The following is a 57671-nucleotide window of genomic DNA, read 5'->3' as shown; positions in this document are numbered from 1 at the left end:
TGACTTCCTATAGAAGGGGCGAACTCACCAAGAGGTTCGTAACTATTGTTGCTACCATCAGTTGCGAAGCGATCATATTTACGCTGCCATCTGGCCCAGACGCGGTCGAACCAAGCATGGAAACTCCAAAAGAACGGGTCAGCAGGCGCAACTGTGCAGTCGCGCATTGGTGGTCCCATCCAGTGATGTGATTTGTTGTGTGTTTCCACCTCTAGAGCATCACTAAAGTACCTAAAATTAGATTCTTTCAATAAATCCGATTCTCCTGGAAGTACATCTGATCTCCCTAGCGTCCAAGGACGTTTTCTTCTATCAACTGGCCATCTTGTCAGACGTTCAGGATTAGCAAACCGACCTTGATATTCAACACGCCACCCGTGTAATGGATTGTCGAGTGAGAAACGAACAAAGTCGAGGTATGGCGTTCTATTAAGTACTGGTGGATTGTCCATATCAACTTCGTTGGCGCCATACATGTCCGGGGAGAAGACAATACCTTTTGGATCACCCTCATCCAACTTCCAATAATGAACAGATACATCGGGGTGGGTTTTCTGGAGTTCTCGCTCAAACTGCAAAAGGTCTATTCTGTGCCATGCAAGGAAATTACTATCTCGATGTGCAGTATCCGCGTAACTATATTCTGGATGATTGATTCGTGTATCATGGCGTCTGTCACCACGAGAGCCCCAATCGTGTACCTCAACAAATTTCTCGTATCTACCTTCTTTATGCATCGTTCCTATGGCATCCAGAAGTCTATACTTCTCGTGTTCTGTAAGAGTAGTTATATCCTTCCTAACCCTAACCATCAACTGATGTGTCCCAATAACTGGACCACCCTCACTACCCTCATGCACTTCAATGACAGTATCTTTGTCCCGTGAACTTGAATAGCCTCTACTTGCACCTTCAGGAAAGCAGCCAGCGATAATAAAAGACACCCATTCGCCATCTGCTGGAAGGGTTAATCCAATATTTGAATCCCGAGCTGTTTCACCTTTGTCGACATGAGCTGCGAACGAAACCCTTCCATTTCTTGGTTGACCAGAATTTGTAGGAATATTAGGTTCTCGATTGGTCAAAACTACTTTCAAATCTTCGGAAGAACGGAAAAGAGGAGATAACCTAATCCTGCATTTAGTTGGTGCCCAGGTTATATAATCGTCATCAGGAGTTGCTGTTTCGTTAATTTGTATTTCGACTTTGCTAGAGTTCATGACATTCATCTTAAAATCTTAATTGGTGACTAATTTCCATTTTATCTTCGGTGATTCCTCTTTATATATAATTAATGGCTTACTAGTTCTTCAACCGCTTTAAGACTGGATGCAATTGCTCCTTGTATCCACCCATTGTCTAGGGAACAGTGCTCTCCTGCAAAGAAGAGATTACCTTCTGGAGATATAGCATCTTGATAATATTTCGAGAAATCACCGGGTTTCATTTGACAGAAAGCACCTTTTGAAAATTTATTATTATCCCATGAAATAGAAGCATGATCTTTAACCATACCATCCTCCAGAATTTCCGGATGAATCTTTGAAACCGCTTCTTTAACGGTTGCAACTCTTTCATTCGGATTTATTGCTCCTAAGCGCCTTGCGTCCATGCCCCAAACATAACTTCCCACTAATACACCGGATCTTTCCTTAGGGTTATCCAATAATTCAGTTTTCTTGAATTTTTGAATTATTCCAAGGATACTTTTAAGACCTGATTCGTTTTTCGATTGAATGGTCTCTGTGTTATTTGAAGGATAATAAATTTGTCTGTTGATTAGGTCAGTTTGAGAAGCACCACCTTTGATATTATATGGTTCGGCTTCCCAGAAACGAGTTTTGGTATTAAGCAATACCTTAGCCATACTGCAATAATTTAAATTTCTAATTGCCGACATTTTTCTTTTACCAAATCCAGCACATGAAATTGTCCGAAGTATAGAAAAGGGCAGGGTACAAATTACATGATCAAAATCTTTTAGATTTTTTTTGGATTTATTTTTAATTCCTAGTTGAATTTGTTCACGTTGATTATTTATTGAAAATATCTCGTGCTCAACATTTATCTCTACATTCAATTTGCTTAGAAGATTCAACATACCATTAGGCAGTAAATCTGTGCCACCTATTATTTCATCTATACCCTTTTCGATCTTTTGATCTTTTAAACGCTCAGCAGCAGCTATTTCTTCACGTATAAACCAAGATACTGCTTTATCCCACCAAGCCTCTAATCCAGTAATGCCTCCAATCAACTCTAATGCATCGCTTGAGGTAAGATATACTTTTAGGTAATCGCCCAATGAAATCTTATCTATTTCTCTAATACGCTCAGTTAGAGGGCCGATTCCAAGAATGGCATTACGGTCATATGGGTTAGAAGAAATCTCATGGATTAAAATTTCAAATGGATAAACCAACAAGTTGAGTACTTGTGAATGTTTCGCTGTACTAGGAATTGGTCCATTATGAATCATCCATTCTTCGAATTCAGTCAAATCTAATTCTGGAATCAATTTCGTATTCCAGGATGACTTCTCTGAAAGTGTTCCCTTAATGAAATAAAAAGAGTCTGGTTCATCGTGATGGTTAATAAAAGTCCTAAAGGACAATCCACACTTGGCTGCATAATACCTTAAATGATCATGCTCTTTTGGAAAGCGCATTGCACCTAACTCATGATATTGACCATCATTGAAGCGGTAGGTATATGCCCTGCCACCAATTCTATCGTTGGCCTCATAAATAATAACTTCATGACCTAAGATAGCAAGCTCATAGGCTGCTACCAAGCCTGCCATTCCCGCACCAATAATAGCAACTTTCTTTCGTGGGCGGCCATGGTCAATTTTTTTAATTCTATCTAGTTTGGGTTGAATTTGTTCAATCATAGTTTCTTGTTTATTACTTAATAAGTATTTCGTCCAGTTTATCTACTAGATGTTGATCAGGAAGATTTTTGATGTCATTCAATGCCATGCTGAAATGATCAGCTGTTACTTCCTCTTGATGGATATTATAACCAGTATTTTTTCCAATTTTTTCGTAGAGTCCATTTACCTCAGAGTAATCTAGGATTATTGGTCTTCCACCATCTAGAATTGCTTCTTTAGAATTGTCATCTCCTTTTAATAGCATTAAACCTTTATTCACATATGAGAAAAATTTACCTCCTGAATATGGCCGATTAGAATACAGAAGCATCAATGCTTCTATTGGCTTTTTATTATGTTCGAGTTCTATGTAGAAATTATTAAATGGAGCGTCAGGGTTTGAAATCTTGAAATTAATTATCGTAGAAGGGATTTCAACTTCATTACAGGGCTTAAACCCCAGAACAGAATAAGCCTTATAAATTTTATCCCTGTTGTATCTTGAGATAATGTGAAATAGCTCATGTTCAAACAGATGATGTGAAAGAGAATCTAAATTAAGAACCATATAGTTTTCTCGAGTAAAACCGTTTAGACCACCTTCTTCATGCATTGCAGATTTGATCACTAAGATTTCATCTGGTAGATTGAACTTATATTTTTTCTTCTTAATTTGCTTTTCAACTTGATTGATGATGCTTTTAAAGTACTGTTCTTCATAAGGTTTCCAATCATAAAGAAACAGTTGAGCATTGGCTAAGTAATCCTTATAACTCAATTCACCTAGCCTCTTTACTTTGGATTGAATATCAAATGATGTAAGATTTTTGATATAAGAGTCATGTTGACTTACAGCAGATTTAGCTTCGCTAGAGTCTGCTAGGATTATGAGAGAGTTAAGGAATTTTATTTTCATGTCTGTGGTTAATTAATTAAGTAAAAACGGGTGTTGCTCAAAATGTTTAGCTTTTGAGAAGAACACATTGATCACTGTATTTTAGATTCACTTAAAAACTTGATGTTAATTCAATAAATATTTAATTCTCATCTATTCCTATGTCATTAAGAAACATGAAAACATCTCTGTAGAAATTGTCTAATTCTGTTTCTCCAAATGCCATGTGTTCGCCATTTGGAACAGACGTCAACTGATTCTTGATACCAAGTTGGTCGAGCTTAGCATGTAATCTCTTGGACTGATTATAATCCACTATTTTATCTTTAACACTGTGTATGGAAATTATGGGAGGAGTATTCTTATCAATATATAATATGGGTGAAAACTCATTGCTTATCATGACTATCCTAGAAGTGTCACCAATCCAGTCGCTTACATAGTTCCAATTATCAGGGTTTACATTTCTCAAGTACTGATCCTGTTCTTGAATATTCGAAATACCTGAAATATTAATAACTGCTTTAGGAACAAATTCATGGTCCGACTTCTTAATTCCTGAAATCATAGACAAATGAGCTCCAGCGGATTCTCCCATCAACACAATCTTATTTAAATCAATATGATATTTTGTGGCGTTATTTTCAATCCATTTTAACGCGAGAAATGCATCTTCAGCTGCTTGGGGAGCCGTTCCAGAACCTCGCCTATATTCGACATTAATGACATTATATCCTCTCTCTAAAAAGGGAAGCACAATTAGCTCAGAACTCACACCAAGTAGTGAAGTTTTATTCCCTAAAATCCATCCGCCCCCATGAAAATGAACAATTGTTTTCCTTTTAGAAGTATCCTCCTCAAACCATCTGCCGGGTAATCCAACTAAATTACCCTGCATGTATATGTCAAGTATTTGGCTGGTGGAGTCTAAATGAGTGTAGTGTATGTCTCTTTCTAATTTAATATTATCCCATACGACTTTAGTTTTATCATTTTGACGATTAGATTCGGTGCAACCGCAGAACCAAAGACTAATACAAAACAAAAGACTGATAAGTAAATATTTCATCGTTCAATAATTCAAATATGTGCTTCTAATTGAGCACAACGGTCTGTGCATGGTACGTATCCTGTAGGGTATGCACTATACACCTTGTTAGCATCATGTTATATTGTTATTTCTTTTTCTTTCACAACTTTAACGAAAGAAGATAACCATGAAACGTGTACATGGTCATCATGCCCTGCTTTGACAGTTCCACCTGTATTCTTACCATTAAAATAAACAGTTCCACCTGATTGCTTAAGCACAGAAATTAGTGCTTTTGTTCTTTGAAAATCAAAATTGGATTTAGACGAACCATCGGATTTTGCCCAAGTTATTTCTCCATCAGTAGACATTGGTCTTAAGTCTAATGTTAATCCATGTTTATGCGTAAAATGTGGTGGATATTGACCTCCATAACGAAGACTTGCAGCAGTAACTGTAATCTCATGAGGCCAATTAGCATTTTTTACAGAATTACCAAGATTAATTAAAAATGTCCTTAAATCTGGGTGAACATGTTGACCTGTTGCTCCAATGATTCTTAAACCCTTACTTACTGTCTGGATCTTTTTCAATCCTGTCCATCCAATATCTAAGTTTAGTGACCTTGATGAACCATTTTGAAGAGTAGATGTAACTTTTTCCCTTGCTCTTGATGACTGATTAAAATCAGTACCAATATGAGAAGTTCGGTAAGTAACTTGTGCAATGCCATTTGAATTGGTAACGGCACTTGATGAACTTAAAGTACCAATTACTCTTATTACTCCTCTGTTAACAAGATTTTCTGCTTTAGCACCGTTTCCTCCACGACTATTATATATCCTTTTCAGCCCTGAAGCAGACCTCCAATTACCACTTGGTCTCACATGGGTTAAACTAAATCGAACTCTATGTCCTCTTACGGGTCTCCCATTTTGGTCAGTTACAGTAACTGAAAGAGTTCCTGTAGCTTGTCCATCCGGAGGATAGCCATTACTGGAAATAAAAGCCTTATCGTCTAATTCAATCAATTCATCGTCAGAAGGGTGTATAAATGATTCTATTTTGGAAATCTTAGGCTCAATTTCCTCTATTTCTTCGAATTGTTCTTTTGATTCCATTTTCTACTTTTTTTAATTGATGCTAACATAAGGCTAAACATAATTGTGTTTAGCCCCATTATTATTCGTGTTTATTTTGGGTAAATTTCAATGCGTCAGGGTTTAGTATATTTTTATTTCATAAATATAATAGATGAATTATAGGAGGGAATACCCATTATTGGGTATTTTAATTGGTTGACGTCATTTTATATTAAGAATAAATTATTGACTCACGTTAAAGAGGATGGTAATTGTTGTAAAAATATAGAGTTGATAGACTTTTTAAAGAAAGTTGATTGCTACGTTAGGTCTTTTTATATGAGCGGGTTCCTGAATAAATATTCATCCACCTTCTCTTCAATATCTTTTTTAGTTGAAACTTCGCCTTCACGAAGCCATTCGTTGATCCTTTCTTTGTCAAAATACAAACGTTTACCCTTTTTGAAATGAGGTATTTCACGTTTGTGGACCAATCCGTATACGGTGTGTTTGGATAGGCTTATATAGTCTGCTACTTGCTCAATGTTCATAATGTTGGGGAGGGAAGGGGCGGGTGCACCATTATTATCTTCTATTTTGTCAATGATATTAATTAGGGATTTTTCAATTCGGTCTAAGCGTTCGTTGATTAATTCAAAGGGGTTTTCCATTATACTTAAATTTATATTTGAGTATAAAGTTATTAAACGAAAGGTTTAATGAAAGGATAGGAAGTTTGTAAAATGAACTTTTTTTCGTACTGAAAAAAGGAAGACGTTATAAATTTTACTAAATTGTTTAGAAGAAAAATGAGGTGTAAGAGTTAAAATTACTTTGTGAAGTCAAAATAAGACTAGTTAACTAAAAAATGAAGCTTTGTTACATGTTAATCTTTCAATTTCTTTGAGGAATTCTTCAGAAATTAGTACTTTATTGTTGTTCTAATATTTTTGATTTTGCCAACAATTTGGCTGTGCCCAGTATCCTAAAGGGTATTCGTATAGGTATTGTTAACTACCTTTTTTATTGCTTATTTATAATAAATTATATCTTTTTTAGGGTTTAAGGAATTGGATCAAACTCATTGAAAAGAAAAAAAAACAGAATTGCTAATGGGATTGAAATATATTGCATTACTTGAGGGTATATATCTTTTTTTAATTTCAAAAATCTGCTTATTTCGACTTCATGAAATTTTTTAGCCATGGCAATGGCTATAGCGGGCTCATCTTTGTGTGAGTTTTCAAGATTCATCAACAACCCGTTTTGGTGTTCTATTCTCCTGGAAATTCTAAAATATAGCCTTATTGAAAAAGCTGTGATAGTATCTATTAAAAGGATTAGTCGAAGTGAGTGCAGGATTTTAGACGAGTTATATTTTTTTGATTTCAGAGGTTCGGTTATCCTCTTATACTCACTGTCTAAATATAAATGAGATTTAAAAGATCGAAAAGACATACCAAATAGAACAAGATAAATGGAAAGTAAATCAACAAATATAAATGGTATTTCAAAAGGCCAAGGAGGTAAATTAATAAGTTCATGCAAAGGTTCTAATAAACTTCTATAGAATTCTATAAAAGTCTTCAATACTGGAATCAGTCCAATTTCAAATATCCGGACAATTGCACTTATCGCACTTAAAGATCCAATAATTACTCCAATCCAAGTGATCCAATGCATAATAGAATCTCTTAATGGTTTAACTATTGAATCTAACATATTTCACAATTTTACAGTAAATCCTTTTAAATTTCATTCCTACATAATGTAAGATAACGGTCTAGGGTATGAAACGTAGGGCATTTCGGAACTGCGTACTTGTCCACCGAGACAAAGCTTGCTAAGAACCCGAAACTTGCGGAAACCACTGTCTGCCCTATGTTTTTATACCCAATGTTGGCAAACGTATTTTTAGGATTTTCTAATTTCCTTCAAATCGTTTAGAAATACGTTTATTGCGTCCGAAGCATTTTGAGGAGATACTTTTAATAAAAACTCCTTTGCTTCATCATACTTGTTTTCATTTAATAATGATACCGCTTTAGAATAAGCTTCATCATTCAGAATTATTCTACGATGTAGTTCAATGAACTTTTCACCAGTTGAGTAGCCTGCTCCGTGAGCTGCATTTGAAACATTTGCTCCCATAAAATTTGATTTAGTTATTAATAAATGATTAATCTTGAATTATTTCATCATCAGCATTTCTGCAAAAGATATAAGTATTGTCTTCTTTAAGCTCACAGTCTGAAGCATAGTTGTCTCCTTCACAATAACCAGCCCCACTTGCTGTCAAGGATTGTCCTTCGATGATTACGTTTCCAGACACTACATAAATGAATGACCCTTTTGAGTGTCTGGGAGCTTTTAACGCTTGGCCTTTTTTTAGCTTTTACAACTGACATTGTAACTCCAGCATTTGTGAATCTTGCTGTTTTAAGACCTAGTTCGTTTTAAATCCAATTCAAGTTTTCGGGTTTGATGTGATGATACGGTATAAATTTTGTTTTAATTATTGAATAATCTAGTTATAGTTTACTTTTTTAGTTATTGATTCTAATATTATGATGTACTTTAAGTACAGATTCTTGATTAAATTTATTCTTATAAAGAACGATTATTGAATCGATCTTTTGGCTTTCGAAAACCGAATTGTCATGAATATAAATTAGCATTTTAGATGCTTCATATGTCTTATTTCCAGAATTGTCAGTCCAAAATCCTTGACCATCAATAATAGTATATCCATTCAAGATTTTATCAATGTGAGTTTTCTTAAATTCAGTCCAAGAACTATCGGATATAGCACCTTCGCTATTCGAAAGTCCAAAGTATAACTCCGTTTTAGTCGATGTATGCTTTATTTCATTGTTACAAGATAATAAAGTTAATAGCAGAAATGTAGTAATTATTTTATACGTCATATTTTTATGTTTGCCAACATGTGGTTAAACCCAATGGGGTTTAGCTAGATTATATTTATTTTGGGTAAATTTCAATACATGAGGGTTTTGTATAATTTTATTCTATTAAAATAATAGATGAAGTATTGGGAGGGAATACCCATTGTTAGGTATTTTTATTGAATAATGTGATTTTGTATAAAGAAAAAGTTATGGAATCACGGTAAGGGGGGCAAAATCTAGAGCTGATTTATCTTTTTAAAGGAAACTGATTGCTGCATTGGATATATTCATATGAGCGGATTCTTAAATAAATATTCATCTACTTTATCCTCCATCTCTTTTTTAGTTATAACTCTGCCTTCACGAAGCCATTCATTAATGCTTTCTTTGTCAAAATACAGCCGTTTTCCCTTTTTGAAATGAGGTATTTCACGTTTGTGAACCAGACCGTATACTGTGTGTTTGGATAGGCTTATATAGTCAGCTACTTGTTCAATGTTCATAATGTTTGGTAGGGAAGGAGCGGGGGCTCCATTATTGCCTTCTATTTTGTCATTAATATTTATTAGTAATTTTTCAATTAGGTCTAAGCGTTCGTTGATTAATTCAAAGGATTTTCCATTATACTTAAATTTATATTTGAGTATAAAGTTATAAAATGAAAGGTTGAATGAAAGTGGAGGTAGTTTAGAAAATTAACTTTTTTCCCTTCTGAATGAGGGATGACTTTATAAATTTCATTAAATTGTTTAGAAGAAAAATGAGGTGTAAGAGTTAAAATTACTCTGTAAAGCTAAAATAAAAACTGTCAACTCAATTGTCAACTCAAAAAATAAAGCCTTGTAAATCATCTGTTTACAAGGCTTTCTGCGGAGAAAGAGGGATTCGAACCCCCGGAGGTGTGACCCTCAACAGTTTTCAAGACTGCCGCATTCGACCACTCTGCCATTTCTCCTTGAGTGTCTCATCAGGTATTTCCTGATTGCGGGTGCAAATATAGTAACCTTTTTCATTACTATCCAAGAAAAAATGAGAAAAAAAATAAAACATTTTTGGGTGCTTCAATATAAAATTGATTTTGTGTTAGTTAAAGGGCGTTCCAAATAGTACATTTGTGGATCGATACAAAATATGTCTATGGAAATCCTTAAATTTTTAGAATGGCGATATGCCACAAAAACCTTTGATTCTAATAAAAAGGTGTCAACAGAAAAATTGAATACCTTAAAAAAGGCCTTTAATCTAACAGCTACTTCTTATGGATTGCAGCCTATAAAATTGGTGATCATAAACAATAAGGAACTCCAACAGGAACTGTTGCAATACTCAATGAACCAAAAACAAATAGTTTCTGCTTCCCATGTATTGGTATTTTGTATACAGACCAATATTGATAAGTCTTTTGTGAACGAGTATTTTAAAAGAGTTCATGATTTAAGACAGACGCCTAAAGAGGTCTTGAAGCCATTTGAGGATTTTTTGGTTGATGATTTTGAACAAAAAACACAGAGGGAAATTGAAGACTGGGCCACTAGGCAAGCCTATTTGGCGTTGGGGAATATTATGACGGTTTGTGCGCTTGAACAAGTGGATTCTTGCCCTATGGAAGGTTTTCTTTCGGAAGAATATGATAGGGTTCTAAAATTAAAGGATTATTATCTTAAATCGGTGTTGTTATTGCCAATCGGTTATCGGTCTGAAAATGATGTGTTTGCTCATATGAAAAAGGTCAGAAAGCCTGTGGAAGACGCTGTTTTAGAGCTGTGATTAATTCTTTTTCTTTTTTTTGGACAATACATCGAATAGCTTATATTTGTTTTTTAACATAACTTTTTAACTTTTAATTTATTCCTGATGAAAAAACTATTACTAGTTCTTATTTGCTTATTTAGTGTAGGCATTTATGCGCAAGACGCACAGTGGACAACAGATTTTGAGCAAGCCATGAAAACAGCTCAAGCTCAAAACAAACCTATCTTAATGTATTTTAAGGATTCCCAGAATTGCGATGCGTGTAAAAAATTAGAAGCTACAGTTATCAATGCACCAGAATTTGCTCAAATTGCAGATAGAGTAGTGTTGGTAGCTATCGATAATGCTGATGATTCTGATGCCGCACAACGCAAAATCATTCACTACAACAACACAAAAACATTCCCTGCATTTGTAACTTTGAATGCTCAAGGTGCACCTATGAATGAGGTGAAAGTATTTAGTGATGAAACAATTGAAGAATACATAGGTTTTTTAAAGCAATTATAGTTTATTGATATATGCCCGGATTTGAGCACTTCGGCGATGCCGAAAGAAAAGAAGTGAATGATGTTTTGGAAACTGGAGTGTTAATGCGATATGGCTTCGATGCCATGCGTAACGGCCATTGGAAAGCAAAACAATTGGAGCATGATTTACAGGAATATTTCCAGGTAAATCATGCTCAGTTGGTTTCTAGTGGTACAGCGGCTGTTTCAGTAGCCTTAGCTGTAGCTGGAGTAGGAGCTGGGGATGAAGTGATCATACCTACCTTTACATTTGTGGCTAGTTTTGAGGCAGTCATGATGTTGGAAGCCATTCCAGTTTTGGTGGATATCGACGATACTCTCACCTTAGACCCAAAAGCTGTAGAGTCGGCTATAACTACAAAAACCAAGGCTATTATGCCTGTGCATATGTGTGGAAGTATGGCCAATTTGGATGCTTTGCAACAGATATGTAAGGAACATAGCTTATTACTCATTGAAGATGCCTGCCAAGCCATTGGGGCAACCTACAAAGGACAAGCTTTGGGAAGTATTGGAGATGTTGGATGTTTTTCCTTCGATTTTGTAAAGACCATTACTTGCGGCGAAGGAGGAGCTGTCCTTACCAATAATGAAAGCTATTTTAAAAATGCCGATCATTTTAGTGATCATGGGCATGACCACCTCGGTAACGATCGTGGTGCAGAAGGACATCCATTCTTGGGATATAACTTTAGAATTTCAGAACTGAATGCTGCCGTAGGCGTGGCGCAGTTAAGACGTTTACCTGAATTTTTGGACATTCAAAAACAACACTTCACAATATTGCGAGATGCTTTATCCGCAATTCCCGAAATTACTTTTAGAAGCGTACCTGAAGGAGGCGAGGAAAACTATTCCTTTTTAAGTTTCTTTTTACCAGATACCGAAACTTCGCTTCAAGCTGCGGCAGCCCTTAAAGAAGCTGGCGTTGATGCTTGTTTTCAGTATTACAATAACAACTGGCATTATATCAGAAAGTGGGAGCATCTTAAGGATTTAAAGACGCTGTATCCTTTATCTCAAGAGGTTAAAGAAGGATTGACTTATCTTCAAAGCAAAACTTTTAACCAGTCAGATCATTATATAGGAAGAAATATTTCCTGTTTGATTAAGCTGTCTTGGACGGAGCAAGAAGTTAGGGAGAGGGCTGTAAAAATGGTTCAGGTCATTAAGTCGGTACTGGATTAAAGTTCATCTCATACATTCAACTTCCAACATTTAGAAAAGTAGTTAAAAAGCCCTATACTTCTGGCTTAGATGTGATTAGCTCTTAATTTAGTATCTTTAACGGGTAACCGGTTAAAGTACAGTGAATTATGAAGGCTAATCGTATTGCGTTTTGTGGCGTATTATTTGTATCTCTTTTATGCATGAGTTGTAATGGGGATAAAAAAACAAAGGAAGTTGAAGAGGAAAAAGTTAGCATTGAGGCCGAAAAGCCAAAAGACCAAATAGCAGAGTACTATACGGAAAGTATGGAATTTATTGGTCCAGATTCCTTATCATCTGGCTGGACCACCTTCAGATATATCAATAAATCTTTCGAAACCCATTTGTTTTTATTGGATAAGTACCCCGAAGGAAAAACCATTGCCGATACCAAAAAGGAAGTTTTTCCTCCTTTTGACAAGGGAATGGATCTAATTAATGAAGGAAAAGTCGAGGAAGGCTATGCGGCCTTTGGGGCTTTACCGGAATGGTTTTATCAAGTAATTTTTTCTGGTGGGGCAGGTTTGATTTCACCAGGACAAACTACAGAATTAACTGTTAAATTAGAGCCAGGATATTACATTATGGAGTGCTATGTAAAGATGTCCAACGGCAAGTTTCATACCTCCATGGGAATGGTAAAACCTATTGTTGTAACCACTGAGGTCTCTGATCATTTACCTCCAATTGCTACCGTTAATGTAGCTATTTCAAGTTCCCAAGGCATTGTGTTTGATGAGGCGATCAAAGCAGGGGATCATACTATTAAAGTAACTTTTGTAGACCAAAAAAAGCATGAGCACTTTTTGGAGCACGATGTAAACCTTGTAAAATTGGATGACACCGCCGATTTAGAAGTTTTGGAAGCTTGGATGGATTGGTCCAATCCTAAAGGACTAATCAATCCAGCACCTGCAGGTGTAACTTTTTTAGGGGGGATGCAAGAAATGCCAGCAGGAAAAGAAGGCTATTTTAAGGCCACGCTTGCCAAGGGCAAATATGCATTAATAGCAGAAGTGCCTAAGGCCAATGAAAAAAATATGTTGAAAGTTTTTGAGGTAACTGACTAATAGTTCACATAATCCATAATCTCCAAACCATAGCCAATCATTCCTACGCGTTTGGTCTGTTCGCTGTTGGAAATCAATTTAAGCTTATGGATGTTTAAATCGTGAAGGATTTGCGCGCCAATTCCAAAATCTTTAGAGTCCATATGGATTCCTGGAGCCTTGATGACATCCTTATGGTTTTGCTGCTCTTTTAAAATAGACAATCTATGCAATAAATTGGTAGATTGGTTTTGCTGATTTATAAAAATAATGGCTCCTTTTCCAGCTTCATTAATCAATTTGAACATGTCGTCCAATTTCTTATCGGCATTGTTGGTTAAGGTGCCTAGAATATCGTTGTTCACCAAAGTGGAATTAACTCTAGTCAATACATGCTCATTTGTGTTCCAAGTCCCTTTCGTAATGGCAATATGTACTTGGCTGTTGGTAGTTTGTTGATAGGCGCGTAATCTAAATTCACCAAAGCGGGTCACGATTTCAAAGTCTTCTTTCTTTTCAATCAATGAATCGTGCTGCATACGATAGGCCACTAAATCTTCAATAGAAACTATTTTAAGATCAAATTTCTTGGCTACTTCCATTAACTGGGGCAAGCGTGCCATGGTGCCGTCTTCGTTCATGATTTCAACAATCACACCGGCAGGTTGCAACCCTGCGAGACGGGCAAAGTCAATAGCTGCTTCGGTATGACCTGTTCTTCTTAAAACCCCACCTTCTTTAGCGACAAGAGGGAAGATATGACCTGGACGCGCCAATTCAAATGGCTTGGTATCCCTATCTACTAAGGCCTTCACTGTTTTGGCTCTATCACTGGCGGAAATACCCGTAGTTACGCCGTTGCCACGTAAATCAACCGAGATGGTAAAAGCCGTCTCCATTGGGTCGGTGTTGTTGCTTACCATCATACCAAGTTCGAGAGCTTTACATCGCTTTTCGGTAAGTGGTGTGCAAATTAAACCCCTACCGTGGGTGGCCATAAAGTTGATCATTTCTGGGGTCACCATTTCGCCTGCCGCAAGAAAATCTCCTTCATTTTCCCTGTTTTCGTCATCCACAACGATTATTACTTTTCCTTGACGGATATCGTTGATGGCGTCTTCAATGGTATCTAACTTGAATTCAGTTGAATTGTTAACGGTTTTAAGCGTAGACATAGTAGCATTTTGTATTATGCTGCAAAGATATAGCTTATTTTATATTTTCTATGCTAGTTTTATACAACTCTTCCTTGACCCTGTTTTTTAACAAAAAGTAAGTGATTGGATAGAAGGGAAGCCCAATTAAAAGAAGGAAAAAATTGATTTTCTTGTCACTTTCAGGTAAGGATTTATAGAATTTTGACAAAACAATAGAGGACACTGTGAAGTAGATAGCAACAAATACAAATGAAATGATTCCTAGTTGCAATACTATATGGGCCAACTCAGGCAGCTTGTTGTTTCTAAAAATAAAAAAGAAAAGAATAAGCACCGCTCCAATGGCGTAACTCACTATGGTGGTCAAGGAATAGTCTTTAAAATCCTTGGCAATTTTTTCTGATTTTAAGAATGTATTATGTAAGATTACTCCTTTGTCTTTGATGTCGTCCGTACTTAAGCCTCGATCCAATAGAAGCTGGTATGCAACAGGTTTTATTGTTTTGTCGTACTCATGGTGGGAGTAATTTTTAATAACATCAATAAGTTTATCATTGTCAAAATCATCCAACCGCTTGTAGGCTTTGTCAAAGGCTTCTTTTTTATCCTTAAAGCTGAATAGTTTTTTCAGGGGATCTAAAACGGCATCAAATTCAAATAAGCCTCTATCCTTGGTAGCTCTCTGTGTGAGGAAAATACTTAGGGGAAGCATGATCAAGGTGGAAAGCCAAGTTGCAAAAACAGGGTTTAGCGAGCCGTCTTGGGAACTGTTTTTTGAAAAAATTCCGATGAAGTGATAGGTTAAAAACAGCAGGATAGCAATGACCATTGGCAGGCCGATGCCTCCTTTTCTAATCAAGGCTCCTAGGGGAGCTCCAACAAAAAACAGAATTATACAGGCGAACCCTAAAACATACTTTTCATGAAGGGAAATAACATGCTTGTTGAGCCATTTTTTTTGGGTTCCTAAAGTATGCTTTTTTGTTTTTATAATCTGGTTGGTGCTGTTTACTGTGTTCGCAGCTAGGTTGAGTATTTGTAACTTGGTACGGTTATCAAATAAATCCAAAATCTCATCGGTGTACAAAGAATCCTTTTTTGGCTTGATATTGGCATTTAGAGTAGCTACAGCGGTTCGGTCGTAAAGGGATTTGGAGAAGTTCTTGTATTCTGTTTTTCCTTTGTCCTTAAGGCTGTCTATAGTATAATTAAGATCGGATACATTCAACATGTTATATCTGCCTTCATAACTCTTTTCTTCGTAGTCAACATCGTTTAAACCCTCAAGGTCCACGTTGATAATATATTTTTCAAAAGCACTTCTTACATGGGGCTTTTTGGCATTTTGTTTAGGGTCTTTACTGTATATTTCATCATAATAGTTACCATCATAAAGAACCAATTGCAGAATATTGGAGGCTTCACTACTGATCAATTCCCCAGTGTTAGCGGTAATTACGGTATAATTTCCTGTTCTATTGGGTGTTTTTTTGTGTATGTATACTTTTTCCAGATACTGGCCCTTATCCCCACTTTTTTTATCGACCTTAATATTATAATCAGCTATTTCATTAAACTGTCCAGCAGCAATAGCCATAGCAGGCTGGGTTTTTGCGATATTTTTTCTTAGGTTATAAAAGTTGAAGTTGGCCCAAGGAATGACATTGTTGGCGAAAAAGAAAGTCACAACTGCCAGACCAAAAATAAACACACTTAAGCCTCTCATGGCTCTTTGTAGCGAAATCCCTGTAGATTTCATGGCGGCAAACTCATAGTTTTCGGCAAAACTACCGAATACCATGATGGAGGCCAGTAAAATGGTGAGAGGTAAAATTAACGGAATTAGAGTAGGGGTAACATACAGCAAAAATTTCATGATGACCGAAACGGACAAATCTTTTCCTGCAAGTTCGCTGATGTACAACCAAATGGACTGTAAAACAAAAATGAGCATGAGTATAATAAACACGCTCAAAAATGTCTTTAAGTAGGTTGTAAGTATATACCTATCTAATATTTTCATTTAATTAATAATTAGTCCAACCTATTGATGTAGTAATTTTTGTATTTGGACTGGTCAAAAGTAAAAAGTGTTTTCGAAATAGGTTCGTTTGTTTTAAACATATTAACGGTTAAAGTGGTTTTTGTCCCATTTTCACCTATTTGAATTAAATTATAGATATGCTTGGTTTGGGCATCTATTCCCAATAAAACATATTTAATTTCGGAGTTTGTGTCTATTGGAGTAAGCTTTACATACTGGATTTTACGACCGTTTACGTTTTGAACAATATCCATTGCGTAGCTATACCCATCTTCATAAAACGATAGCATTTCACTTGGGGTGATTGAGCCCTCATCTTCGGTATTGTTGGAGGAAATAGTAACTTCTTCATCGTCTGGACTAATGGTATAAAGCGTTTTGCCATCATAGATTCTGGTAGCTCCCAAAATGTTTAACTTATATTTTTCACCTTGAAGGACTACATTTCCACGGGTTTCTTGACTTATGTTTTCACTCATATTGTTAAGTGAATATTTGAAGTCTATCGTAATATTGTCATAGCTTTTTATCTTAGCACTTACTTCATTAAGTAAGGCTTTTGCTTGCGCAGAGGTATTTTGAGCTAAACTGTGGAAGCCTATAAAAAGTGTAACTGCTATCAATAATTTTTTCATTGTAATATGTGTTTTATATCGCTATATATTTTCGTTTTCCAATAGTTGATCCAATGCTGTAAGGTCTGGAACAAGAACCTGTCTGGCTTTGCTGCCCTCAAAACCTCCTACAATGCCCGCTGCTTCAAGTTGGTCTATCAATCGGCCTGCTCTGTTGTAACCTAATTTAAGTTTTCGTTGCAATAGGGAGGCAGAGCCTTGTTGTGCAGTAACGATTATTTCGGCGGCTTCGCGGAATAAAGCATCTCTTTCAGAGATATCTATATCAATACCTGTGCCATTGCCATCTTCACCAACATATTCTGGCAGTAGGTAAGCATCTGGATAGGCTTTTTGGCCTCCAATAAATTCCGTAATCTTTTCTACTTCAGGTGTGTCTACAAAGGCACATTGAATTCTAATTATGTCGTTTCCTTGGGTGTAGAGCATGTCTCCACGTCCTATCAATTGGTCAGCACCAGGGCCATCCAAAATGGTTCTGGAATCTATTTTAGAGGTTACTCTAAACGCAATACGAGCAGGGAAGTTGGCTTTAATAATACCTGTAATAACGTTCACCGAAGGTCTTTGGGTGGCAATAATCAAGTGGATTCCAATAGCACGAGCCAATTGGGCCAAACGTGCAATGGGCGTTTCTACTTCCTTGCCTGCCGTCATGATCAAGTCGGCAAACTCATCTACTACTAATACGATGTAAGGTAAAAACTGATGCCCGTCATTTGGATTCAATTTTCTAGCCTTGAACTTCTCGTTGTATTCCTTGATGTTACGACACATGGCATTTTTAAGCATCTCGTAACGGTTGTCCATTTCAATGCATAGGGAGTTCAAGGTATTGATTACCTTGGTGTTGTCTGTAATGATGGCCTCCTCGCTATCGGGAAGCTTCGCTAAATAGTGACGTTCTATTTTATTGAATAAGGTCAATTCTACCTTTTTGGGATCGACCAAGACAAATTTTACTTCCGCTGGGTGTTTTTTGTAAAGTAAGGAAGTCAATACCGCATTCAAACCTACAGATTTTCCCTGTCCAGTAGCACCGGCCATCAAAAGGTGGGGCATTTTTGCCAAATCCACTACCATAGTTTCATTGCTAATGTTTTTTCCAAAAGCAATAGGTAGTTCCATATCAGATTTTTGGAATTTTTGGGAAGCAATTACTGAGCGCATGGAAACAATCGTAGAGCTCTTATTTGGCACTTCAATACCAATAGTTCCTTTTCCTGGGATAGGGGCAATGATACGAATACCCAAAGCAGAAAGCGATAGGGCAATATCATCCTCCAGATTTTTGATTTTAGAAATACGTACACCGGCTTCAGGTACAATTTCGTAAAGGGTAACGGTAGGGCCAATGGTGGCCTTAATGCTGCTGATGCCTATTTTATAGTTGCTGAGGGTTTCAACAATACGGTTTTTATTCTCCTCAAGTTCTTCTTGGTTAATGGTAATTCCTTCGGAATCGTATTTTTTAAGAAGGTCTAATGGCGGAAATTGGTATTTGCTCAATTCCAATGTTGGGTCAAATTGACCAAAATCGGCAACTAATTTATTTGCAAGATTATCGTGTTCCGAAACCTCTTCTTCAACCTGTTCTATTTCAATTTCAAAATTTTCTTCAGGCGCATTGTTCACCTCCACTTGAAGCTCGCTGTTATTTTTTGGAGCGGTTTGAGGTTCCTTAAGTATTTTAGGCTCAAGTTCAACCTCTGTATCTTGTGGATTGGCTACGTTCTCTTCAATTTCTATAGCCTCTTCTTTTTCTTTTTTGGTATGGTTTAAAAGCGCCGCAATGGAAGGAGATGTTTCATCCTCTTCCAAATTGAAATTGGATTTCATGTCTTCTGCTTCTTCAGATAAATTATTGTCAACCGGTATGGCAGCTGTATCAGTGGCTAAAATAGGTCCATCTATAGCAAATTCAGTTTTCAGGTCTTTTTTAGCACTCTTGAACAGTTTGATAAAAGTTTGGCCTGTTACATTAAACCTAAGTGCTAGATAGGTGATAAGACCAAAAAGTAGGAGCAAGGCTGTTCCAATTTTCCCGATATAATCCTGGAAAAAACTGTTCATCTCAAAACCTACAGTACCGCCTAGGGCATCATATTTATGAGTGAAAAATCCAAAGAGAATGGAACACCAAAGAACAATAAGTGTTCCCCAAATCCAATGTGAGCGTAGTTTAGCCTTATTAATATCCAAAGCAATATAAATGCCTGAAAGGAAAGAAAGTCCCGCAAAAATAAAAGAGGCAACCCCGAAGCCTTTTAAAATGAATAAGTCACTCACCCAGGCCCCTAGTTTGTTGAGCCAATTTTGGGCTTCAATATCTCTAGTGCCAAGTGCTCCTAAGGTACTTTGATCTGCTTTACCTGTGAAGAAAAAGGACAAAAATGCTATAAATAACAAAACACCAAGAATCATCAACAAGCTCCCATAAATCAATTTCTGCTGACTTGTGAGTGTAAAAGAGGGTTTGTTAAAGGTAGAGGTTTTTCTGTCTTTGGTTTTAGTTTTCTTCTTCGCCATCAACGCTTAGTTAGATTAAAACAAAAATACAAATTACTAACGTTTATCCTAACGGAAAAAGTATTAAAACAGCTTTGGGAAATAAATGATCGTTGCGCCAATAATGGCTGCAATGGCAGCGATAAAGACCGCTCCGGCCGAAATGTCTTTTATGTGTCCAATGGTTTTGTGGTACTCTGGGTGTATGAAATCGGCGATGTATTCAATAGCTGTGTTTATGCCTTCGGCCGTCATTACCAGGCCAATAAAAGCAATTTGGAATAGCCATTCCGTATTGGAAATTTGAAAATAGAAGCCCGCAATTGTCACGGCAAAGGCTACAAACAATTGTACTTTGATACTGGCTTCGGTTTTAATCAAGTATAGGGCCCCTTTAAAGGCAAACCCTATACTTCTTATTCTGTTTTTAGCAAAAGATTCTTTTTTGGTCATGTTTGGGGCAACAATCTATAGTGCTTTTAAAGCTGCTTCGTAATTAGGCTCGTCTACCGTTTCTGCAACTTGTTCAGTATAGGTGACATCTCCTTCTGGATTTACAACCACGATACATCTAGAGAGTAAACCTTCCAAAGGTCCATCTACAAAGTCAAGTCCGTAGCTTTTTCCAAAGTTTCCGTCTTTAAAATCAGAAAGGTTGACTACGTTGTCCAATCCTTCAGCGCCACAGAATCTGGCCTGTGCAAAAGGAAGGTCTTTAGAGATACACAGCACTTTGGTGTTGTCTAAGCTGCTGGCTTTTTCGTTGAAGGTCCTAACAGATTGTGCACAGGTGCCTGTGTCCACACTAGGAAAGATGTTGAGGATTAAATTTTGGCCCTTAAAATCGGCAAGGGTTTTTGAACCTAATTCTGTAGTGGTCAATGTGAATTCAGGAGCTTTTGTACCTACTTTAGGAAGTTCTCCTGAGGTGTGTATGGTATTACCTTTTAAAGTTATTGCTGCCATAATACGTGTTTTAAATTAATGGAATTTAAAATTAGTAATTATTTAGCCTTGCCACCTATGAATTTCATAATTTTTATTTCTAGTGATTGTAATATAAATGATTGATTATTTGTAAGTATCATTGGGTATTTTTTTAAGTGGTTGATTAAAAATTCATTAGCATTTATTATATTTAATGTTATGTTTAAACAATAAGTCTTCAAATCATGAGAAATTCACAACTTAAACTTAGCTTGGCTATGATGGTATTAACGCTCCTTATTTCATGTGGAAGTGATGATGATGGTGGCGGATGGAAATGTGGTGATAATATAACTGATGCCGATGGGAATATTTATTCTACGGTTAAAATAGGAGATCAGTGCTGGACAGTTACCAATTTGAACACCTCAAAATTTAATGACGGAACGGATATTCCTAACGTTACGGATCAAGAAGCTTGGGGTGATCTGGATACACCTGCTTGGTCTTATTATAACAATGATGCATCTTTTGGAAGTATTCATGGAAAACTTTACAATTGGTATACAATTGAAACCGGTAATTTATGTCCTGAAGGGTGGCACGTGCCAAGTATTTCGGAATGGGATGTTTTGGTAGATGAGCTTGGAGGCACTAGTGTTGCAGGAGAAGCCATGAAGTCTATTTCTGGTTGGGATAATTCTCCTGAGAATGCTACAAATAGTAGTGGTTTTTCCTTAATGCCGTCTGGAAATAGAGATACTTGGTCATCTTTTTTGGGTCTAGGCGAGGATGCTTGGGTGTACTCCTCTACTGAAAATGAGGATGATGCAACAAAGGTAGAATTAATCCATGTTGATTTAGGAACAGAAGCTACTACTCTAATGACAATTAAAACAGATGGTTTACCATGCCGTTGTGTTAAAGATTGATATACCTTTAAAAATATGACATAAAAAAGCCTCTTTTTTAAAGAGGCTTTTTTTGATTCTTATCTAAGCGTAGCTCCAAGCTGTTTTTCAAAATTAGCTTGAAGTTTGTTCATTATTTTATCAATTTGCTTGTCGGTAAGTGTTTTGTGTTCGTCCTGGATGGTGAAACTCACAGCGTAACTCTTCTTGCCTTTTGGAAGATTTTTACCCTGATACACATCAAATAGGTCAACATCCTTAAGCAATTGTTTTTCAGTCTTCATTGCAATGCTGTCAATTTGTTCAAAAGTAACAGCTTCATCCAATAACAAAGCAAAATCCCTACGTACTTCTGGGTACTTTGGAATGTCCTTAAAAGAAACAGAGTTTTGTTTTGCAGCGTCAATAAAATTGTTCCAATTGAAATCGGCGAACAGCACGTCCTGGGCAATTCCAAAATGTTTCAATACCGATTTTTTTGCCAATCCAAAGTTGACCAATTGTAGATTGTTGGAGGATAACGAAATACCCTCGGCAATCATGTCATTTTTGGTAGGGGCAACAACAGTGTTGTTAATACCTAAGCGTTGTAAAACGGTAGAGATGATACCTTTTAAATAGAAGAAATCACTTTGCTGGTTACCAACATTCCAACGTTCAGCATTGCGTCTTCCAGTTACCAGTAACGAAAGATGTTTGTGTTCTTTTCTGTTACCATTATAGTTGTGGTAGGTAGAACCAAATTCAAACAATTTAAGCGCATCTCGCTTTCTATTGATGTTGTGGCTAATGGCTTCCAAACCAGAAAACAATAAACTTTGGCGCATCACGCAAAGGTCATTGCTCAATGGGTTCAAAAGTTCAATGTTGTGATCTTCTTTAAGTTGCTCACTAAGAGAGATGTATTTAGGAGACGATAGCGAGTTGGCCATAATCTCATAAAATCCTTGTGCGACCAATTGACCTCCAATGATGTTTTGAAGTTTGTAATCCTCAAATTTTGAAGAATTGGAAATGGAGGCATTAAGTTTCTCTGTAGTTTTAATATTGTTGTAACCGTAAACCCTTAGAATTTCCTCAATGATATCAGCCTCTCTTTGCACGTCATTTCTATACGCAGGTACCGTAAGACCAAGCCCTGTTTCAGTAACATTATTGATTTTGATTTCCAAGGAGGTCAATATACTTTTGATGGTATCCTTTGGAATTTCTTCTCCAATTAATTTCTTGGCATTTTCAAAGCTCAATCGCACCTGGAAATCTTCAATTTTCTTCGGGTACATGTCCACAAGGTCACTTGTAATTTCCCCGCCTGCAATATCCTGAATCAATAAAGCAGCACGTTTTAGCGCGTATTCTGTAATGTTAGGATCGATACCTCTCTCAAATCTAAAGGAGGCATCGGTATTTAAGCCATGGCGTTTCGCTGTTTTTCTAATGGAAACAGGGTTAAAATAAGCACTTTCCAAAAAGATGTTGGTTGTGTTTTCTGTAACTCCAGAATCCAAACCACCTAAAACACCGGCTATGCACATTGGTTTTTCGGCATCACAAATCATCAAGTCTTCTGCATCCAATTCGCGTTCAACACCATCCAAAGTTTTGAACTTCGTGCCCTGTGGCATTGTTTTTACAACAACTTTATGACCTTTAATTTTGGCAGCATCAAAGGCGTGTAGAGGCTGTCCCAATTCATGAAGTACATAATTAGTAGCGTCTACCACATTGTTCTTTGGAGTAAGCCCAATAGCTTTCAATCTATTTTGTAACCAAGAAGGAGATTCTTCAACCGTAATTCCAGAAATGGCAATACCGCAATAACGAGGCGCCAATTCCTTGTTTTGAACTTCTACATCAATCTTATTGGTTCTGTTATCTACGTGGAAAGCACTCACCGAAGGAGTGATGAATTCCAAGTGGATATCCTGTTGAATCAAACCTGCTCTAAGGTCTCTAGCGGTACCAAAGTGGCTCATAGCATCTGCACGGTTAGGAGTAAGGCCTATTTCAAAAACATGGTCGTTTTCTACTTTGAAGATATCCGAAACCGCAGCACCAATCTTTACTTTTTCGTCAAGGACCATTATTCCATCATGCGATTGTCCTAAACCTAATTCGTCTTCGGCGCAGATCATACCATGGCTTTCCTCGCCACGAATTTTACCTTTTTTGATTTTCCAAGCTTCACCTTCAGGCGTGTAAAGCGTGGTTCCAATAGTGGCTACAGGAACTTTTTGCCCTGCCGCCACGTTAGGTGCTCCGCATACAATTTGTAGTGGTTGGTCTGCCCCAATATTTACGGTGGTAACCTTTAGTCGGTCTGCATTTGGATGTTGCTCACAGGTTAATACTTCTCCAACAACAATTCCTTTTAGTCCTCCTTTAACGGATTCAAATTCTGAGATGCCTTCTACTTCAAGTCCTAAATCTGTAAGTAATTCTCCAGTTTTTTCAGGGGACCAATCTGTTTTGATAAATTGTCGTAACCAGTTGTATGAAATCTTCATTTTCTATCTTTAATAAAGGCGCAAACCTACAATTTTTTTCGTTTTTCAGATTGCCAAAATTGCGAAAAAATGCAACTCTAACAGGTCTTATTTAGGCCACAAAGATAAATATTTGCAACTAAAATTATGACTTAAAGTTGCTAGTCTTTTTGGGTGTTGTTGCCGTCCAATAAACTTTCTTGGAAAAGGTTGAAAATTCGGGTGTATTCATCGGTCCAGCTGCTTGGTTCTACAAAGCCGTGTCTTTCCAATGGATAAAGGACCATTTCCCAATTGTGTTTTTCCAATTCTATCAAGCGCTGGTTAAGACGGACCATATCCTGGAAATGAACATTGTCGTCTACCATTCCGTGTAAAATCAGTAAATCTCCTTTAAGGCCATCAGCAAAATAGATAGGGGAGCTTCTTCTGTAAGCCAAACTATCGGTAACTGGGGTGTTAAGAATTCGGGCCGTATACCCGTGGTTGTAGGCTGCCCAATCGCCAACAGATCGAATGGCCGCTCCGGCCTTGAAGGTGTCGGCTTCGTTGAACATGCCCATGAGGGTGATAAATCCACCATAAGAGCCTCCATAAATACCTACTTTGTCTTTGTCAATACCGTAGTTGTTGATTAAATATTGTACACCATCCACTTGGTCTGAAAGATCTTTGCCTCCCATATGTCTGTAAATCCCCGTACGGCAATCTCTGCCGTAACCGGCACTTCCTCTATAATCGATATCCAAAACCGTATAGCCGTTATCCGCTAAAATATTATGGAACATATATTCTCTAAAATAAACACTCCACCAAGAATGGGCATTTTGTAAGTATCCAGCACCGTGAACAAACACGATGGCGGCATTGTTTTTGGTAGCTGCGGAAGGTTGGTAAAGTCTAGCTTGTACTGTGGCACCGTCTTCAGCCTTAAAAGTGATAAGTTCTGGGTCTCTCCAAGGGTAAGCTTCAAATCCTTCCGTTGTGGAATGCGTGATTTGCTTTGGTTCCTCAGACGATTTTCCGAACAGAGGATTTTTCTGTAGGTAAAGCTCTGTTGGTTTGTTGGAATAGGAGTGCAAAATGGCCAAATATTCTTCGTTTGGAGATAATACCACATCGTTATTACCCGTCATGCTTGTTAATTGGGTGAATTTACCTCCATTAAGTGGCATGCTATAAAATTGACGATCTCCCGAATGGGTTTTGTTGGAGGTAAAGTACCAGTGCTTTTTGTCTTTTGAAAGGTAGACGTCATACACTTCAAAATTTCCTTCAGTCAGTGCTTTAGTTTTGCTTGAATTGATGTTGGTAGTGTTTAAATGAGTAAACCCAGTGGCTTCAGACATGTACCAAATGGTTTCGTTGTCTGGCAACCACCCAAGGGCGCTGCCTCCAAAACTGCTGATGCCAGGGCCGTCCACCCAAGCTTCGTCACGTTGTCTTACTAAATTTTTAACAGAGCCATCTTCATAGTTTAGGGATACAATCCAACGGTCTTTAAAATCATTACTATTAATGTCCAATACCGCATATTTGCTGTCTTCACTCCAGTTTGGTCCCGTTACATAAGAAATTCTGTTGTCGTTTTTGTATGCTTTGTCAGGGTAGTCCTTTGTGTATTCAGGGATATCGTCTAGTCCTTCCAAATTATCCAAAACAACAGGATAAGAAGTTCTTGCTTCTATGTTGTAAATGAACATTTCATAGGTGCCTTGTTCGCTACCAACTTTGGTGCGTGTGTGTTGGTCTTCGGTGTAGCCTGACTCCGTAACGTAATGAGGCACAATGGTGCCATTTGCTTCTTTAGTAGATTGATACAATTCGTAGGTTACAAATTTGCCATTCGGGCTAATTTTTATGTTGGTCACAATTTTCCCTTCGGTATAGATTTCAAGAGGTCTTTTGTTGAGATTTCTTTTGTTGAGAGCCTCTTTGGCGTCATTTTTAGCCTTACGCTCGCTAAGTACTTCAAAAATTTCCAATTGGTCTTGGTGAAGCCATTCGTCTTGCTCGCTTCGTTCAGAAGTGCTATTTTTCTTATTTGTGAAATCAGTAATCTGTTCGGTGATTCCCGTTTCCAAAGACCAAGTGAATAGATTACCATTCTTTACATAAGCTATTTTGGAATCGTTTGCTGTAAATTGAATGTTACTTTCGGAGTCTAAGGTGTTGGTGATTTGTGTCACCGAATAGTCCTTTTGGTTAACTAAGTATATGTCGCCATGCTTTGTGTAAATGCTCTTTGATCTAGCGCTGTTGTAAGTGATGTGGTCATAAGGGTCAACATAGCTAGATTTGTTGGTGATATTGTTATTTCCACTTGGCTGTGGCAGGTTGTACGACGTATCAAAGTCAACTTTTTTAGTGTTTCCATTGGAAAGTGTGTAAGCATAAAGGGAATCGCTGAAAGCCCCTTCTGGATTCCAACTGAAATAAATGGTTTTACCATCGGCGGACCAGTGAGCATTTGAAGGCAAATGGCCAACAAAATTATCGCCCTGCATAATGGTTTTAATGCTTAGCGGAGACTGATTGCCAGTTTGTGCAATACTAATTGAGGTAATGAAAATGGATAAAACAAGCGCTAAAATATGTTTCATGCGAAATGAATTGTAAGTTTTGAAATTTGATGCTAAAAAGCACTAAACAGTAAATGTTTGCGAATGTACTTTTTTGTGGGGATAAAGGCAATTGTTTTAATAAACCTTTATCAATTACTTAAGGAATAGTTAATTAACAACGCACCAAAAGCTTTTAACATAGCTCTAACAGGTGTGAGCTGTAATTGCGATTAATTTTAAGGTAATCAATTTGAAATCAATTTATTATGAAGCAACTAGACGTCTTGCAGGGAGCCTCCGCTTTATTCGTTTTTTTATTTGTATCCATTTTAGAGTTTCATGTCCCATCAAACCTTCCCCAGAAAAGTCAACAGGATTCAGTTGTTCAAATGAGTAGTGTTATAGATACTTGTGCACTTTCCTTAAAACCAATACCTATTGTTAAGGTACGTCATAACGAGTTTATTTTGAACTTGGTGCCTTATGATTTGCAAACATCAATCAATCGATCATAAAACGTACAGTTATGTTTTAGGCCCAACCGAAAGGTTGGGTTTTTTATGGCCCTAACTGATGTAATTCCAAATGTTTTTGTACTTGCTTAGTAGCTGATAAGTGTGGAGAATGACTTGGTTTTCTTCTTGTTTTAAGGAAGGATCCTTCTTTAAAAGTTCCTTGGCCATATATCTGGCGTGTTGAAGAATGGTACTGTCCTTAATAATGTCTGCTATTTTTAGGTTGAGAACACCACTTTGTTGTGTTCCCATGATATCGCCAGGCCCTCTCAATTTCAGGTCTACTTCAGCAATCTCGAAACCATCATTGGTTCTGGTCATGGTTTCCAAGCGCACTTTGCTATCCTCGCTAAGTTTGTGGCTGGTCATTAAAATACAATAGCTTTGTTCGGCACCTCGACCTACGCGTCCCCTCAGCTGGTGTAATTGCGAAAGTCCAAAGCGCTCGGCACTTTCTATAATCATCACGGAAGCATTGGGCACGTTAACGCCAACTTCTATCACGGTTGTTGCCACCATGATTTGGGTTTCACCTTTAATGAAGCGTTGCATCTCGTAATCTTTGTCTGCAGGTTTCATTTTACCGTGGACGATGGAAATTTGAAATTGTGGAGCAGGGAAGTCCCTAGCGATACTTTCATACCCATCCATAAGGTCTTTGTAGTCCATGGCGGCGCTTTCCTGGATGAGGGGATACACGATGTAAATCTGACGTCCTTTATGGATTTCGTCCCTTATGAATTTAAAAACGTTCAAACGGTTTTTATCGTAGCGATGCACGGTTTTTATTTCCTTTCTTCCGGGTGGCAATTCGTCGATAACGGAAACGTCCAAATCACCATAAACAGACATGGCCAAAGTTCTGGGGATTGGTGTTGCCGTCATGACTAAAATGTGTGGAGGGGTAGAATTTTTTCGCCACAATTTACTGCGTTGCGCTACTCCAAAACGGTGCTGCTCATCGATGATTGCCAGGCCTAAATTTTTGAATTTTACCTTGTCCTCAAGGAGGGCGTGCGTGCCAATTAAAATTTGTAATTCGCCACTTTCTAGGGCTTTATGAATCTCTTTTCGTTCTGAAGTATTAGTTGAGCCTGTTAATATTTTTATGTTGATATTCAGGTTTTTACATAGTTCGGTTAAACCATTGAAGTGCTGGACTGACAAAATTTCAGTCGGCGCCATAAGGCATGCTTGGAAACCATTGTCTAAAGCAATGAGCATGGACATTAAAGCGACGATGGTTTTACCAGATCCAACGTCTCCTTGGAGCAATCTGTTCATCTGTGCATTGCTTCCCAAGTCCTGACGAATTTCCTTGATTACGCGCTTTTGGGCATTGGTCAAATCAAAGGGTAAATGTTCCTTGAAAAAGGAGTTGAAAAGCGGTCCTACATTCTCAAAAGGAAGGCCTTTTATCTTGGTTTTATTCATCAAATTTTTGATGACCAATTGCAACTGTATATAGAAAAGTTCTTCAAATTTTAATCGGTATTGTGCCTTAGCCAAGAGCTCTTGACTTTTGGGAAAATGGATATTGAAAAGGGCTTCTCTTTTTGAAACCAGTTGCAAATTTGTAAGGATGGGATTTGAGAGCGTTTCGGCAAATCTGCCTTGAGTTTCCATGAACAGCTCTTGCATGATTTTCGTCATGACCCTATTGGTGATACCTTTGGTGGAAAGCTTTTCCGTAGAAGGATAAACTGCCTGCATGGCCGAGCGAAGGTTGTTTTTGTGGTCACTCAAAAGTTCCATTTCTGGATGCGGCATGCTAAATGTACCGTTGTACCAATTGGTCTTCCCAAATATGACGTAGTCTTTATTGGGCTTGATGCTATCTCTAATCCATTTCTGCCCCCTAAACCAAACCAATTCCATAGCTCCGGTATCGTCCCTAAAGGTGGCTACCAAGCGCTTACCTCGTTTTTGGGAGACTTCCTTAACACCAGTAATTCGTCCAACTACCTGTACTTCGGAGGAATTTTGTTGCAGCTGATTGATTTTGTAATAGCGTGTGCGGTCGATGTAACGATTGGGAAACAGGTTCAGCAAATCCTGATAGGTGTGAATGCCAAGCTCTTTTCGCAATAAATCGGCACGGTTGGGGCCGACGCCTTTTAGGTAGTCTATGGGAGTTTGCAACTTGGTATTCATGAAGACGAATATAATTGTTATCCATGAAACATAAAACCCGAATTTTTGTAAATTGGGAAACCATAACTTAACTTAATACAAAAATTACATGCGCGCATTGGTTATATCTGGCGGCGGGAGCAAAGGTGCTTTTGCTGGTGGAGTTGCACAATATCTTATTGAAGAACTTGGTAGGGACTACGATATGTATCTTGGGACCTCTACTGGGAGTTTGTTGGTTCCTCATTTAGCAGTGAATAAAATTGGGAAATTGTACAACGTTTTTACCAATGTACAGCAGCATGATATTTTCAGTATTAGCCCTTTTGTGCAGCGAAAAAAAGGGGATAGGGAGTTTGTTTCGATAGATTTTGTCAATTCTTTATGGCAATTTATCAAAATGAAACGGACCTTCGGAGAGAGTAAATCCTTGAAGCGCCTTATTAGAAAGAATTTCACCAAAGAAGAATACCTTCAAATATTGGCTACCAAGGAAGACGTGGTGGTTACCGTGTCTAATTTGTCTGCTAATTCAGTGGAATATAAATCTATTAAGGATTTTAGTTACGAGGAATTTTGCCATTGGATTTGGATTTCCTGCAACTATATCCCTTTTATGTCCCTTACGGAGATTAATGGTAATGAATATGCCGATGGAGGTCTGGGCTGCGTAGTACCAATTAGGGAAGCGATTCAGCGCGGCGCTACCGAGATTGATGTCGTGATTTTAAAGTCTGAAAAACTGGAGGGAAAAAAAGTGTTGGGTAAAAACCCCTTCTCGTTGATGATCAGTTTGTTTGGGCATTTAATGGATCAGCTGGAAAGCCATGACATTCTTATCGGGAAATTGGCGGCCAAAAATAACAATGTGAAACTCAATCTCTATTATACACCAACGGACTTAACCGAAAACTCTTTGATTTTCAGTAGAAAATTAATGGTGAAATGGTGGCAGCAAGGGTATGAGCATGCAGCCAAGAAGCACGGTGCGGATTCTGTTTTAAAAGATCTTTAAAGGTGGAATCACCACAATTCGCCTACCTCATGCTTAATGAAAGACAAGGCAGCGTCACTTGGTGCCCGATGGTCCATCATTTCCGTTAAAACCACTTCTCTTAATTTGTTGGCAGTGTCTGTTTTTTCCAACATACTAGCTTTTCTAATCAATTGAATAGTTGAGTTTTTGGCGGCTCCAATGATGTTCCAACATTCGTCACTAATATAGATTTGCTGTGAAATGTTGTGTTCAAATTCTTGCTCAATTGTGGCAATAAGCAAAGATTCGTAGCTTTCTTTATTAGAAGAAGTAGGTTGAACTCTAATAAGTAATTTGGATGGGCTGATTCGCTCTAAAAACAGGGCCATACGCTCATAGGCTTGCAAACGAATTGGAAGTGTGTTCACCTGAATATCTTTGTGCAATAAAAAGCGCCTTCTACCATCTTCATTTTTGGTATGCTCCTTAAAAAAGTAATAGGCAATAAGTCCAGTAAACAATGCAGGTATAGTAAATAGTAGTAAGTCGATAATTCTTTCGGAATCCATGTTTATAGCGAATTAGGGTTATTTATTATGGTATTGTCCGCCCAAATATAGGCAATCTTTTAAATCTTGCATACTTTTAAATGGCACGGGAGTTTTTTCGTAATGATAGGTGTATTTCAATTCTTCCGAAAGGTTGCGGTCATCTATATTTACATCTACATCACTCATTTTAAATTGGCAGGGATGTTCGTAGCCAGCTGCATGGGTGATTTCAATGAATTCCTTTCTAAAGGTTTTAAAGTACTGCCCCAATCGCTCCGATTTTAATGGGACGTTTATACCGTTTTGGAGCCATTTGTTTTGCGTGGCCACACCGCTTGGACATCGGTTGGTATGGCAAATTTGCGCCTGAATACAACCAATGCTCATCATGGCTTCTCTGGCAACATTTATACAATCGGCACCCATTGCAAAGGCCATGGCGGCTTTGGCAGGGAAGCCTAATTTGCCGCTTCCAATAAATACAATGCGGTCTGTAAGTCCTTTCTTTTTAAAGAGCTTGTACAAATCGCTGAAACCATATACCCAAGGTAACGAAACGTGGTCCGCAAAACTAGGAGGAGCTGCTCCCGTGCCACCTTCACCGCCATCTACAGTGATAAAGTCAGGACCATTGCCTTTCTCTATCATAAGTTCTGCCAACTCTTCCCATTGTTCTAATTTTCCAATGGCGGCTTTAATGCCAACAGGGAGACCCGTGGCTTCCGCAATGGTTTCAATGAAATCATACAGTTCTGCGGTGTTGGAAAATGCGGAATGATTAGGCGGTGATAGGACGTCCTTGCCCATTTCTACATGTCGTATTTCTGATATTTCCTTGGATATTTTAGCGGCTGGCAAAACACCGCCCTTTCCTGGTTTGGCTCCTTGCGACAGCTTGATTTCAATAGCTTTAATGTGTGGATTGTCGTTGGCCAATTTTACAAGTTTTTTCAGGGAAAAATTTCCTTCCTTATCACGAACACCAAAGTAGCCAGTTCCAAAATGAAAAATAACATCGCCACCTTGACAATGGTATGGAGACAAGCCGCCTTCTCCAGTGTTGTGGTAAGCGCCAGCGATGTGCACTCCTTTGTTGAGGGATTCTATGGCTCTTGCCGAAAGGGAGCCAAAACTCATAGCGGAAACATTGATCACAGAGGCAGGACGATATGGTTTTTTGCGTTTGTTGTAAGCCCCCATCACTTTGGCGCAGGGCAGAAAGTTTTTATCTATGGCATTTGGGTGCTCCTTTTCAATTTTAAAAGGAATCATTGCGTTGTTGATGAATATGTGTTGGTGGGCATAAATATCCCTATCGGTTCCAAAGCCTTCGTAGTTGTTTTCTTTTTTGGCAGATGCATAGATCCAGCTTCTTTCAATTCTGTTAAAAGGAAGTTCTTCTCTGTTGTTGGCCACAAAATATTGGCGCATTTCTGGCCCAATGCTTTCCAAAAGGTATCTTAAATGGCCTACTATGGGGAAGTTGTGACTAATAGTATGTTTTTTTTGAATGAAAATATCCCTGATGGCAACAAGAAGCAATATGATAAGTATCCACATCCACCAGTGAATGTCGGTTAGGGCAAATAACAGAATGTTCATAAAGGGTTTTTTGTAAAGATATTTAAAAAATATGGTACTAAAATGATATCTTTAACATATGGGTAAACGTAAGAAAATCAAACTAATAGTTCTTTTGGCTGTAGTTGTATTGGTTGTTTTTGGAGTAAGTGTGGCTAATTCGGTGGTTAAAATCAAGGTGGAGAACTATCTTTCTACTTCATTGCCGGAAACTCTGAAGTTAAAGTACTCCAATTTGGATTTGAATCTTTGGAATGGAGCTGCAACTCTTGAGGGGGTAGAGCTGCAAAGCTTTCATGAAAGCACTAATGAGCAACTGCTAAAGGTGAATTTGGAATCGCTTTCTATCAAGAATATTGGGTATTGGTCGTATTTGTTCAATGATAATATTGATATTGGGCAGATTCAATTGAATCGCCCACAGCTGACTTACTTTAGCTTTCAAAATCAAGATAGTTTAAAGGGGGAGCAAAAGTCACCAAAAAAGTTTAAGTACAAATTCAACTTAAAGAAGCTTGACATAGATAAGGGAGAGGTAGGGATTGTAAATGCCGAAACGGATTCCGTAGTACTGCATATTGCTAATTTGGATTTTGATTTGGACAAGGTGTTTCTCGATGAAGCGGTATTGGAACGAAAGATTCCCTTGGAATACAGTGGCTATCAGGTTGGTTTTGATTCGCTTTTTTATAGCATTGGTCCTTATGAAAACATGACTATAGGTGCTTCGGAATTGACGGATGAGAACTTGAAATTTAATGACTTCAGGATATATACCAAATACTCCAAATATGATCTTTCAAATCATATTGACATAGAAAGGGATTTTGCCAATGTGATGTTTGAATCGGTAGTTCTGGAGAACTATAATATTGATTTTACGGATGATGATAGGGTGTTTTTTATGAGTTCCAAGATGGAACTTTTAAACCCTCAAGTGGATATCTTTAGGGATAAATTGGTAGCTGACGATCCCAAAATAAAACCGCTTTACAATGAAATGCTTCGCGATTTGAATTTTGATTTGAATATCGATTCCCTTCTGATTAAAAATGCCTCTGTAGCTTATTCCGAAAAGGTCAAACAAGGTAATCATGGGGGAGAGATCACCTTTTCAGACTTGAATGCTAAGATTGCCAATGTGAGCAATACCTATAAGGCGCCAATAAAAACAGAGATAAAGATCGAGGCCAATTTTATGGATCATGCTCCTTTAAAGGTTGATTGGAATTTTGATGTGAATGACCCATATGGGACTTTTGTGTTTCAGGCAGAAGTGGATAGGTTGAAGGTGCATGACATCAATAAATTTTCCGAACCCAATTTAAGGGTTAAGTTTGAAGGTGAAATAGAGCAATTGTACTTTACAATTGGTGGGGATAATAATGTGTCGCAAGTAGATATGCGTGCCAAATACGAGGACTTTCACATTGTGGCTTTAAAAAAAGATGGATCGACCCCCAATAGATTTCTATCTGGGGTGTTGAATGCATTGGTTGCCAAGGATAGCGATAGGTTGCCAGATCATTTTAGGGAGGGCCATAAAGAGGGGGTTGAAAGAAATAAAACCAAATCGGTGTTCAATTATATATGGATCAATGCCAAAGAAGGTTTGTTGAAAACCATGGTAAACCATAAGCGAAAACACAAAACCTAGAAATTATTGGCTATTGTTTATAATTATTAATAAATCTGACCGACTAAAACTTAGACATTGGTTAATTTCACGCCGGAAAAAAATCAGAAACTTTGGAGAAGTATTTAAGTCAGCTGAATGAAGCACAATTAGCCCCAACCATTCAAAAGGATGGGCCAATGATAGTGATTGCTGGAGCGGGATCTGGCAAAACCCGAGTGCTAACTTATAGGATTGCCTATTTAATGAGCCAAGGGGTGGATCCTTTCAATATATTGTCGCTAACTTTTACCAATAAGGCCGCTCGAGAGATGAAGGAGCGTATCGCTACTATTGTAGGGCAAAGCGAAGCTAAAAACCTTTGGATGGGGACGTTCCACTCCATTTTTGCTAAAATCTTGCGTTTTGAAGCCGATAGATTGGGCTATCCAAGCAACTTTACGATTTATGATGCTCAGGATTCTGATAAACTAATAGGTTCCATTATCAGGGAAATGGGACTTGATAAGGACGTTTACAAGGCAAAACAGATTCGTTCTAGAATTTCTTCCTATAAAAACAATTTGATTACGGTTAAGGCATATTTCAATAATCCAGAACTTATGGAGTCTGATGCTGCAGCAAGAAGGCCAAAATTGGGAGAGATTTACAGGAATTATGTAGAGCGCTGTTTTAAGGCTGGTGCCATGGATTTTGATGATTTGCTGTTGAAAACCAATGAGCTTTTAACGAGATTTCCAGATGTGTTGGCTAAGTATCAAGATCGATTCCGCTATATTTTGGTAGATGAGTACCAAGATACCAACCATTCGCAGTATTTGATTGTAAGAGCCTTGTCTGATCGTTTCCAAAATATTTGTGTGGTAGGAGATGATGCCCAGAGTATCTATGCCTTTAGGGGAGCCAACATCAATAACATTCTAAATTTCCAAAAGGATTATGACGGTGTGAAAATGTTCCGTTTGGAACAGAATTACCGTTCCACAAAAAATATAGTCAACGCTGCCAATTCCATCATAGACAAAAACCAAACGAAACTTGATAAGGTGGTTTGGACGGCCAACGATGAAGGAGGAAAAATCAAGGTCAACCGATTAATGACAGATGGTGACGAAGGTCGTTATGTGGCAAGTTCCATTTTTGAAAACAAAATGAACGAACAGCTCAAAAATAGCGATTTTGCCATATTATACCGTACCAATGCCCAATCCAGAGCAATGGAGGACGCCTTGAGAAAGCGTGACATTCCTTATCGTATCTATGGAGGGCTGTCATTCTATCAACGCAAGGAAATCAAGGATATCCTTTCTTATTTACGTTTGGTAATCAATCCAGCAGATGAAGAAGCGTTGAAAAGGGTTATTAATTTTCCTCCAAGAGGTATTGGCCAAACAACAGTGGATCGTCTATTGGTAGCTGCCAATGGTTATAAGCGTTCCATGTTTGAGGTGATGCAGAATTTGGATAAGGTTGATATAAAAATCAACTCTGGGACAAAAGGGAAATTGCGTGATTTCGTTTTAATGCTGGAGAGTTTTCAAGTAATGAACCAAACAGCCAATGCGTTTGAGCTTGCAGAGCATATAACCAAGGTATCTGGTTTGATTAAAGAGTTCAATAAGGATGGTACCCCGGAGGGAGTTGCCAAAATGGAAAACATTGAGGAACTTTTAAACGGTATTAAGGATTTTGTGGAAGGTCAAAAAGAGTTGGCAGATGCCACAGGATCCCTAACGGAGTTTTTGGAAGATGTGGCTTTGGCTACCGATATGGACAAAGACAATGAGGATGATGATAAAGTAGCCTTAATGACCATTCACTTGGCGAAAGGACTTGAATTCCCGTATGTGTACATTGTGGGGATGGAGGAAGATTTGTTTCCGAGTGCTATGAGCTCTAATTCCAGAAGTGATCTGGAAGAAGAACGTCGTTTGTTTTATGTGGCATTGACCAGAGCCGAAAAACAAGCTTATTTAACATATACCGTTTCGCGTTATCGCTGGGGGAAATTGATAGATGCAGAACCAAGTAGGTTTATCGAGGAAATTGATGATCAATATTTGGAGATTCTTACGCCTGTTCAGGAGCAACGCTTTAATCCTATGTTGGATGCCGATATTTTTGGGGATGTACCTCCAAATAAGGTGAGGTTTAAAAAGCCTCCAATAAAAAAGAAGATGGAGAAAACACCTCCAAAGTTTGTTCCGCCAGCCAAATTGAAGCCAATGGCCAAAGCTAAAGAGAGTGAAGTGACCAATCTTTTTGATGGCGAGCTTACTGTGGGGAATATTGTGGAGCACATGCGATTTGGAAAAGGAGAGGTGTTGAAAATTGAAGGTCAAGGAGCCGATACCAAAGCAGAAATTAATTTTGAGGTAGGCGGGGTTAAAAAGCTATTGCTGCGTTTTGCTAAGCTGAAAGTGTTGGGATAGTTATTTAACCATCATGACGGAGTTGATGTAGCCTTTACTGTCGTATTCCTTGACGGGATTATCGGGGTCTACAATCCAATCGCCGTCTACGATGTATTTGTAGTGATGCTTTCCTCCTGGAAGAAGGATCGTGATGGTCCATCCATTTGCTGTTTTAGTCATTTCTATTTGCTCTTCGTTCCAATCGTTGAAAGAGCCAGCTAAGATTACTTTTTCGGCGTCGGTGTATCCCTTAAGGGTAAAAGTTATGTATTCCTTCACCCTTATGTGCGAATTGTATTCACCAAACTCATTTAGGACTTTGTCAGGATTGCTTGGGTCTTCCATCCAAAAGCCATCAACGATGTAGCGGTATTGATATTCGTTGGGTCTTAGCTGAAGGACAATTTCCCAACCACCTTCAATTTTATACATTTTGAAGGTGTGTTCATTCCATTTGTTGAAGGAGCCAGATAAAATCACTTCTTTGGCGTCTTCATAACCTTTCAGTCTAAATCTCACATTGCCGTCTTTGGCAGGATAAGCACCTGTATAAAGGTTGAGATTGAGAACATTTAGATGATGGCCATCTTTGGTGGCTTGCACCGTATTGCTTACTTGTTCTGATGGTTCTGCCCAATATTCGTGATTGATTACAAATTTGAATTCCCATGAAAAGGCATCGGTGAAGTCGCTAAGTTTTTTGCGAAGTTCATAGGTGTTCTCATCAACTTTTTTCATTTTCCAACGATGCATGGACCAATTGTTGAATTGACCTGAAACGACTACATTGTCAATGGTGAGATTTTCAAAAGGAATGCTGGGTTTAAAACCATCGGGAGACACAGTTTTGTAATCGTTTCTGTTGAAAGTGAAAACAACATCATCTCCTTCAATTCGATATCCTGTAATGTTTGGATTTTGGCAAAGAGTGGTTGTGCCCACTAGAATGAGCAGGACAATCGTGATATAATGAACAATTTTTCTCAATGCAATTGTAATGGATATTGTACAAAGTAAAGTTTTTCTTTTTTATAATTGATAATTGTTCGTTTTTGTTTGAAAAATTCATACCCCAAAATGCCGTCCAAACTGGTGCCGAAGGCTTTATTGAGATTGTCCAAATTGGTTAGGATGGTTTGCATTGGTCCCAAGTAAACCGATTTGCTTAGTTTTACACGGTGCAAATTCCCTGCCAAAACTTCAATTTGTCTATTGCTGGCTCCAGTAAGCAATATGCGCCCTTTTGGGAGGAAGTACTTTAGGGCTTTTCGTGGTGCTTTATGGTTGATTTGATTCACTTCTGCAGCCGTATCTACTCCAAATGTCAAGGGGTGTCCATTGATAGAGGCATTTACAACAATAGTGTGGTTTTTCAGTTGAAATCCAACGCTGTCAACAATCTTTTCCAAATAGCCACGAGGATCTAATTTGGTGCCATTATTATCAGTTTTGGAAAGTGTGATTTGGTTAAGATATAAGTCGACAAACACCTCGTAATCTTTCAAAATACTATAGCCTATGACTCCAAGGAGCTTTATTTTCTTAGAGGTTTCAATGTGGGATAGGTCAATCACATCTGAGGTTTGATTTTCCATCACTAGGTTTTCAATGACAAAAGAATTGAGTTTGCGTTCGAATGGGTTGTCAATAATACTCACAACGCCACTCATTTTCTGTCTTTTTTTGTTGTGGGCGTATTTTGCAGGGAAATGTACGTTGTTGAGTATTAGGGCTTCTGAACCCGTGTCGATAATGAAATTTCCTTTTTGACCTAACAATTCAGCCTTAACCACAATAAGGTTGTCTATAAGTTGGAAGGGAATACGAGCGGTGTATTGGTTAAGGATTTCGGCTTCGGCAAATGCTACTTGGTTGATCCTGTAATTGGCAAAACCTGATTGAAGTGTGAAGACAAGACTAATAATATAAAAGAATACTCTCATACATTTAAGACTTCAAAAAAGGAGAGATGTTACAGTATTTGGCTTGATTTGATGCCTAAATGTATTTGAATTTAGGTTTATGACTTTAAGTAGTTGGATTGTTTGTGGATGTTTAAGTGTGATGTAGTTGCTTTTTTGTGTGAACAAAATACATTTTCATGATGCCTCTGTTTTTTACTTCAACCTTCCCGCGATATTCGCAATCAAATTCGTTTTTTACAATTTTGTAAGTGTTGTGGGAGATATTGATTTTTCCAGGAAGGGAGCAAGATTCCATTCTGGAGGCAACATTCACGGTATCGCCCCAAATGTCATAAGCAAATTTCTTTGTCCCTACCACACCCGCAACTACAGAGCCTGTGTTGATGCCTATACGAATATCAAAATTGGAGGTTTGCTGCTTATTTGAAGTTTTGGTCTCATTTACAAAATCCATGATGTCCATGGCCGCCAAAATCGTGTTTTGCGTATGGTTGGGACTATGGTTGTGCAGGCCGCTAGCGCACATATAGGCATCTCCAACGGTTTTTATTTTTTCCAATTGGTAACGCCCAATAATTTCATCGAATTTTGAAAAATAGTAATCAATGCTTTCTACCAACTGTTGAGGGGGAAGGTGCTCTGAATACCTTGTGAAACCAACAAAATCGGTAAACAATACAGTGGCATCCTTGATTTTTTGAGCTTTCACTTTACCGTGTTGTTTCAGCTCTTGAGCGGTTTGTTCAGGAAGGATATTTCTGAGTAAATCATCAGAACGTTTCTTTTCATTTTCGATAATGATTTTGGTTTTATTGATGAATTTATAACGTCTGTAAAGTCCCCAAGCTAGAAGGGAAGTTAAAAATATAATAGCGGCAGTGGCATAAATAGCGGCCCTTTGCCGGCGTGCTTTGAGTTTGGAAATTTCAGCTTCTTTTTCTAAAATGGCCATTTTGGCATCTCTTTGTGAAATTTCAAAAGTTGCTCTTTCATTTGCCATTTTTTGGATGGTTTCAAGGTTTATAATGCTGTCTCTATAAGCAATATGTTGTTTGTAATTAGAATAAGAAGCCTCAAAATTTCCTTGTGCTTCATAGAGCTTGGATAATTTTAAATAGGTTTCACTTAGTTGATCATCGAGATGATATTTTTGAGCTAGGTTTAAACTTTTATTAGCATAGGTTAAGGCCTTTTTTATGTTACCTTTTTTTGCATAGATGTCTGCTATGTAAATAAGAAATTCTGAAATTGCGTAATAGTCTTGGAATTTCTTGAGGGTATTTATTGCTGAATTTATTTTTTCTAAAGCAAGTTCATCCTGGTTCATTTCAGCATAAATCTTACCAATATTTCCTTCTACATAGGCTAAAGCTCTAACATCATTTAATTTTTCAAAAATATGGCCAGCTTCTTTTGTGTTGGAAAGTGCTTTGGTTGGATTATTGGATTTTAAATATTCATCTCCAAGGTTATAAAGGGCGTTTCCTAATTTTATTGAATCTTTAGTGATACGCAGTTTGTCAATTCCTTTTAAATAGTATTGGTAAGTATTGCTTGAATCCTTTACTTTGGAATAGGTGTCTGCAATACTAATTTGTACAGCACCAATAGAAGTATCACTCTTAATTATTTCTGCATATTTCAAACTTGTAAAGTAACACTGCAAAGCTTCTAGAAAGTCTCCTTTGTCGTTAAGGGCATTGCCTTTTTGTAGGTTTGCTGAATACTGAAGTTGTAAGGAATCTTTTGGAGCTTTCTGAATCAGAAGATTGGAATATTTTAGTTTTGTATTTGGATTTATGCTGTTATTGGCAATGGCATCAATTAGGATTAAGCTGTCTTGATATTTTGCATTGGAATTGTATACCAAAATTAAACTATCTGCGATCCGTTGATTTTGGCCAAAGCAAGAGGTTAAAGGGAGCGATAAACAAAATGAAATAAGTATACTCACCCTGAATATTCTTGAGCACATACTTTAATATTAAAAGTAAAACGAGTTATTTCTTCTTTATTGAGAAATATTAGTCATTTTTAGTTTCGGATCTAAGACATACGGATTTGAAGTATCATTATTGACGGTAAACACCACATAATAGTTTTCTTCTCCCTCTATATCGCTATCATGTATTTTTCCGGAAACATTTCCTTGGTTATCTACTTCGATTATAGATTTTTTTAAAATTTTGGCACCCCCGCTGTCTCCTGGCTTTCGTGCTACCAAGATAATTTGGACAGTATCACCAGAATCCGGATATTTTGGGAGACCTTCCCAGGTAACAGATTTGTTTTTATCAACTTTGGAAGTAAATTTACTTGGAACACCTGCGGGATATTGGACATCGTCTCTGTTGTCCGAAAATATAGCCGTGAAATTTACATTACCCAAGTTGATTTTACTTGTATCTACTGTGAGATAAACCTTTGTGTCTTTTTTTTCATTATTGGAGTTCATATTTCAATTATTTAATGGTTACTTTCATTTTAAGTGCTATTAAATAATGAAATGAGGCAATTGTGTGTTTTGGGAGGGAAATATGCTATTAAAGATAATTAAAATTTTTAAATTATTGATTTTCAATTTATTAAAGATGATTTTATAGGTGTGCCTATTGGGATTATTTAACTAATTTTATGGGGATGTAAGAAACGTTTAAAATGGCTCAATTTATCAGAATTTATGAGGAAAACCCAAACCCAAGAGAGATTGACAAAGTGGTCAAAATCCTTAAGAATGGAGGCTTGATTATTTACCCAACGGATACGGTTTATGGCTTGGGCTGCGATATAAAAAATACCAAGGCTTTGGAGCGGGTGGCTAGAATTAAGAATGTAAAACTTGAAAAGGCCAATTTTTCATTTATTTGTGAAGACTTGAGCAATTTGAGTGATTATGTAAAGCAAATAGACACGACTACCTTTAAAATTTTAAAAAGAGCTTTGCCGGGGCCTTACACCTTTATCCTGCCCGGAGCTAAAACACTACCTTCTGTATTTAAGAAAAAGAAAACCGTAGGGATAAGGGTGCCAAACAATAATATTGCCTTAGAAATTGTAAAACAATTAGGCAATCCAATTATTTCTACATCCATAAGGGATGAGGATGAAATATTGGAATATACAACAGATCCGGAATTGATACTTGAAAAATGGGATAATTTGGTGGATCTTGTTATCGATGGCGGTTATGGAGATAATGAAGCGTCCACGGTGATAGATCTTTCGGAAGAAGCGCCTTTAATTGTTCGTGAGGGCAAAGGTTCTTTGGAAATTTTTTAGGAGGCATTCTTTGGTTTGAGTTGCTTGTGTTGGGATGCAACAAAGCGGTTGAACTGTTAATAATTTAACGGACAACTAAAGGGCTTTTCTATGAGAAAACGTAAACTGTAAATGTTCAAAATACACTGTTGTGCTCGAAGCTTGTTCTTGAACTGGACATTTTATTAAAGGTGTGTTCTACAATAATAGATTCGGCTTCATGGTATTTTTCAGATTTGATAACATTTAATAACCAATCGAAATGGTTTTTTGAACGTCTTTTAAAACGATAAGGTAATGCATGTTCCATGGGTTAAATAAATTAGAAGCAGGCAATTACAGTTCTAGTTCTTAAAAAAAAAGAAAGGTAGCTTTGGGATATATAAATATAAGAGAAGCAAAACTATAACGTGCTGTTTTTCTTTTAATTACCAATTTTAATCGTTTAATGGATAAAAAATAAATAACCCGTAAGACAAACTTCACAAAAGGAAGGGTGAGTGGTAAAGTGTTGCTAATCTGAGTTTTAAGTTATACAATTTTTCATCGTTATAAAAGAACATTAACAAAAAAAAGCCCACCTTAAAGGCGGGCTTTTGTGATATGGTTTATGAGGTTTTTAACCTTCATTAGAAAGGTTTTTCATTTCTTCTTCGATCATGTCATAGAACTGGTCGATTTTTGGAAGCACCACGATTCTTGTACGTCTGTTTTTAGATCTGTCTTCAGCAGTATCGTTGGAAGCTAAAGGAACAAATTCGGCACGACCGGCAGCAATAAGCTGTTGAGGGTTTACATCAAGGCTTTCCAATACTCTAACCACAGAAGTCGCACGTTTTACACTTAAATCCCAATTGTCTAATAGCACACCTCTTTGGTAAGGTACATTGTCCGTATGGGCTTCTACCATAGCTTCAAAGTTAGGCTTGCTGTTGATAACCTTAGCAACTTTGGCCAAGACTTCTTTGGCTCTTGAAGTTACATTGTAGCTTCCACTTTGGAATAACAACTTATCAGCAATAGAAATAAACACAACACCTTTTTCAACATTGATTTCAATGTCTGGGTCATTGATTCCAACTTCTTTCTTCAAACTAGATACAATGGCAAGAGTCACACTGTCCTTTTTGGTTAAAGCTTCCTGAAGACGAGTGATTTTCAAATCTTTTTCCTTAAGGCTCTCCAATGATTTTTCAAGGTTTTCTGCGCCTTTTTGAGTCAAGGTTGTTAAGTTTCCTTTGGTGTCAATCAAGTCCTGGTTAGTTCTGCGCAAGTCGGCAAGCTGTTCTTGCATTCCTTCCAAACGGGCAGTGGCGGCCGCTTTGTCTGAAAGACAGCTGTTAAGTTTTACGGTAGCGCTATTTAATAAGTCCTGTGTTTCTTTGTGTTTCGCTTCAAGTGCGGCATATTCTTTCTTAGACACACAAGATCCAAAAAGCAACATTGCTGAAGCACTCAATAACATTAGTTTTTTCATAATTATCCGTGATTATTTCGTTATTAATTTAACGTCCCAAAATTATAGAAAAGAATTTTCGTTTGGGAATAACTTAACAAAAAGTTTAACAAAATTTATAAACAAAAAATGGGAGCAAAAAAAAAGCCAAACCAGCTTCAAAATATGAAGTGGTTTGGCTAAAAGCAAGGTTGGTTGAGTTGTTACTGCTAAGATTAAACTTTTGTCATATCCCTGCTTCTGTTAAAGGTAAAGGTAACTAGATTTAACCCAAATATGGTTCTAATAATAAAGAACCCATAAATACCTTAATTATTAAATTAATGAGCAAAAAACACGATTAAATGTATTGTGCACACTTAAAATCACATATCGAAATTACAGATAAAACCGACTGCGAAAGTTAAATTAATGTTAATGGCGTTAAAAAATTTGATAACGTCTAATTTTTTAAATGTTTTGTTGAACATTTTATGTTTTAGTTCTCTATTTGCTAGGTATGCCTTAATTGTAAAAGTGTTTTTATTTGCTATTCCTTTACAAATTGTTTGGTGAAGTTGCCTTTGTCGGTGATTACTTTTAAAACATACACACCTGCAGTAAGGTCTTCAACATTGATTTCTGTGTCAGTATTGCTCACTATTAATTGCCCTAAACTATTATAGACTTCTGTAGAAATAATACCAGTTACACCTTTTATGTATAAAATAGAAGATGTTGGGTTTGGGTAAATTGATATTTCTTCCATTGATATTTCAGAAGTGCTTAAAGTAGCATTTTCTACAATTAAGTTATCGAACAGAGCAGTGGTTATTGGTGAAGTTACCGTAAAGGATGTCACGTTTTCCCAATTAAGTTCTGCGGTGGCCGAAAAGTTTGATGTTTCTACAGTTTCCACTTCATTATCACCTCCTTCAGGGGTTAGGGTAAAGTTTAGTCCATTGGGGGTGATATAACTCATTACAACTATCGAAGTAATATTTACGGGAGTATCAAATGTAAATATGGTAGAGGAGGTATGGCATTGTAAAGCTTTACCAGATGCTCCTTGAAAAGAGATGTTTGACGCAATAGTCATGTTGGTGGTTCCTCCTGGAGTTGTTGCTGTCAAGGTGATTCCATCAACAGTTTCAGATTTTGATGTACTAGCCCCAGCTGTTAAAGTTTCCCATCCAAAAGTGGTTTGCCCGATGGAATTCATAGTTCCCAATGCTGCAAAGCAGCCTAAAAGTAATAGTTTTTTCATGGTTGTTTATTGATAAATTTAGGACCGTGAAACTAAAAAGTACTTTTATTTTGGGAGTTAAATGAAAGTTAATGTAGGAAATTATTTATATGTTTTTTGCCCCTTTAAATAGTATCTCACAAGTATGGAAGCGTATTTATAGTAATTTTTTTGCTGAGTAATTTTATTCCGTTGTTTAATTAAATGCGGTAAGTGAGCATAGTAGCTAAAATGCGCTTTTAAAATGGAAAGGATATGTTGGAACTTTAACTCAAACAAAAATTTAAGGGCAGCAATGCCATCTAAAACCAAACGTGTAAAAACCAATATAAAAATTGGTCCGCTGGCATTTTTGGTAAGGGTGTAGAGGCTATTTCTAAAATTAAGATAGGTTTTCCTAGGGTTGCTGGATTGAAGTGTGGCGCCTCCCACATGATAAACAGTGGAAGCACCTATATACTTAGTGGTATACCCTAAATTGAAGGCGCGCCAACAAAGGTCAATTTCTTCCATATGGGCAAAGAAGGATTCGTCAAAACCATTTAAAGTGTTGAAAACATCTTTTCTAATAAAGAAACAGGCTCCGGAAGCCCAAAATATATTAGCATTGTCATCGTATTGTCCATTATCAGTTTCCAGGGTTTCAAAAATTCGACCTCTACAAAAGGGATATCCAAATTTATCGATAAAACCTCCGGCAGCCCCAGCGTATTCAAAGTGGTTCTTCCTTTTGTAGTCTAATAATTTTGGCTGAACAATGGCGGTGTTCGGGTTATTATCAAACTCCGTGATGATTGGAGGAAGCCAGTTTGGGGTCACTTCAATATCACTGTTCATAAGGCAGAAAATATCTGCGTCCACTTGTTTCAATGCATCATTATAACCTTTTGCGTACCCACCATTTTCATGGTTTTGGATGATGGCTATTTCTGGATACTTAGCTTTTACAAATGTTACGGAATCATCTGTAGACGCATTGTCTGCCACATAAATTTTGGCTTCTTGGGAGTGTGACACCACAGAGGGGAGAAATTCTTCCAAAAGTTGTTTTCCGTTCCAGTTTAAAATAACAATGGCTATACGTGTGCTCACAGAAATGGTTTCAAGGGGTTGATGGACTTGGATTGTAGGAGGGGAGCTCTCTTAAAAAAGTATAGCGCTCCGCTTCAAAATCCATTTGACAATAATAGTGATTAATTCCGTTGGTCACCATTAAAAACGAAGCATCCAAGGTTAAATTGTAACGTGCAATCTGATCGAAAGTAGCTTGGCTGATTGGTACAGAAGGGGCTTTGCATTCCACAATTAAGTGAATGCTGCCGTCTGTATTGAATACCACAATATCGTAGCGTTTCTTCAAGTTGTTTACGGTCAGTTCCTTTTCAACATTAATAAGTGATTTGGGATAGTTCTTCACTTGCATCAAGTAATGCACGCAATGTTGACGCACCCATTCTTCGGGTTGGAGAATGATGAATTTTTTACGAATCTCATCGAAAATAGAAATTTTATTTTCGCTACTTTTGAAACGGAATGAAAACTTTGGAAAGTTTAGGTTTTGCATGCGCGCCACTTGAATTTTTTCAAAAATACACTACATATAATAAATACCAAATGCAGGCTTTAGTTTTTCACTGGGCGTTTGGAGATTTGAAATTTTACACTTTTGGACGAGGTTAAACAGATAGTAACAGACATTAGGAACGGAAATTTAAAACCTATCTATTTTTTAATGGGGGAAGAACCCTATTATATCGATAAGATATCCGATTATATTGAAGATAATGTGCTAGAGGAAGCGGAGAAAGGGTTTAACCAAATGGTACTGTATGGGAGAGATATTAATGTAGAGGATATTGTGAGCAATGCCAAGCGTTTCCCAATGATGGCCGAACGTCAAGTAGTGATTGTGAAGGAGGCACAGGATTTAGCCAGACAAATAGAAAAGTTAGCCGCCTATGCCGATAATCCTCAGCCTTCAACGGTTTTGGTGCTCAATTACAAATACAAAAAAATCGATAAGCGGAAGGCTCTTTATAAAAGCATCAAAAAGACCGGTGTGGTTTATGAAAGTAAAAAACTCTATGAAAACCAAGTCGCCGATTGGATCCGAAGGGTGCTTTCTGGACAGAATTACAGTATTACACCAAAAGCCGCCCAAATGTTGGTGGAGTTTCTGGGCACCGATTTGAGCAAGATCAGCAACGAGTTGGACAAACTGAAAATTATTCTTCCCAAAGGCACCGAAATTACGGCAGAGCAAATAGAGCTAAATATTGGGATTAGTAAGGACTATAATAATTTTGAGCTTAGAAAGGCCATAGGGGAGCGCAACACTTTGAAGGCCTTTCAAATTGTCAATTATTTTGCCGATAATCCAAAGGATAATCCTATGGTTGTTACTGTGTCACTTCTTTTCAGTTTTTTTTCCCAATTATTACAACTTCACGGGCTTAGTGACAAGAATCCAAGGAATGTGGCTTCGGCCTTAAAAATCAACCCATATTTTGTAAACGAATATATTTCGGCTGCACGAAATTACCCTATGAGAAAAGTAAGTGCCATTGTAGAAACCTTGCGCGACTTTGACGTCAAGGGCAAAGGGGTAGGGGCCAATGCGATTCCTCAAGGAGATTTGTTAAAAGAACTTCTGGTGAAAATCTTCAATTAACAGCAATTTCACAAAGGTTAATCAAGTGTTAATGGCACACTTATTTTAAAGGTCGGAAAAGGCCTTTGGTTACCTTTGCAACGTAGTTTTATAAAATAAATTGACGATCTAGAGAACGCTGTTACTCTTTTGAATTTCAGTCTCTTGAAAATCATCAGGTTTTTTTATTAAGTTAAGTTTTTAGTTGATTAAACGAATTCAAATTTTAAGGAAGTAGTTAGCCTTAAAATTTGGCCGCAAAAAGGCTGTTAAAGTCTTATGCAAATTGTGTTATGTTATGAAAAAGTCAATCCTTTTTGGGTTGGCTTTTTTTGTTTTTAATATTTTTCTATGTAATTGAATGTAAGGATGTTGTGATTTTCTTAGGTTAAATTAATGTTAAAAGGCGACTCTAATTTAGTGTTGCCTAAAGTGTGTGATAATTTTAAAAAGCAACTTAAATTTAACAATTATGATAAGAAAACTACACAGAAAAATGATTTTGACTGCATTTTTTGCAGCAACTATGTTAACTATCAATGCCCAAACAGGTTTGAATTTTGACGGTTCTAATGATTATATCCAAACGTCCTTTGCGGGTGTGCTAGGGTCTACCAATAGAACATTTGAAGCCTGGATTTATGTGCCTTCGCCAGGGCCTTCCATCAATTTGGGAATTTTAGATTATGGTACTAATGCCGCTGGGTCTAGGAATACCTTTCTTATAAAGAATGATAATAGTTTGAAATTTGTGTCTGGTGGTACATTTGCAAATCTGGGGACCGATCCCGATACAGTGCCTTTAGATGCATGGACACATGTGGCTTTTGTTTTGAACAATGGTACAGGGTATCTATATATCAATGGGGAGGAAGCAATATCGGGTAATTTGTCAAATGTTAATACGCCTTCTGGGAATGAAGATGTCCTAATTGGAAACCGTGTTGCCGCAGCGGTTACTAATGACATGTTTTTTGGCGGGGATATGGATGAAGTTAGAATTTGGGACATCGCTAGAACCGAAGAAGAGATTCAGGCTACTATGTATACTGAGCTTTGCGAAAGTACCACTGGATTGGTGGCTTACTATAAGTTGAACGAAGGGGTAGCGGGAGCTGATAATGCAGGACTGACTTCTGTTACGGATTCCGCAGGAAGTAATGATGGTACCTTAAATGGTTTTGCCTATAGTGGAGAGACTTCCAATTGGGTTGAAGGTCATGGAATGGTGTCCTTGTCTGAGAACACGCTTACGGCGGCACAAACTGGAGCGACTTACCAATGGGTAGACTGTAATAATGGTAGTGCTGCAATAGATGGGGAGACTGGTCAAACGTTTACGCCAGATGTCACTGGTAACTATGCTGTAGAGGTTACGCTGGATGGTTGTACCACGACTTCGGAATGTGTAGAGGTGTCTTCATTGGGAGTGGAAGATATGTTGTTTGCCAACAATCTTAAATTATACCCTAACCCAACTTCTGGAAATGTAAATGTGACTTTGAATGGTGTGTATCAAACTGTGGATGCACAATTGGTGTCTATCACCGGAAAGGTAGTGGCAACTTACCAATTCAGCAATACTAATGAATTTTCATTAGATCTAAACAATTTCAATACCGGACTTTATTTTTTAAAACTTAAGGCAGATCATTTAGATGCTGCGACTGTTAAAGTGGTGAAAATGTAATTTTTAGATATATAAAACAAAAAAGCCAGCCTGAAAGGGTTGGCTTTTTTGTTGAAAAGTATTATCATGTAAGGGTTAATTTAAGGTTAAACGGTTGCGGTTTTTGTGTGTAGGTTTAGTGTAGTTTTTACATTTAAAAAATCAATTAAATTTTAATAATTATGGTGAAAAAACTACACAAAAAAATGATTTTGCCTGCATTTTTTGCGGCATCGATGTTAACAGCTAATGCGCAAACGGGCTTGAGTTTTGATGGTTCAGATGATTATATTCAAACGTCCTTTGCAGGCGTGCTTGGGACTAATAATAGAACGTTTGAAGCTTGGGTTTATGTACCTTCAGATGCCTCTGTAGATGTTTGTATTTTGGATTATGGTCTTGCTTCTGGAGGTTCAAGAAACACGTTTCTTATAAAAGCTGATGGGCAATTGAAATTTGTGTCTGGTGGTACATATGGAAATATTCAAACCGATATAAATGCAGTGCCTTTCGGTGCTTGGACGCATGTAGCTTTTGTGTTGGATAATGGCACAGGGTATTTATATGTCAATGGAGTAGAAGAAGCATCGACTAATTTATCAAATGTAAATACACCTGCTGGTAATGATAATGTTCGCATTGGAAATCGTGTTGCGGGAAATAATACTCCTGATTTGTTTTTCGGGGGTTCTATGGATGAAGTAAGAATCTGGGACGTTGCCAGATCAGCGGAAGATATTAAGTCTACTATGAATACTGAGCTTTGTGATGACACCGCAGGAATGGTGGCCTACTATAAGTTTAACGATGGTATTGCTGGAGCAGATAATACAGGGGTGACTTCTGTTACGGATTCTGTAGGAGGTAATGATGGAACATTAAATGGTTTTGCTTCTAGTGGAGCCACTTCTAACTGGGTAGAAGGCCATGGAATGGTATCCATTTCTGAAGCTACGTTAACAGCGGCTCAAACAAATTCAGAGACGACTCCAACAGAGCTTGTCGCTACATACCAATGGGTAGACTGTAACAATGACAGTGCAGCAATAGATGGGGAGACCGGACAAACTTTTACGCCAGAGGGTGCTGGTAACTACGCAGTAGAAGTTACTGTAGATGGTTGTACCACTACTTCGGAATGTATTGAGGTGTCTTCATTGGGAGTGGAAGATGTAATGTTTGCCAACAATCTTAAATTGTATCCAAACCCAACGTCTGGAAATGTAAATGTGACGTTGAATAGTGTGTATGAAACTGTAGACGCACAATTGGTGTCTATCACTGGAAAGGTAGTAGCAACCTACCAATTCAGTAATACCAATGAATTTTCATTAGATCTAAACAATTTCAATTCGGGGCTTTATTTCTTAAACCTTAAGGCAGATCATTTAGATGCTGCCACAGTTAAAGTGGTAAAGATGTAATTGTGTAATGTGTTTATTTTGAAAAGCCAACCTGAAAAGGTTGGCTTTTTTGTTATGTTTTGAATCTCAATTTTTTGGGTTTTATCGAGGTTAAATTAAGGTTAAAGACTGTGTGTGCTAGGTGAATTATGTCAAGTAAAAATAATTTTAAGGACAACTAAAATTTAATAATTATGATAAAAAAACTACACAGAAAAATGATTTTGCCTGCGTGTTTCGCAGCTTCTATGTTAACTGCCAATGCGCAGAATGGATTGAATTTTGATGGTACCGATGATTATGTTCAAACGTCATACGCTGGGGTGCTTTCAGATATTGATAGAACGTTTGAGGCATGGATTTTTGTGCCTTCTGACTATTCTGGTGGAAACAAAGCGATTTTAGATTATGGAACCAACTCTTCTTCTGGGGGGACTAGGAATACGTTTGTAATAAATGGGGATGGGAGCTTGAAGTTTATTTCAGGTGGTGGCTATGGAAATATTTCTACTGATGCTTCAGTTCTAACTTTTGGGGAGTGGGTGCATGTAGCTTTTGTTTTAGATAATGGTACAGGGTATTTGTATGTTAATGGTGAAGAAGAAGCCTCTGGTATTTTGTCGGGAGTTAACACACCTTCCGGAAATGATGACTTAAAAATTGGTCAACGTGTTGAAGGTGGGTCTATACCATTTAATGGGATCATCGATGAGGTGAGAATTTGGGATGTGGCTAGAACAGCAGAAGCTATTCAGTCTACTATGAATACGGAACTTTGTGTGGGTACTTCAGGATTGGTAGCCTACTATAAGCTAAACGAAGGTATAGCAGAAGGTGATAACTCTAGTGTAACTACTGCTATGGATTCTGCCGGTGATAATAATGGTATCTTAAATGGTTTTGCCTATAGTGGAACTGCTTCCAATTGGGTGGAAGGACATGGAATGGTTTCCTTATCTGATAATACTCTTACAGCTGCCCAAACTGGTGCGACTTACCAATGGGTAGACTGTGATAATGCCAACGCTGTAATTGTTGGAGCTACAGAACAGTCTTATATGCCAGAAGCGACAGGAAACTATGCTGTAGAAATTACTGTAGATGGTTGTACCACTACTTCAGAATGCATGGAAGTGGAAGTGGAAGCTCTTGGAGTGGAAGATGTAATGTTTGCGAACAGTTTAAAATTGTATCCAAACCCAACGTCTGGAAATGTAAATGTGACGTTGAATGGCGTGTATGAAACTGTAGACGCACAATTGGTGTCTATCACAGGAAAAGTGGTTGCAACCTACCAATTCAGCAATACCAATGAATTTTCATTAGATCTAAACAATTTCAATTCGGGGCTTTATTTCTTAAACCTTAAGGCAGATCATTTAGATGCTGCCACAGTTAAAGTGGTAAAGATGTAATTGTGTAATGTGTTTATTTTGAAAAGCCAACCTGAAAAGGTTGGCTTTTTTTGTTTCTTTTTAATAATCAATCCATTGTGGTTTTTGTAGGTTAAATTAAGGTTAATGAACATGTTTGGTGTGAAATTTCTAGAGGTCTTAAATAATTTTAAAGACAACTAAAATTTAACAATTATGATTAAAAAACTACACAAAAAAATGCTTTTACCTGCGTTTTTTGCAGCTTCCATGGTAACTGCCAATGCACAAAATGCTTTGGAATTTGATGGCTCTAATGACTATGTTACTACCACGGCTCCTTCCATAGAAGGCAATGCGTCGAGAACGGTTGAAGCATGGATTAATGCCTCGTACGATTCTGGGCAACGATTTATTGTAGGAATGGGAACTATGGCTGCAGGAACCCGATTCTCATTTAAAATTAATCCTGGATCTTCCTATATCCGCGTTGAAATAGGTGGTGGTGGATTAACCGGAAGCGATTACATAACAAACTCTCAATGGCACCATGTAGCTGTGGTATATGACAATTCCTTGACCTCTAATAAATACAAATTATATGTGGATGGGGTGTTGGATACTCAGGGCAATATTGGGAGTAATGATTTAGCCATTGGAAGCAATAATATAGCGATTGGGGCGAGAAATGATTTGGATCCAACAACCTATTTCGATGGGAAAATAGCAGAGGTACGTGTTTGGAATGTTGCTAGAACTGCTACAGAGATTGCCGATAATAAAGATGTGGCCCTTTGTGGAAATGAAGATGGCTTGGTGGCTTATTACCAATTCAATGAAGGAAATGCTGGAACTGATAACTCAGATATTACTACAGTGTCCGAGCTTAAAAATGGCTACAATGGAACATTGCACAACTTTGCTTTAAGTGGCTCCTCATCCAATTATGTTGCAGGCCCTACGCTTACAAGTTCAGTTGATGATACGGTGACATTGGACGAATCTACGCTAATGGCTACTGAGACAGGAGCTACTTACCAATGGTTTAACTGCGCAGATGGAAATACGGCTGTAGATGGCGCCACAGGGCAGTCGTTTACACCAGAAGTATCGGGAACCTATGCGGTTGAAATTACAGATAGTGAAGGATGTATGGTAACCTCAACTTGTATGGCGGTAGTGGTTGAGTCATTAGGAGTAGAAGATACTTTGTTTGCCAACAGTTTAAAATTGTATCCAAATCCAACGTCTGGAAATGTAAATGTGACGTTGAATGGCGTGTACCAAACTATGGATGCACAATTGGTGTCTATCACAGGAAAAGTGGTAGCACAATATCAATTCAGCAATACCAATGAATTTTCACTAGATCTAAACAATTTCAATTCGGGGCTTTATTTCTTAAACCTTAAGGCAGACAATCTGGATGCTGCTATAGTTAAAGTGATAAAGATGTAATTTTGTAATGTATTTAAGCGAAAAGCCAGCCTGAAAAGGTTGGCTTTTTTTGTTTCTTTTTAATAATCAATATGTTGTGGTTTTTGAAGGTTAAATTAAGGTTAAAAGGTGTGTTTGCTCAATGATTTCCGTAGGTCTAAGATAATTTTAAGGACAACTAAAATTTAACAATTATGATAAAAAAACTACACAGAAAAATGTTTTTACCTGCATTTTTCGCAGCTTCTATGTTAACATCACATGCGCAAACAGCATTAGATTTTGATGGTACGGATGATTATATCCAAACCTCGTTTGCTGGCGTACTTGGTTCGGCAAACAGGACGTTTGAAGCCTGGATTTATGTGCCATCTCCTGTGCCTTCCTCAAGTTATGGGATTTTAGATTATGGCACTAGTGATGTTGGATCAAGGAATACGTTTCTTGTTAAAGATGATAACAGTATAAAATTTGTTTCTGGCGGTACAAATGCAAATATGGGAACCAATCCAGACTCTGTACCTTTAGATGTGTGGACGCACGTAGCTTTTGTTTTAAATAATGGTACGGGTTATATATATATTAATGGTGAAGAAGCTGCCACGGCGAATTTATCAACTGTGGATACACCTTCAGGTTATACGAATGTTCGTATTGGTAATCGTGTTTCTGGAGGTAATGTTATGTATTTCGGTGGTAAAATGGACGAAGTAAGAATATGGGACGTCGCTAGAACCGAAGCTGAAATTCTTGCAGATATGGATACCGAGCTATGTTCCGGAACTTCTGGTTTGGTAGCTTATTATAAATTCAATGATGGTGTGGCAGATGCCGATAATACGGGAGTGGTAACTGCTACAGATATGGTTAGTGGAAATGACGGAACCTTGACAAATTTTGGACTGTCTGCAGGAGCGACCTCCAATTGGACTTCTGGAGCAACCTTGACTGCCGTGTCTACAATTGATACTACGGTTAGTAATGATGGTTCTGTTTTAACGGCCAATCATGCAGATGCAGTGTACCAATGGGTAGATGTAGACAATGCATACGCGACTATTGATGGGGCAACCAATCAAACATTTTCGCCTTCCGAAGGAGGGAATTATGCAGTGGAAATCACATTTGATGGTTGTACAGATATGTCGGAAACAATAAACTTTGTTGTTGTAGAACCGGTTATATATACAAAAACAGGGCTTAACTTTGATGGGGTAGATGATTACGTGCAGAGTCCGAGTATTCCTGTTTCTGGTAATAATGCCTGTACTGTAGAAGCTTGGGTGCGTACTACTAAAAATTCCTTACCTTCCGGAGATGGAGGGGATGGACAAAGTGTGATTTGCGATTGGGGAAATCCGTATCCTGCTCAGCGCTTTACTTTAAACCTTTTTTGGAGTAACAGTGTGCGTTTGGAAGTTGGGCAAGGCGGCGTATCTGGAACTACACCTGTTAATGATGGTGAGTGGCACCATGTGGCTGCAGTATATGATCCAACAGGTTCGCCTCATAGAGTTGCTCTTTATGTTGATGGTGAATTGGATGCAACAGGGAATTTTAATAATACCTCGATAAGTATACCGCAATATGGAACGGGAATTAGATTGGGAAAAAGAGTGCTAGATGATAATTTATTTGAAGGTGATATAGATGAGGTTCGTGTTTGGGATTATGCCTTAACACAAACCGATCTTGAAAGTAGAATGAATATAGAGCTTTGTGGAGATGAAACAGGGCTTGTAGCGTATTTCCCATTAGGTGAGGGTGTTGCAGGGACTGACAATGCAGGCATGACAACTACCAATGATATGAGTCCTTCAGGAAATGATGGCGTGTTAAACAATTTTACCTTATCAGGTGATGCTTCCAACTGGGGAGGAGGCCGTGATTTAGTATTATTAACAGATGCTACATTAACAGCTAATCAAGCCGATGAGGAAACTACATACCAATGGATAGACTGTGATAATGATAGCGCTGCAATAGATGGAGCGACTTCTCAAACCTTTATGCCTGAGGCCTCAGGAAACTATGCCGTGGAGATTACACTTGATGGTTGTATGACCACTTCAGAATGTGTGGCTGTGGAAGTGGAAGCCTTGGGAGTTGAGGAGACTTTAATGAATAACATGAAAGTGTATCCTAATCCAACTACAGGAAATCTTAATGTGACTTTAAATGGTGTTTATGACACCGTGGAGGCACAATTAGTATCGATCACAGGAAAAGTGGTTGGACAATATCAGTTCAGTAATACCAATGGATTTGCTATAGTGTTGAACAATGTTAATTCTGGAATGTATTTCTTAAACCTTAAGGCAGATAACTTGGATGCTGTGACTATTAAGGTTGTAAAAATGTAATTTTTGTAATGTGTTTAAGTGAAAAGCCAACCTGTTAGGTTGGCTTTTTTTGTTATGTTTTAAGTTTCAATTTGTTGGGTGGTTTTTGAAGTTAAATTAAGGTTAATCGCGATTTCTTTCCTAAGTTTTTTTAAGAATCAAAATATTTTTAGGCAACTTAAATTTTAACAATTATGACAAAAAAACTACGTAAAAAATTGCTTTTTCCTGCGTGTTTCGCAGCTTCAATGTTAACTTCTTATGCGCAAACTGGGCTTCATTTTGATGGAGTGGATGATTATGTGCAGGGCACTGTGGCACCAGTTACGGGGTCTGGAGATAGAACTGTTGAGGCATGGATAAGGACTACTAAGGACTCTGACGGAAATCAAAGTGTGATTTGTGATTGGGGTGATAGTTCAGGCAGTAATAAAAGATTTACATTTAATATTTTATGGGGCAATACCTTGCGCTTGGAAGTTACAGGAGGAGGAATCAATGGGACTACAGCAGTGAATGATGGAGAGTGGCATCATGTGGCGGTTACTTATGACAATGGCGCCAGTAATAGGGTGAATTTATATGTGGATGGTAATTTGGATATTTCAGGGAATATGAACAATGGTGCTTATGCCTATACAGGTTCCTCGGTAAAATTGAGGTTAGGAATGAGAGTGTTGGGGGATAATTTATTTGAAGGAGATATGGATGAGGTACGTGTTTGGGATTATGCCTTAACTCAGGAAGAAATTCAAAGTAGAATGCATGTAGAGCTTTGTGGAGATGAAACAGGGCTTGTTGCCTATTACCCTTTTGCAGAAGGAACTCCAGGTACAGATAATGCAGGAATGACGACTGCAAATGATATGAGTGCAACAGCAGATATAGGAACCTTAAATAATTTTGCACTTGCAGGAGAGACTTCCAACTGGGTGGAAGGCCATGGGTTGGTGTCCGCTTCTGAAGGTACGTTAACTGCCGGTCAAGGAAGTTCAGAGACGACTCCAACAGAGCTTGTTGCTACATACCAATGGGTTGATTGTGATAATGACAATACAGCTATTGAAGGTGAAACGGCTCAAGCGTTTACGCCTGAAACCCCAGGTAATTATGCGGTGGAAATCACTGTAGATGGTTGTACCACTACATCGGAATGTATCGAAGTTGCTTCATTAGGCGTGGAAGATGTCTTGTTTGCCAACAGTTTAAAACTGTATCCTAACCCAACTTCTGGAGATGTGAACGTGACCTTAAATGGCGTGTACCAAACTATAGATGCTCAATTGGTGTCTATCACAGGGAAGGTGGTAGCGGAATATCAATTCACTAATACCAATGAATTTTCAATCGATCTTAACAATTTCAATTCGGGGCTTTATTTCTTAAACCTTAAGGCAGATCAATTAGATACTGCAACTGTTAAAGTGGTAAAGATGTAATTGTGTAATGTGTTTATGTGAAAAGCCAACCTGAAAGGGTTGGCTTTTTTGTAGGGGTCAAGTAGGTTTGTTTATCACATTGAGACTGAACGTACTTATTGTTTTTAGAGAGTTAATAGAGGGTTAATGCGTGGGTAATACCCCAAGTGTTTATGATTAGTTTAAGTTATTTTATAGATAAATTAACTCAAATTATGATTAAAAGAATACACAAAAAGTGGTTGTTGTCGGCTGGTTTTGCGGCTGCAATGTTAACGGCAAATGCGCAAACAGCGTTGAATTTTGATGGTTATGGTGATTATATCATAACAGATTTATATGGACCTCAGGGTAATTCTGCGAGAACGGTTGAGGCTTGGGTAGATCACTCTGGTAGTGGTCAGGATATTATTGTAGAATGGGGTGGTGGAGCTCCAACAGAAGCAGGAGGGCCTCGTTTCACCTTTAAATTTCAAGATCGTTATTTGGAAATAGCAGCAGGGGGAGGGGCAGAAAATAAGATCACGGGAGGTACTTACAATCCTTTGGGATGGCATCATGTTGCCGTAACTTACGATCCTTCTTTGGAAAATAATCAATATAAACTATATCTGGATGGCGTGATAGAAGCTCAAGGGAATTTTACAGGTACAGGAACTAATACCTCCAATGTGGCTCCTATTCAAATTGGAGCTAGAGCCGGAAACCCAGAGAATACAGGGTATAACGGAACTATTGATGATGTGCGAATCTGGAATGTAGCGAGAACCCAAGGTGATATTCAGCAGAACATGAATAGTGAACTTTGTGAGTACCCAGAAGAATTAATAGCTTACTATAAATTAAACGAGGGAGTACCTGGTGCGGATAACTCTGCTGTTACAACGGTTATAAATGAAGTGTCGCCTTCAGATGTAAATGAACTGCATAACTTTGGAATGAATGTAGCTTGGACCTCAAATTTTGTAGAAGGATATGTAACTAATGACATCGATATTACAATTACTCAAGGGGAAACCTCATTTACAGCCAACCAAGCAGATGCTTCTTACCAATGGGTGGATATAGATAATGGACATGCGCCAATTGAAGGGGCGACAGGTCAGACATTTTCGCCTTCAGAAGAGGGTAATTATGCGGTTGAAA

49 protein-coding genes and 1 tRNA gene (2 of these 50 cut by a window edge) are annotated in these 57671 nt (G+C 37.8%); 18 read left to right on the top strand and 32 right to left on the bottom strand.

The window, feature by feature from the left end; translation table 11 throughout:
* From ZA05_RS08535 to ZA05_RS08485, 12 genes are all read right to left on the bottom strand, one after another.
* On the bottom strand, positions 1-1220 hold the 5' portion of the coding sequence (locus tag ZA05_RS08535) for a tyrosinase family protein (RefSeq protein ID WP_197276070.1). The gene continues 1213 nt to the left of window position 1, outside the view; the window shows 1220 of its 2433 coding nt (coding positions 1-1220); the start codon lies at positions 1218-1220; the stop codon falls past the left edge of the window.
* Positions 1221-1291: 71 nt separating this feature from the next.
* The gene (locus tag ZA05_RS08530) at positions 1292-2893 is read right to left on the bottom strand and encodes an NAD(P)/FAD-dependent oxidoreductase (protein WP_053991278.1); all 1602 of its coding nucleotides are present in this window, start codon (positions 2891-2893) and stop codon (positions 1292-1294) included.
* Between the two features lie 13 nt (positions 2894-2906).
* Positions 2907-3791, bottom strand: coding sequence for a hypothetical protein (locus ZA05_RS08525; RefSeq protein WP_053991277.1), 885 nt, complete (start codon positions 3789-3791; stop codon positions 2907-2909).
* Positions 3792-3912: 121 nt separating this feature from the next.
* Positions 3913-4839, bottom strand: coding sequence for an alpha/beta hydrolase (locus ZA05_RS08520; protein ID WP_053991276.1), 927 nt, complete (start codon positions 4837-4839; stop codon positions 3913-3915).
* Positions 4840-4937: 98 nt separating this feature from the next.
* Complete coding sequence (locus tag ZA05_RS08515; protein WP_053991275.1) at positions 4938-5921, bottom strand: Ig-like domain-containing protein; 984 nt, start codon at positions 5919-5921, stop codon at positions 4938-4940.
* Between the two features lie 296 nt (positions 5922-6217).
* Positions 6218-6553 carry a helix-turn-helix domain-containing protein gene (locus ZA05_RS08510; protein WP_053991274.1) on the bottom strand — a complete coding sequence of 112 codons (336 nt, stop codon included), beginning with the start codon at positions 6551-6553 and terminating at the stop codon, positions 6218-6220.
* A 391-nt stretch (positions 6554-6944) separates the two neighbouring features.
* Positions 6945-7604, bottom strand: coding sequence for a hypothetical protein (locus ZA05_RS08505; protein WP_053991273.1), 660 nt, complete (start codon positions 7602-7604; stop codon positions 6945-6947).
* A 192-nt stretch (positions 7605-7796) separates the two neighbouring features.
* Positions 7797-8033 carry a hypothetical protein gene (locus tag ZA05_RS08500; RefSeq protein WP_053991272.1) on the bottom strand — a complete coding sequence of 79 codons (237 nt, stop codon included), beginning with the start codon at positions 8031-8033 and terminating at the stop codon, positions 7797-7799.
* A gap of 28 nt (positions 8034-8061) precedes the next feature.
* Positions 8062-8214, bottom strand: a complete 153-nt coding sequence (locus ZA05_RS18210; protein WP_157514623.1) for a hypothetical protein — start codon at positions 8212-8214, stop codon at positions 8062-8064.
* Between the two features lie 214 nt (positions 8215-8428).
* On the bottom strand, positions 8429-8809 hold the full coding sequence (locus tag ZA05_RS18580) for a DUF3574 domain-containing protein (protein WP_053991271.1): 381 nt from the start codon (positions 8807-8809) through the stop codon (positions 8429-8431).
* Positions 8810-9078: 269 nt separating this feature from the next.
* A complete protein-coding gene (locus ZA05_RS08490; RefSeq protein ID WP_053991270.1) occupies positions 9079-9294 on the bottom strand; it encodes a helix-turn-helix domain-containing protein in 216 nt (71 codons plus the stop codon).
* Between the two features lie 367 nt (positions 9295-9661).
* A tRNA-Ser gene (locus ZA05_RS08485) sits at positions 9662-9746 on the bottom strand.
* A gap of 182 nt (positions 9747-9928) precedes the next feature.
* On the opposite strand from ZA05_RS08485, the gene ZA05_RS08480 reads away from it, so the two are divergent.
* The 4 genes from ZA05_RS08480 (at position 9929) to ZA05_RS08465 (ending at position 13352) form a co-directional block, all read left to right on the top strand.
* Positions 9929-10558, top strand: a complete 630-nt coding sequence (locus tag ZA05_RS08480; protein WP_053991269.1) for an NAD(P)H-dependent oxidoreductase — start codon at positions 9929-9931, stop codon at positions 10556-10558.
* 87 nt (positions 10559-10645) lie between these two features.
* Positions 10646-11053: a thioredoxin family protein gene (locus tag ZA05_RS08475; RefSeq protein ID WP_053991268.1), complete on the top strand. Its 408-nt coding sequence runs from the start codon at positions 10646-10648 to the stop codon at positions 11051-11053.
* An 11-nt stretch (positions 11054-11064) separates the two neighbouring features.
* A complete protein-coding gene (locus tag ZA05_RS08470; protein ID WP_053991267.1) occupies positions 11065-12261 on the top strand; it encodes a DegT/DnrJ/EryC1/StrS aminotransferase family protein in 1197 nt (398 codons plus the stop codon).
* A 128-nt stretch (positions 12262-12389) separates the two neighbouring features.
* Complete coding sequence (locus ZA05_RS08465; RefSeq protein ID WP_053991266.1) at positions 12390-13352, top strand: hypothetical protein; 963 nt, start codon at positions 12390-12392, stop codon at positions 13350-13352.
* Here the strand turns inward: ZA05_RS08465 and ribB are convergent.
* The 6 genes from ribB to tpx form a co-directional block, all read right to left on the bottom strand.
* On the bottom strand, positions 13349-14506 hold the full coding sequence (ribB, locus tag ZA05_RS08460; protein WP_053991265.1) for a 3,4-dihydroxy-2-butanone-4-phosphate synthase: 1158 nt from the start codon (positions 14504-14506) through the stop codon (positions 13349-13351). The two genes, ZA05_RS08465 and ribB, sit on opposite strands and share 4 nt — an antisense overlap.
* Before the next feature lie 34 nt (positions 14507-14540).
* Positions 14541-16511: an LptF/LptG family permease gene (locus ZA05_RS08455; RefSeq protein WP_082333726.1), complete on the bottom strand. Its 1971-nt coding sequence runs from the start codon at positions 16509-16511 to the stop codon at positions 14541-14543.
* Positions 16512-16522: 11 nt separating this feature from the next.
* The gene (locus ZA05_RS08450) at positions 16523-17167 is read right to left on the bottom strand and encodes an outer membrane lipoprotein carrier protein LolA (RefSeq protein ID WP_053991263.1); all 645 of its coding nucleotides are present in this window, start codon (positions 17165-17167) and stop codon (positions 16523-16525) included.
* A gap of 21 nt (positions 17168-17188) precedes the next feature.
* Positions 17189-19696 carry a DNA translocase FtsK gene (locus ZA05_RS08445; RefSeq protein ID WP_053991262.1) on the bottom strand — a complete coding sequence of 836 codons (2508 nt, stop codon included), beginning with the start codon at positions 19694-19696 and terminating at the stop codon, positions 17189-17191.
* A 63-nt stretch (positions 19697-19759) separates the two neighbouring features.
* Positions 19760-20128 carry a diacylglycerol kinase family protein gene (locus tag ZA05_RS08440; RefSeq protein WP_053991261.1) on the bottom strand — a complete coding sequence of 123 codons (369 nt, stop codon included), beginning with the start codon at positions 20126-20128 and terminating at the stop codon, positions 19760-19762.
* Between the two features lie 15 nt (positions 20129-20143).
* A complete protein-coding gene (gene tpx / locus ZA05_RS08435) occupies positions 20144-20641 on the bottom strand; it encodes a thiol peroxidase (protein ID WP_053991260.1) in 498 nt (165 codons plus the stop codon).
* Between the two features lie 206 nt (positions 20642-20847).
* Between tpx and ZA05_RS08430 the strand changes: the two genes are divergently transcribed.
* Positions 20848-21534, top strand: a complete 687-nt coding sequence (locus ZA05_RS08430; RefSeq protein ID WP_053991259.1) for an FISUMP domain-containing protein — start codon at positions 20848-20850, stop codon at positions 21532-21534.
* Positions 21535-21593: 59 nt separating this feature from the next.
* Here ZA05_RS08430 and pheT read toward each other — a convergent pair whose 3' ends face one another.
* The gene (pheT, locus tag ZA05_RS08425; protein WP_053991258.1) at positions 21594-24020 is read right to left on the bottom strand and encodes a phenylalanine--tRNA ligase subunit beta; all 2427 of its coding nucleotides are present in this window, start codon (positions 24018-24020) and stop codon (positions 21594-21596) included.
* 140 nt (positions 24021-24160) lie between these two features.
* Positions 24161-26602 (bottom strand): prolyl oligopeptidase family serine peptidase, encoded by a 2442-nt coding sequence (locus tag ZA05_RS08420; protein WP_053991257.1) that lies wholly within the window; start codon positions 26600-26602, stop codon positions 24161-24163.
* Positions 26603-26829: 227 nt separating this feature from the next.
* Between ZA05_RS08420 and ZA05_RS08415 the strand changes: the two genes are divergently transcribed.
* On the top strand, positions 26830-27078 hold the full coding sequence (locus tag ZA05_RS08415) for a hypothetical protein (RefSeq protein WP_053991256.1): 249 nt from the start codon (positions 26830-26832) through the stop codon (positions 27076-27078).
* A 51-nt stretch (positions 27079-27129) separates the two neighbouring features.
* Here the strand turns inward: ZA05_RS08415 and recG are convergent, their stop codons facing one another.
* On the bottom strand, positions 27130-29232 hold the full coding sequence (gene recG, locus ZA05_RS08410; RefSeq protein WP_053991255.1) for an ATP-dependent DNA helicase RecG: 2103 nt from the start codon (positions 29230-29232) through the stop codon (positions 27130-27132).
* A gap of 88 nt (positions 29233-29320) precedes the next feature.
* Here recG and ZA05_RS08405 point away from each other — a divergent pair, with 88 nt between their 5' ends.
* Positions 29321-30226, top strand: coding sequence for a patatin family protein (locus tag ZA05_RS08405; protein ID WP_053991254.1), 906 nt, complete (start codon positions 29321-29323; stop codon positions 30224-30226).
* A gap of 8 nt (positions 30227-30234) precedes the next feature.
* On the opposite strand, the gene ZA05_RS08400 is transcribed toward ZA05_RS08405, so the two are convergent.
* A complete protein-coding gene (locus tag ZA05_RS08400) occupies positions 30235-30756 on the bottom strand; it encodes a hypothetical protein (RefSeq protein WP_053991253.1) in 522 nt (173 codons plus the stop codon).
* 18 nt (positions 30757-30774) lie between these two features.
* Positions 30775-32340, bottom strand: a complete 1566-nt coding sequence (locus ZA05_RS08395; protein ID WP_053991252.1) for an FMN-binding glutamate synthase family protein — start codon at positions 32338-32340, stop codon at positions 30775-30777.
* Positions 32341-32398: 58 nt separating this feature from the next.
* Here ZA05_RS08395 and ZA05_RS08390 point away from each other — a divergent pair, with 58 nt between their 5' ends.
* Both ZA05_RS08390 and ZA05_RS08385 read left to right on the top strand, forming a co-directional pair.
* Positions 32399-33976 carry a hypothetical protein gene (locus tag ZA05_RS08390; RefSeq protein WP_053991251.1) on the top strand — a complete coding sequence of 526 codons (1578 nt, stop codon included), beginning with the start codon at positions 32399-32401 and terminating at the stop codon, positions 33974-33976.
* Positions 33977-34068: 92 nt separating this feature from the next.
* Complete coding sequence (locus ZA05_RS08385) at positions 34069-36387, top strand: ATP-dependent helicase (RefSeq protein WP_053991250.1); 2319 nt, start codon at positions 34069-34071, stop codon at positions 36385-36387.
* Here the strand turns inward: ZA05_RS08385 and ZA05_RS08380 are convergent, their stop codons facing one another.
* From ZA05_RS08380 to ZA05_RS08365, 4 genes are all read right to left on the bottom strand, one after another.
* On the bottom strand, positions 36388-37356 hold the full coding sequence (locus ZA05_RS08380) for a hypothetical protein (RefSeq protein ID WP_053991249.1): 969 nt from the start codon (positions 37354-37356) through the stop codon (positions 36388-36390).
* Positions 37353-38312 (bottom strand): retropepsin-like domain-containing protein, encoded by a 960-nt coding sequence (locus tag ZA05_RS08375; protein WP_053991248.1) that lies wholly within the window; start codon positions 38310-38312, stop codon positions 37353-37355. The genes ZA05_RS08380 and ZA05_RS08375 overlap by 4 nt, the downstream gene beginning before the upstream one ends.
* 112 nt (positions 38313-38424) lie before the next feature.
* Entirely contained in the window at positions 38425-40164 is a 1740-nt protein-coding gene (locus tag ZA05_RS08370) for an adenylate/guanylate cyclase domain-containing protein (protein WP_197276069.1), read from the bottom strand.
* Between the two features lie 141 nt (positions 40165-40305).
* Positions 40306-40749, bottom strand: coding sequence for a hypothetical protein (locus ZA05_RS08365; RefSeq protein ID WP_053991246.1), 444 nt, complete (start codon positions 40747-40749; stop codon positions 40306-40308).
* Positions 40750-40952: 203 nt separating this feature from the next.
* Here ZA05_RS08365 and ZA05_RS08360 point away from each other — a divergent pair, with 203 nt between their 5' ends.
* Positions 40953-41573: an L-threonylcarbamoyladenylate synthase gene (locus tag ZA05_RS08360; protein ID WP_053991245.1), complete on the top strand. Its 621-nt coding sequence runs from the start codon at positions 40953-40955 to the stop codon at positions 41571-41573.
* 115 nt (positions 41574-41688) lie between these two features.
* On the opposite strand, the gene ZA05_RS18205 is transcribed toward ZA05_RS08360, so the two are convergent.
* The 5 genes from ZA05_RS18205 to ZA05_RS08340 form a co-directional block, all read right to left on the bottom strand.
* A complete protein-coding gene (locus ZA05_RS18205) occupies positions 41689-41862 on the bottom strand; it encodes a hypothetical protein (RefSeq protein WP_157514621.1) in 174 nt (57 codons plus the stop codon).
* A 309-nt stretch (positions 41863-42171) separates the two neighbouring features.
* Complete coding sequence (locus ZA05_RS08355; RefSeq protein WP_053991244.1) at positions 42172-43029, bottom strand: OmpA family protein; 858 nt, start codon at positions 43027-43029, stop codon at positions 42172-42174.
* Positions 43030-43537: 508 nt separating this feature from the next.
* Positions 43538-44254 (bottom strand): T9SS type A sorting domain-containing protein, encoded by a 717-nt coding sequence (locus ZA05_RS08350; RefSeq protein WP_053991243.1) that lies wholly within the window; start codon positions 44252-44254, stop codon positions 43538-43540.
* Between the two features lie 81 nt (positions 44255-44335).
* Entirely contained in the window at positions 44336-45325 is a 990-nt protein-coding gene (locus ZA05_RS08345; RefSeq protein WP_053991242.1) for a glycosyltransferase family 2 protein, read from the bottom strand.
* A 10-nt stretch (positions 45326-45335) separates the two neighbouring features.
* Positions 45336-45797: a type I restriction enzyme HsdR N-terminal domain-containing protein gene (locus ZA05_RS08340; RefSeq protein ID WP_053991241.1), complete on the bottom strand. Its 462-nt coding sequence runs from the start codon at positions 45795-45797 to the stop codon at positions 45336-45338.
* 102 nt (positions 45798-45899) lie between these two features.
* Between ZA05_RS08340 and holA the strand changes: the two genes are divergently transcribed.
* The 8 genes from holA to ZA05_RS08300 all read left to right on the top strand — a co-directional run.
* Positions 45900-46904 (top strand): DNA polymerase III subunit delta, encoded by a 1005-nt coding sequence (gene holA, locus ZA05_RS08335; protein WP_053991240.1) that lies wholly within the window; start codon positions 45900-45902, stop codon positions 46902-46904.
* 451 nt (positions 46905-47355) lie between these two features.
* On the top strand, positions 47356-48573 hold the full coding sequence (locus ZA05_RS08330) for a LamG-like jellyroll fold domain-containing protein (RefSeq protein WP_053991239.1): 1218 nt from the start codon (positions 47356-47358) through the stop codon (positions 48571-48573).
* Between the two features lie 161 nt (positions 48574-48734).
* A complete protein-coding gene (locus ZA05_RS08325) occupies positions 48735-49976 on the top strand; it encodes a LamG-like jellyroll fold domain-containing protein (RefSeq protein WP_053991238.1) in 1242 nt (413 codons plus the stop codon).
* 173 nt (positions 49977-50149) lie between these two features.
* Positions 50150-51370 (top strand): LamG-like jellyroll fold domain-containing protein, encoded by a 1221-nt coding sequence (locus tag ZA05_RS08320; protein WP_082333724.1) that lies wholly within the window; start codon positions 50150-50152, stop codon positions 51368-51370.
* A 174-nt stretch (positions 51371-51544) separates the two neighbouring features.
* Positions 51545-52786, top strand: a complete 1242-nt coding sequence (locus tag ZA05_RS08315) for a LamG-like jellyroll fold domain-containing protein (RefSeq protein ID WP_053991236.1) — start codon at positions 51545-51547, stop codon at positions 52784-52786.
* 173 nt (positions 52787-52959) lie between these two features.
* On the top strand, positions 52960-55128 hold the full coding sequence (locus tag ZA05_RS08310) for a LamG-like jellyroll fold domain-containing protein (RefSeq protein ID WP_082333723.1): 2169 nt from the start codon (positions 52960-52962) through the stop codon (positions 55126-55128).
* A 173-nt stretch (positions 55129-55301) separates the two neighbouring features.
* Positions 55302-56546, top strand: a complete 1245-nt coding sequence (locus ZA05_RS08305) for a LamG-like jellyroll fold domain-containing protein (protein WP_053991234.1) — start codon at positions 55302-55304, stop codon at positions 56544-56546.
* A 194-nt stretch (positions 56547-56740) separates the two neighbouring features.
* Positions 56741-57671, top strand: the 5' portion of a protein-coding gene (locus tag ZA05_RS08300; RefSeq protein WP_053991233.1) for a LamG-like jellyroll fold domain-containing protein. The gene runs 323 nt beyond the window's last position; the window shows 931 of its 1254 coding nt (coding positions 1-931); the start codon lies at positions 56741-56743; its stop codon lies beyond the right edge, outside the window.

It is taken from the genome of Mangrovimonas sp. TPBH4 (assembly GCF_001280505.1).
Lineage (GTDB): Bacteria > Bacteroidota > Bacteroidia > Flavobacteriales > Flavobacteriaceae > Mangrovimonas_A.
This window is presented reverse-complemented; position numbering and strand designations above follow the sequence as displayed.

Excerpts from the sequence above, each read along its gene's own strand:
- ZA05_RS08355 (WP_053991244.1), bottom strand. The coding sequence starts at position 43,029 with ATGAAAAAACTAATGTTATTGAGTGCTTCAGCAATGTTGCTTTTTGGA.
- ribB (WP_053991265.1), bottom strand. The coding sequence starts at position 14,506 with ATGTCTACGCTTAAAACCGTTAACAATTCAACTGAATTCAAGTTAGAT.
- ZA05_RS08320 (WP_082333724.1), top strand. The coding sequence starts at position 50,150 with ATGATAAAAAAACTACACAGAAAAATGATTTTGCCTGCGTGTTTCGCA.
- ZA05_RS08445 (WP_053991262.1), bottom strand. The coding sequence starts at position 19,696 with ATGGCGAAGAAGAAAACTAAAACCAAAGACAGAAAAACCTCTACCTTT.
- tpx (WP_053991260.1), bottom strand. The coding sequence starts at position 20,641 with ATGGCAGCAATAACTTTAAAAGGTAATACCATACACACCTCAGGAGAA.
- ZA05_RS08405 (WP_053991254.1), top strand. The coding sequence starts at position 29,321 with ATGCGCGCATTGGTTATATCTGGCGGCGGGAGCAAAGGTGCTTTTGCT.
- ZA05_RS08440 (WP_053991261.1), bottom strand. The coding sequence starts at position 20,128 with ATGACCAAAAAAGAATCTTTTGCTAAAAACAGAATAAGAAGTATAGGG.
- ZA05_RS08490 (WP_053991270.1), bottom strand. The coding sequence starts at position 9,294 with ATGAACATTGAACAAGTAGCTGACTATATAAGCCTATCCAAACACACA.
- ZA05_RS08340 (WP_053991241.1), bottom strand. The coding sequence starts at position 45,797 with ATGCAAAACCTAAACTTTCCAAAGTTTTCATTCCGTTTCAAAAGTAGC.
- ZA05_RS08395 (WP_053991252.1), bottom strand. The coding sequence starts at position 32,340 with ATGAACATTCTGTTATTTGCCCTAACCGACATTCACTGGTGGATGTGG.
- ZA05_RS08450 (WP_053991263.1), bottom strand. The coding sequence starts at position 17,167 with ATGAAAAAATTATTGATAGCAGTTACACTTTTTATAGGCTTCCACAGT.
- recG (WP_053991255.1), bottom strand. The coding sequence starts at position 29,232 with ATGAATACCAAGTTGCAAACTCCCATAGACTACCTAAAAGGCGTCGGC.
- ZA05_RS08365 (WP_053991246.1), bottom strand. The coding sequence starts at position 40,749 with ATGAACTCCAATAATGAAAAAAAAGACACAAAGGTTTATCTCACAGTA.
- ZA05_RS08515 (WP_053991275.1), bottom strand. The coding sequence starts at position 5,921 with ATGGAATCAAAAGAACAATTCGAAGAAATAGAGGAAATTGAGCCTAAG.
- ZA05_RS08500 (WP_053991272.1), bottom strand. The coding sequence starts at position 8,033 with ATGGGAGCAAATGTTTCAAATGCAGCTCACGGAGCAGGCTACTCAACT.
- ZA05_RS08305 (WP_053991234.1), top strand. The coding sequence starts at position 55,302 with ATGACAAAAAAACTACGTAAAAAATTGCTTTTTCCTGCGTGTTTCGCA.
- ZA05_RS08465 (WP_053991266.1), top strand. The coding sequence starts at position 12,390 with ATGAAGGCTAATCGTATTGCGTTTTGTGGCGTATTATTTGTATCTCTT.
- ZA05_RS08480 (WP_053991269.1), top strand. The coding sequence starts at position 9,929 with ATGGAAATCCTTAAATTTTTAGAATGGCGATATGCCACAAAAACCTTT.
- ZA05_RS08525 (WP_053991277.1), bottom strand. The coding sequence starts at position 3,791 with ATGAAAATAAAATTCCTTAACTCTCTCATAATCCTAGCAGACTCTAGC.
- ZA05_RS08520 (WP_053991276.1), bottom strand. The coding sequence starts at position 4,839 with ATGAAATATTTACTTATCAGTCTTTTGTTTTGTATTAGTCTTTGGTTC.
- ZA05_RS08360 (WP_053991245.1), top strand. The coding sequence starts at position 40,953 with ATGGCTCAATTTATCAGAATTTATGAGGAAAACCCAAACCCAAGAGAG.
- ZA05_RS08325 (WP_053991238.1), top strand. The coding sequence starts at position 48,735 with ATGGTGAAAAAACTACACAAAAAAATGATTTTGCCTGCATTTTTTGCG.
- ZA05_RS08415 (WP_053991256.1), top strand. The coding sequence starts at position 26,830 with ATGAAGCAACTAGACGTCTTGCAGGGAGCCTCCGCTTTATTCGTTTTT.
- ZA05_RS18205 (WP_157514621.1), bottom strand. The coding sequence starts at position 41,862 with ATGGAACATGCATTACCTTATCGTTTTAAAAGACGTTCAAAAAACCAT.
- ZA05_RS08430 (WP_053991259.1), top strand. The coding sequence starts at position 20,848 with ATGAGAAATTCACAACTTAAACTTAGCTTGGCTATGATGGTATTAACG.
- ZA05_RS08390 (WP_053991251.1), top strand. The coding sequence starts at position 32,399 with ATGGGTAAACGTAAGAAAATCAAACTAATAGTTCTTTTGGCTGTAGTT.
- ZA05_RS08455 (WP_082333726.1), bottom strand. The coding sequence starts at position 16,511 with ATGAAAATATTAGATAGGTATATACTTACAACCTACTTAAAGACATTT.
- ZA05_RS08310 (WP_082333723.1), top strand. The coding sequence starts at position 52,960 with ATGATAAAAAAACTACACAGAAAAATGTTTTTACCTGCATTTTTCGCA.
- ZA05_RS08510 (WP_053991274.1), bottom strand. The coding sequence starts at position 6,553 with ATGGAAAACCCCTTTGAATTAATCAACGAACGCTTAGACCGAATTGAA.
- ZA05_RS18580 (WP_053991271.1), bottom strand. The coding sequence starts at position 8,809 with ATGACGTATAAAATAATTACTACATTTCTGCTATTAACTTTATTATCT.
- ZA05_RS08475 (WP_053991268.1), top strand. The coding sequence starts at position 10,646 with ATGAAAAAACTATTACTAGTTCTTATTTGCTTATTTAGTGTAGGCATT.
- ZA05_RS08505 (WP_053991273.1), bottom strand. The coding sequence starts at position 7,604 with ATGTTAGATTCAATAGTTAAACCATTAAGAGATTCTATTATGCATTGG.
- pheT (WP_053991258.1), bottom strand. The coding sequence starts at position 24,020 with ATGAAGATTTCATACAACTGGTTACGACAATTTATCAAAACAGATTGG.
- ZA05_RS08350 (WP_053991243.1), bottom strand. The coding sequence starts at position 44,254 with ATGAAAAAACTATTACTTTTAGGCTGCTTTGCAGCATTGGGAACTATG.
- ZA05_RS08315 (WP_053991236.1), top strand. The coding sequence starts at position 51,545 with ATGATTAAAAAACTACACAAAAAAATGCTTTTACCTGCGTTTTTTGCA.
- ZA05_RS08330 (WP_053991239.1), top strand. The coding sequence starts at position 47,356 with ATGATAAGAAAACTACACAGAAAAATGATTTTGACTGCATTTTTTGCA.
- ZA05_RS08400 (WP_053991253.1), bottom strand. The coding sequence starts at position 30,756 with ATGGATTCCGAAAGAATTATCGACTTACTACTATTTACTATACCTGCA.
- ZA05_RS08470 (WP_053991267.1), top strand. The coding sequence starts at position 11,065 with ATGCCCGGATTTGAGCACTTCGGCGATGCCGAAAGAAAAGAAGTGAAT.
- ZA05_RS08530 (WP_053991278.1), bottom strand. The coding sequence starts at position 2,893 with ATGATTGAACAAATTCAACCCAAACTAGATAGAATTAAAAAAATTGAC.
- ZA05_RS08420 (WP_053991257.1), bottom strand. The coding sequence starts at position 26,602 with ATGAAACATATTTTAGCGCTTGTTTTATCCATTTTCATTACCTCAATT.
- ZA05_RS08375 (WP_053991248.1), bottom strand. The coding sequence starts at position 38,312 with ATGAGAGTATTCTTTTATATTATTAGTCTTGTCTTCACACTTCAATCA.